The 57671-nt window shown below is 51.7% G+C and carries 55 protein-coding genes, 1 pseudogene and 1 other annotated feature (2 of these 57 cut by a window edge); of the genes and pseudogenes, 46 read left to right on the plus strand and 10 right to left on the minus strand.

Annotation, left to right across the window (positions count from 1 at the left end; translation table 11 throughout):
- Positions 1-830: the 3' portion of a YhgE/Pip domain-containing protein gene (locus WFJ73_RS03055; protein ID WP_336771654.1), read on the plus strand. It extends 1171 nt beyond the left edge of the window; only the last 830 of its 2001 coding nucleotides appear in the window; its start codon lies off the left edge, out of view; the stop codon is at positions 828-830.
- 78 nt (positions 831-908) lie between these two features.
- On the plus strand, positions 909-1484 hold the full coding sequence (locus WFJ73_RS03060; RefSeq protein ID WP_336771655.1) for a xanthine phosphoribosyltransferase: 576 nt from the start codon (positions 909-911) through the stop codon (positions 1482-1484).
- A 48-nt stretch (positions 1485-1532) separates the two neighbouring features.
- Here WFJ73_RS03060 and WFJ73_RS03065 read toward each other — a convergent pair whose 3' ends face one another.
- On the minus strand, positions 1533-2861 hold the full coding sequence (locus WFJ73_RS03065; protein WP_336771656.1) for an FAD-dependent oxidoreductase: 1329 nt from the start codon (positions 2859-2861) through the stop codon (positions 1533-1535).
- Positions 2862-3233: 372 nt separating this feature from the next.
- Between WFJ73_RS03065 and WFJ73_RS03070 the strand changes: the two genes are divergently transcribed.
- From WFJ73_RS03070 to WFJ73_RS03080, 3 genes are read left to right on the plus strand one after another with little or no spacing between them, the layout of a single operon-like run.
- On the plus strand, positions 3234-4826 hold the full coding sequence (locus WFJ73_RS03070; protein WP_336771657.1) for an RsmB/NOP family class I SAM-dependent RNA methyltransferase: 1593 nt from the start codon (positions 3234-3236) through the stop codon (positions 4824-4826).
- Between the two features lies 1 nt (position 4827).
- Positions 4828-5577, plus strand: a complete 750-nt coding sequence (locus WFJ73_RS03075; RefSeq protein WP_336771658.1) for a pseudouridine synthase — start codon at positions 4828-4830, stop codon at positions 5575-5577.
- A 28-nt stretch (positions 5578-5605) separates the two neighbouring features.
- The gene (locus tag WFJ73_RS03080) at positions 5606-6403 is read left to right on the plus strand and encodes a Cof-type HAD-IIB family hydrolase (protein WP_336771659.1); all 798 of its coding nucleotides are present in this window, start codon (positions 5606-5608) and stop codon (positions 6401-6403) included.
- A 94-nt stretch (positions 6404-6497) separates the two neighbouring features.
- On the opposite strand, the gene WFJ73_RS03085 is transcribed toward WFJ73_RS03080, so the two are convergent.
- The 3 genes from WFJ73_RS03085 to WFJ73_RS03095 all read right to left on the minus strand — a co-directional run bounded on the left by WFJ73_RS03085 (position 6498) and on the right by WFJ73_RS03095 (position 9962).
- Positions 6498-6593: a dihydroorotate dehydrogenase gene (locus tag WFJ73_RS03085; protein WP_127496536.1), complete on the minus strand. Its 96-nt coding sequence runs from the start codon at positions 6591-6593 to the stop codon at positions 6498-6500.
- A gap of 207 nt (positions 6594-6800) precedes the next feature.
- Positions 6801-8186, minus strand: a complete 1386-nt coding sequence (locus tag WFJ73_RS03090) for an RsmB/NOP family class I SAM-dependent RNA methyltransferase (RefSeq protein ID WP_336771660.1) — start codon at positions 8184-8186, stop codon at positions 6801-6803.
- A gap of 21 nt (positions 8187-8207) precedes the next feature.
- Positions 8208-9962, minus strand: a complete 1755-nt coding sequence (locus WFJ73_RS03095) for a DEAD/DEAH box helicase (RefSeq protein ID WP_336771661.1) — start codon at positions 9960-9962, stop codon at positions 8208-8210.
- Between the two features lie 141 nt (positions 9963-10103).
- Here WFJ73_RS03095 and WFJ73_RS03100 point away from each other — a divergent pair, with 141 nt between their 5' ends.
- The 5 genes from WFJ73_RS03100 to WFJ73_RS03120 are packed head-to-tail and all read left to right on the plus strand — an operon-like array spanning position 10104 to position 12728.
- On the plus strand, positions 10104-10301 hold the full coding sequence (locus tag WFJ73_RS03100) for a YwbE family protein (RefSeq protein ID WP_317980276.1): 198 nt from the start codon (positions 10104-10106) through the stop codon (positions 10299-10301).
- Between the two features lie 20 nt (positions 10302-10321).
- Positions 10322-10624 (plus strand): hypothetical protein, encoded by a 303-nt coding sequence (locus WFJ73_RS03105; RefSeq protein WP_336771662.1) that lies wholly within the window; start codon positions 10322-10324, stop codon positions 10622-10624.
- A 16-nt stretch (positions 10625-10640) separates the two neighbouring features.
- Entirely contained in the window at positions 10641-11405 is a 765-nt protein-coding gene (locus WFJ73_RS03110) for a GNAT family N-acetyltransferase (RefSeq protein WP_336771663.1), read from the plus strand.
- Between the two features lie 8 nt (positions 11406-11413).
- Positions 11414-12073 carry a LysE family translocator gene (locus tag WFJ73_RS03115; protein ID WP_336771664.1) on the plus strand — a complete coding sequence of 220 codons (660 nt, stop codon included), beginning with the start codon at positions 11414-11416 and terminating at the stop codon, positions 12071-12073.
- A 28-nt stretch (positions 12074-12101) separates the two neighbouring features.
- Complete coding sequence (locus tag WFJ73_RS03120; RefSeq protein WP_336771665.1) at positions 12102-12728, plus strand: hypothetical protein; 627 nt, start codon at positions 12102-12104, stop codon at positions 12726-12728.
- Between the two features lie 65 nt (positions 12729-12793).
- Here the strand turns inward: WFJ73_RS03120 and WFJ73_RS03125 are convergent, their stop codons facing one another.
- Together WFJ73_RS03125 and WFJ73_RS03130 are read right to left on the minus strand one after the other, a co-directional pair.
- On the minus strand, positions 12794-13783 hold the full coding sequence (locus tag WFJ73_RS03125) for a lipoate--protein ligase (RefSeq protein ID WP_336771666.1): 990 nt from the start codon (positions 13781-13783) through the stop codon (positions 12794-12796).
- A gap of 97 nt (positions 13784-13880) precedes the next feature.
- Positions 13881-15095, minus strand: coding sequence for a nitrate/nitrite transporter (locus tag WFJ73_RS03130; protein WP_336771667.1), 1215 nt, complete (start codon positions 15093-15095; stop codon positions 13881-13883).
- Positions 15096-15545: 450 nt separating this feature from the next.
- Here WFJ73_RS03130 and WFJ73_RS03135 point away from each other — a divergent pair, with 450 nt between their 5' ends.
- The 8 genes and pseudogenes from WFJ73_RS03135 (at position 15546) to WFJ73_RS03170 (ending at position 23410) form a co-directional block, all read left to right on the plus strand.
- Positions 15546-16850, plus strand: coding sequence for a molybdopterin molybdotransferase MoeA (locus WFJ73_RS03135; RefSeq protein WP_336771668.1), 1305 nt, complete (start codon positions 15546-15548; stop codon positions 16848-16850).
- Positions 16847-18883, plus strand: a complete 2037-nt coding sequence (gene nirB, locus WFJ73_RS03140; RefSeq protein WP_336771669.1) for a nitrite reductase large subunit NirB — start codon at positions 16847-16849, stop codon at positions 18881-18883. Before WFJ73_RS03135 ends, nirB begins: the two co-directional genes overlap by 4 nt.
- Positions 18868-21030: an assimilatory nitrate reductase catalytic subunit NasC gene (gene nasC, locus WFJ73_RS03145; protein WP_336771670.1), complete on the plus strand. Its 2163-nt coding sequence runs from the start codon at positions 18868-18870 to the stop codon at positions 21028-21030. The genes nirB and nasC overlap by 16 nt, the downstream gene beginning before the upstream one ends.
- On the plus strand, positions 21027-21629 hold the full coding sequence (gene mobA / locus WFJ73_RS03150; RefSeq protein ID WP_336771671.1) for a molybdenum cofactor guanylyltransferase: 603 nt from the start codon (positions 21027-21029) through the stop codon (positions 21627-21629). Before nasC ends, mobA begins: the two co-directional genes overlap by 4 nt.
- A gap of 2 nt (positions 21630-21631) precedes the next feature.
- Positions 21632-22144 (plus strand): molybdopterin-guanine dinucleotide biosynthesis protein B, encoded by a 513-nt coding sequence (gene mobB / locus WFJ73_RS03155; protein ID WP_336771672.1) that lies wholly within the window; start codon positions 21632-21634, stop codon positions 22142-22144.
- 114 nt (positions 22145-22258) lie between these two features.
- A pseudogene (locus WFJ73_RS03160) lies at positions 22259-22543 on the plus strand (IS1595 family transposase); the annotation flags it as partial.
- A gap of 66 nt (positions 22544-22609) precedes the next feature.
- Positions 22610-23029, plus strand: coding sequence for a hypothetical protein (locus WFJ73_RS03165; RefSeq protein ID WP_336771673.1), 420 nt, complete (start codon positions 22610-22612; stop codon positions 23027-23029).
- Positions 23030-23200: 171 nt separating this feature from the next.
- Positions 23201-23410 carry a DUF5316 family protein gene (locus WFJ73_RS03170; protein WP_336771674.1) on the plus strand — a complete coding sequence of 70 codons (210 nt, stop codon included), beginning with the start codon at positions 23201-23203 and terminating at the stop codon, positions 23408-23410.
- A 43-nt stretch (positions 23411-23453) separates the two neighbouring features.
- On the opposite strand, the gene WFJ73_RS03175 is transcribed toward WFJ73_RS03170, so the two are convergent.
- The gene (locus WFJ73_RS03175; RefSeq protein ID WP_336771675.1) at positions 23454-25388 is read right to left on the minus strand and encodes a HAMP domain-containing sensor histidine kinase; all 1935 of its coding nucleotides are present in this window, start codon (positions 25386-25388) and stop codon (positions 23454-23456) included.
- A 148-nt stretch (positions 25389-25536) separates the two neighbouring features.
- Between WFJ73_RS03175 and WFJ73_RS03180 the strand changes: the two genes are divergently transcribed.
- The 4 genes from WFJ73_RS03180 to arsC all read left to right on the plus strand — a co-directional run bounded on the left by WFJ73_RS03180 (position 25537) and on the right by arsC (position 28725).
- Entirely contained in the window at positions 25537-26268 is a 732-nt protein-coding gene (locus WFJ73_RS03180) for an alpha/beta fold hydrolase (protein WP_336771676.1), read from the plus strand.
- Between the two features lie 60 nt (positions 26269-26328).
- Positions 26329-26787, plus strand: a complete 459-nt coding sequence (locus tag WFJ73_RS03185; RefSeq protein WP_336771677.1) for a MarR family winged helix-turn-helix transcriptional regulator — start codon at positions 26329-26331, stop codon at positions 26785-26787.
- A 77-nt stretch (positions 26788-26864) separates the two neighbouring features.
- Positions 26865-28277: an arsenic transporter gene (locus tag WFJ73_RS03190; protein ID WP_336771678.1), complete on the plus strand. Its 1413-nt coding sequence runs from the start codon at positions 26865-26867 to the stop codon at positions 28275-28277.
- A 19-nt stretch (positions 28278-28296) separates the two neighbouring features.
- Positions 28297-28725 (plus strand): arsenate reductase (thioredoxin), encoded by a 429-nt coding sequence (gene arsC / locus WFJ73_RS03195; protein WP_336771679.1) that lies wholly within the window; start codon positions 28297-28299, stop codon positions 28723-28725.
- 21 nt (positions 28726-28746) lie between these two features.
- Here the strand turns inward: arsC and WFJ73_RS03200 are convergent, their stop codons facing one another.
- Complete coding sequence (locus WFJ73_RS03200) at positions 28747-29202, minus strand: RNA helicase (protein ID WP_336771680.1); 456 nt, start codon at positions 29200-29202, stop codon at positions 28747-28749.
- Positions 29203-29335: 133 nt separating this feature from the next.
- Between WFJ73_RS03200 and WFJ73_RS03205 the strand changes: the two genes are divergently transcribed.
- The 4 genes from WFJ73_RS03205 (at position 29336) to leuS (ending at position 34168) form a co-directional block, all read left to right on the plus strand.
- Positions 29336-29662, plus strand: coding sequence for an aminotransferase yhxA (locus WFJ73_RS03205; protein ID WP_336771681.1), 327 nt, complete (start codon positions 29336-29338; stop codon positions 29660-29662).
- Between the two features lie 2 nt (positions 29663-29664).
- A complete protein-coding gene (locus WFJ73_RS03210) occupies positions 29665-30909 on the plus strand; it encodes a glutathionylspermidine synthase family protein (RefSeq protein ID WP_336771682.1) in 1245 nt (414 codons plus the stop codon).
- Between the two features lie 15 nt (positions 30910-30924).
- Entirely contained in the window at positions 30925-31368 is a 444-nt protein-coding gene (locus WFJ73_RS03215; protein ID WP_336771683.1) for a DUF350 domain-containing protein, read from the plus strand.
- 75 nt (positions 31369-31443) lie between these two features.
- Positions 31444-31659 (plus strand) — a binding site (T-box leader).
- 73 nt (positions 31660-31732) lie between these two features.
- Positions 31733-34168 (plus strand): leucine--tRNA ligase, encoded by a 2436-nt coding sequence (gene leuS / locus WFJ73_RS03220; RefSeq protein ID WP_336772121.1) that lies wholly within the window; start codon positions 31733-31735, stop codon positions 34166-34168.
- A 48-nt stretch (positions 34169-34216) separates the two neighbouring features.
- On the opposite strand, the gene comER is transcribed toward leuS, so the two are convergent.
- The gene (gene comER / locus WFJ73_RS03225; protein WP_336771684.1) at positions 34217-35056 is read right to left on the minus strand and encodes a late competence protein ComER; all 840 of its coding nucleotides are present in this window, start codon (positions 35054-35056) and stop codon (positions 34217-34219) included.
- 109 nt (positions 35057-35165) lie between these two features.
- Between comER and WFJ73_RS03230 the strand changes: the two genes are divergently transcribed.
- The 7 genes from WFJ73_RS03230 to holA all read left to right on the plus strand — a co-directional run bounded on the left by WFJ73_RS03230 (position 35166) and on the right by holA (position 43579).
- Positions 35166-35687 carry a ComEA family DNA-binding protein gene (locus tag WFJ73_RS03230; protein ID WP_336771685.1) on the plus strand — a complete coding sequence of 174 codons (522 nt, stop codon included), beginning with the start codon at positions 35166-35168 and terminating at the stop codon, positions 35685-35687.
- Positions 35688-35839: 152 nt separating this feature from the next.
- Positions 35840-37141, plus strand: coding sequence for a homocysteine synthase (locus WFJ73_RS03235; protein ID WP_336771686.1), 1302 nt, complete (start codon positions 35840-35842; stop codon positions 37139-37141).
- A gap of 107 nt (positions 37142-37248) precedes the next feature.
- Positions 37249-37779: a deoxycytidylate deaminase gene (locus WFJ73_RS03240; RefSeq protein WP_336771687.1), complete on the plus strand. Its 531-nt coding sequence runs from the start codon at positions 37249-37251 to the stop codon at positions 37777-37779.
- An 86-nt stretch (positions 37780-37865) separates the two neighbouring features.
- Positions 37866-40460 carry a ComEC/Rec2 family competence protein gene (locus WFJ73_RS03245; RefSeq protein WP_336771688.1) on the plus strand — a complete coding sequence of 865 codons (2595 nt, stop codon included), beginning with the start codon at positions 37866-37868 and terminating at the stop codon, positions 40458-40460.
- 228 nt (positions 40461-40688) lie between these two features.
- A complete protein-coding gene (locus WFJ73_RS03250; RefSeq protein ID WP_015843796.1) occupies positions 40689-41237 on the plus strand; it encodes an RNA polymerase sigma factor in 549 nt (182 codons plus the stop codon).
- A complete protein-coding gene (locus WFJ73_RS03255) occupies positions 41234-42307 on the plus strand; it encodes an anti-sigma factor family protein (protein ID WP_336771689.1) in 1074 nt (357 codons plus the stop codon). Before WFJ73_RS03250 ends, WFJ73_RS03255 begins: the two co-directional genes overlap by 4 nt.
- Before the next feature lie 246 nt (positions 42308-42553).
- Complete coding sequence (gene holA / locus WFJ73_RS03260) at positions 42554-43579, plus strand: DNA polymerase III subunit delta (protein ID WP_336771690.1); 1026 nt, start codon at positions 42554-42556, stop codon at positions 43577-43579.
- A gap of 81 nt (positions 43580-43660) precedes the next feature.
- On the opposite strand, the gene rpsT is transcribed toward holA, so the two are convergent.
- On the minus strand, positions 43661-43933 hold the full coding sequence (gene rpsT / locus WFJ73_RS03265; protein ID WP_127496425.1) for a 30S ribosomal protein S20: 273 nt from the start codon (positions 43931-43933) through the stop codon (positions 43661-43663).
- 215 nt (positions 43934-44148) lie between these two features.
- On the opposite strand from rpsT, the gene gpr reads away from it, so the two are divergent.
- The 13 genes from gpr to prmA all read left to right on the plus strand — a co-directional run.
- A complete protein-coding gene (gene gpr, locus WFJ73_RS03270) occupies positions 44149-45156 on the plus strand; it encodes a GPR endopeptidase (protein WP_336771691.1) in 1008 nt (335 codons plus the stop codon).
- Between the two features lie 183 nt (positions 45157-45339).
- Positions 45340-46596 (plus strand): stage II sporulation protein P, encoded by a 1257-nt coding sequence (locus tag WFJ73_RS03275; RefSeq protein ID WP_336771692.1) that lies wholly within the window; start codon positions 45340-45342, stop codon positions 46594-46596.
- Between the two features lie 61 nt (positions 46597-46657).
- Positions 46658-47086, plus strand: coding sequence for a hypothetical protein (locus WFJ73_RS03280; protein WP_336771693.1), 429 nt, complete (start codon positions 46658-46660; stop codon positions 47084-47086).
- A gap of 98 nt (positions 47087-47184) precedes the next feature.
- Complete coding sequence (gene lepA, locus WFJ73_RS03285) at positions 47185-49002, plus strand: translation elongation factor 4 (RefSeq protein ID WP_015843803.1); 1818 nt, start codon at positions 47185-47187, stop codon at positions 49000-49002.
- Between the two features lie 307 nt (positions 49003-49309).
- Complete coding sequence (gene hemW / locus WFJ73_RS03290; RefSeq protein WP_336771694.1) at positions 49310-50488, plus strand: radical SAM family heme chaperone HemW; 1179 nt, start codon at positions 49310-49312, stop codon at positions 50486-50488.
- Between the two features lie 89 nt (positions 50489-50577).
- The gene (locus tag WFJ73_RS03295; protein ID WP_336771695.1) at positions 50578-51057 is read left to right on the plus strand and encodes an N-acetyltransferase; all 480 of its coding nucleotides are present in this window, start codon (positions 50578-50580) and stop codon (positions 51055-51057) included.
- 180 nt (positions 51058-51237) lie between these two features.
- Entirely contained in the window at positions 51238-52263 is a 1026-nt protein-coding gene (gene hrcA, locus WFJ73_RS03300) for a heat-inducible transcriptional repressor HrcA (protein ID WP_336771696.1), read from the plus strand.
- A gap of 336 nt (positions 52264-52599) precedes the next feature.
- The gene (gene grpE, locus WFJ73_RS03305; protein WP_336771697.1) at positions 52600-53139 is read left to right on the plus strand and encodes a nucleotide exchange factor GrpE; all 540 of its coding nucleotides are present in this window, start codon (positions 52600-52602) and stop codon (positions 53137-53139) included.
- A 62-nt stretch (positions 53140-53201) separates the two neighbouring features.
- Entirely contained in the window at positions 53202-55046 is a 1845-nt protein-coding gene (gene dnaK, locus WFJ73_RS03310) for a molecular chaperone DnaK (protein ID WP_336771698.1), read from the plus strand.
- 104 nt (positions 55047-55150) lie between these two features.
- Positions 55151-56290, plus strand: coding sequence for a molecular chaperone DnaJ (dnaJ, locus tag WFJ73_RS03315; protein ID WP_336771699.1), 1140 nt, complete (start codon positions 55151-55153; stop codon positions 56288-56290).
- A 101-nt stretch (positions 56291-56391) separates the two neighbouring features.
- On the plus strand, positions 56392-56562 hold the full coding sequence (locus WFJ73_RS03320) for a YfhD family protein (RefSeq protein ID WP_336771700.1): 171 nt from the start codon (positions 56392-56394) through the stop codon (positions 56560-56562).
- Complete coding sequence (locus tag WFJ73_RS03325; RefSeq protein ID WP_336771701.1) at positions 56562-56774, plus strand: hypothetical protein; 213 nt, start codon at positions 56562-56564, stop codon at positions 56772-56774. The genes WFJ73_RS03320 and WFJ73_RS03325 overlap by 1 nt, the downstream gene beginning before the upstream one ends.
- A gap of 100 nt (positions 56775-56874) precedes the next feature.
- On the plus strand, positions 56875-57671 hold the 5' portion of the coding sequence (prmA, locus tag WFJ73_RS03330) for a 50S ribosomal protein L11 methyltransferase (protein ID WP_336771702.1). 205 nt of this gene lie beyond the right edge of the window; 797 of the gene's 1002 nt are visible here — the first part of the coding sequence; its start codon is at positions 56875-56877; its stop codon lies off the right edge, out of view.

Genomic DNA, 57671 nt, shown 5'->3' on the forward strand with positions numbered 1-57671 from the left:
ATGGCATCGGCAAATTGCAGAGCGGGATTAATCAGCTTGCCGGAGGCGCACAGCAGCTGAACAACGGTTCGCAGGAGCTGCTTGGCGGGGTTATCCGCCTCGTGGATGGCTCGCAGCAGCTGACGGACAAGCTGTCGGATGCCGCACATTCAACAGCGGGTATTAAAGCGAGCGATGCGGAGCTAAATATGTACGCCCAGCCGGTACAGCTCGAACAAAAAGAGCTGAATACGGTTAAGACGTACGCAACGGGCTCTGCCCCTTATTTTCTGGCGTTAGGGCTGCTGGTTGGTTCTTTGATGGCTTCTAACATCATTCATTTCCAGGAGGGGCAGGTCCGTTCCGCATGGCAAAAGTTCTGGGGCAGAATCGGCGTCTTTTATCTGGTAGCCCTGCTGCAGACCGTCGTGCTTGACCTTATCGTGCTGTATGCGATTGGATTGGACGTGCAAAGCGTGCCGAAGTTCTTCTTGTTTACTCTCGTCACGGCTTGCATGTTCACGACCTTGATTCTGATGCTTGTCTCGATCTTCGGAACGCTGGGCAAGCTGGTTGGCATTGCGCTTGTCGTTACCCAGCTGGCGAGCAGCGGCGGCACGTTCCCGATGGAGCTTGCGCCGCAATGGATTCAATCCGTTGGGCAATGCCTGCCGATGACGTATGTGCTTCGCGGCATGAAGAGCGTGATCTCAACAAGCAACTGGGATATGTATTGGAGCAATACGGGCATTCTGTTAGCCTATCTGATAGGGTTTGCGGTTATTATGCTTGCGGCATATCTGCTTCGTTCTGCCAAAGATGCACCTGTTGCGCCGGCAGCTGCGCACTAGAAAAACTTGCGCGCTTGCCCGTTTCCGGGTAGTCTCAATATAAAAGAGAAGAAATCGGGCAGGAGGATTACAAGAGAAATGAAAGCATTGCAGGATAAGATTCGCAACGAAGGCATTGTTCTAAGCGAGACCGTACTAAAGGTGGATTCCTTTCTTAATCATCAGGTAGATCCGCAATTGATGTTTGATATCGGGCAGTTTTTTGCCGCAGCGTATGAGGGAGAAGGCATTACCAAGGTGTTGACGCTGGAGTCCTCGGGGATTGCGCCTGCGGTTATGACGGCACTTGCGCTCAAGGTGCCCCTTATATTCGCGCGCAAGCAAAAGTCGCTTACGCTTCGCGACGATCTCTACGTCGAGGAGGTATATTCCTTCACGAAGCAGGTGAAGAGCGAGGTAGCGATTTCCCGCAAATTTTTGTCGCAAGGGGAGCGGGTGCTTATCATTGACGATTTCCTTGCTTACGGAGAAGCGGCATTTGGTATGGCGAGGATTGTAGAAGCGGCCGGTGCAAGCGTAGCGGGTATCGGCATAGTGATCGAGAAGTCTTTCCAAAGCGGAGCGGACAAGCTGAAGGAAGCGGGCTACCGGGTAGATTCGCTGGCGCGTGTGGCCGTATTGTCGCCTGACGGCATCCAATTCGTAGAGGAATAAAGGGAAAAGCGGAAGCTCTGTTTCGGAGAGCTACCGCTTTTTTTATAATCAAATCGCTTGCAAGCCTGCCTGATTGAGCAGATTCCAAGGCTTGTTGTAATGAGGCTGGAAGAAAAAGTCGACGAAGGTGAGTTCATTCATCGTCATGCCGTTCTGGATGCAGACCGACATGGTATTGATCGCTTGCGTTAGATCATCCTTCGACATGACTTGGGCACCTACAATCCGGCCGGTATCTGCTTCGTAAACAACCTTGAGCAGAACTTTCTCGTAGGTCGGCATAAATTCAGGACGGTCATTGTCTTCCAAGGTGACGGTTTTTACATCCATCCCCGCATCGAGGGCCGCCAGCTCGGTTAAGCCGGTCGAAGCGATATTTTGCTCGTAGATCTTAATGCCCGATGTGCCTTGCGTACCCATATAACGGACCGTTGGAGCGACAAGGTTGCGGGCGACCAGCGTTCCCATCCGGACGGCGTTGGTTGCGAGAGGGATGTACGCATGCTTGTGGGTCGGGTTATAAAAGACGGCACAGCTGTCGCCCGCGGCCATGACATCCGGGTTGCTGGTGCGCATATACTCATCCACGATAATGGCTCCGTTAGGCAGCATGTCGATCTGGCCTTTCAGCAGATCCGTATTCGGGCGGAAGCCGATGCAGAGGACAACGAGGTCCGTGTCATATTCGCCGGCAGTTGTTACGACGGTGTCCACCTTGCCATCTTCGCCGCGGAAGCCGGTTACGGTCTGAGCGAGCTTAAGTTCGATACCGCGGTTGCCAAGCTCTTGCTCGATAGCGTCCGTAAATTCGCGTTCCAAATATTTGTACAGGATTCGGTCCATATTATCGATAAGCGTGACTTGCTTGCCAAGCTGCTCGAAAGCTTCAACAAGCTCGATTCCGATGTAGCCCGCGCCAATAACGGTAATCCGGTTGGCATGCTTCGCTTTCTCGATGATCGCTTGAGCGTGATTGTAGTTTTTGCATAAGACGATGTTCTCAAGCTCCATCCCTTTCAGTTTAGGAATAATCGGCCACGAACCGGTTGTTACGACCAGCTTGTCGTAGCTTTCGAGCTTCTCTTCATTCGTCTCAAGGTTGCGTGCCAGGATCGTCTTGGCTTCCGTGTGGACTTCCAGCACATCATGGCGCAGCTTCATCTGAACACCCATGTCCGTCAGCTGCTGCGGCGATGCGTAGAACAGCTTCTTCACATCCTGCACAACTCCGCCGACATGAAGGGCAATGCCGCACGAGAGGAACGATACGTTGTCATTGCGCTCGTAAACCGTAATTTGCGCCTCGGGATAAAGCTTAGCCATCTGAGTAACAGCGGCGGTACCTGCATGCGTGCATCCAATAACAGCGATCTTCATATAAAATTCCTCCTTAAATTTTCCTGTGAAAATATTCACATACTTCTGTGCAAAAAAAGGAAGCGGATCTTGATGGGGGAGCATGTTACTTATTCATGCATACAATACATGCTGCCGGCTTCCGTCTGGGCTCAGAGAAGATGGCGATGTAGGCTTGCGGTTTGATATAGGCGAAGCCGCCTCATCTTGTGTGAATTAATTCACAATCTCTTGTTGCTCTTATCATATGCCACTTTTATCAAATTGACAATAGGTTGTGATTAATTTCACATATTGATCACAAATGCTCAGCCCTTCTAATTATAAGTTCATTAGAGTATACTCGATGTTATATTTCTAACGTATTTTAGCTGCTTGCAAGGGGATGACCAGATGTCCGGCTATTTGCCGATTGCTTTTACGACAAAGATGAAATCACTGCTTGGAGAAGAGTATGACCGGTTTATGTCCTCCTACGAGGATCCGCGTGTATACGGTATTCGGATTAACCGTTTGAAGCTAGGCGCGGGGGAGTGGAAAGCCATTTCGCCGATGGGGGAAGCCGTTCGTCCGATCCCGTGGGCGCCGGACGGCTTCTATTATGAAGAAGGAGCAAGACCGGGCAAGCATCCGCATTATCATGCCGGTCTTTACTATATTCAGGAGCCAAGCGCGATGGCTCCGGTTGAGCTGCTTGATGTCCATCCCGGTCATCGCGTGCTAGATCTATGCGCGGCGCCGGGCGGCAAGTCCACTCAGATTGCGGCCAAGCTGCAAGGCAGCGGCGTGCTGGTAAGCAATGATAATGCCAGGGAACGAACGAAGGCGCTTGCCAAAAACATCGAGCTGGCCGGCGTCCGCAACGCCGTTGTACTGAACGAGGAGCCGTCGGTTCTTGCGCCGGTCTTCCGGGGATGGTTCGACCGAATTCTGGTCGACGCGCCATGCTCGGGAGAAGGCATGTTCCGCAAGGATGAGTCGATGATCGCGGAATGGGAGAAGCATTCCATTGAACGCTGCTCGGCGATGCAGAGGCATATTTTGCGCGATGCGGCAGCCATGCTCGCTCCGGGAGGGGTTCTGGTCTATTCGACCTGTACGTTCTCTCCGGAAGAAAACGAAGCTCAAATCGCGGAGCTGCTAGCCGAATATCCGGATTTCGAGGTTAGGCCGGTCCAGCATCAATACGGCTGGAAGCCGGGGCATCCGGAATGGGCGGGAGAAGCAGGCGAAGGGCTTGCGGCCGAGCAAATTGCGTCGCTGGCGGGTACGGTCCGGCTGTGGCCTCACCATATCGAAGGCGAAGGTCATTACGCGGCAGTGCTGACCCGTAAAGGCACTGCTCCCGCGGAGGAACGTCCTACGGTTCAGGTAGAAGAAGACAACGGAAAAAGAAAGAAAGTGAAGGGCAATGCCGGCGCCGCATTGCGGGCAGCGGAGAAGAAGGGCGGCCGCGGAGCAAAAGACGGCGGCAAGCTTCAGCGGGCAGGCGGTTCGGCGCGGCATTCCGGCAAGGGTCAGCCGGAGGTTGTTGATGCAGCAGCGTCATGGCTTTCTTTTGCGAAGCAGGAGCTGTCGGCCGGATTTGCCGGTACGAGGTCCGTCCTTAGCTTTGGCTCGCGTGTCTATCTTCAGCCGGAAGGAGTGCCCTCATTGGACGGTTTGCATGTCGTGCGCGCCGGCTGGTATGTCGGCGAAGCGGGACGTAATCGATTCGAGCCTTCGCAAGCGCTTGCTATGGGGCTCCGGCAATCGGAAGCCGTACGATCACTCGATTTTGCGTCGGATAGTCCCGAGATTATCCGTTATTTAAAAGGCGAGACGTTGTTTGTTGAGGCCAACAACATAAAGATAGAAGGGGCTCCTGCCCAGCCGCTGAAGGGATACGTGCTTGTATGTACGGACGGATATCCTGTCGGGTGGGGAAAATACACGGGAGACGGCATGCTCAAGAACGAGCTGCCGGCTGGCTGGAGGTGGATGTAAGATGGGAAAAAAGATGCGGTTAGACAAGCTTCTGTCCCATACCGGGTATGGAACCCGCAGCGAGATCAAGAAGCTTGTGAAGCAGGGAAAAGTTACGGTTGCGGGGAAGGTCGTTAAAGACAGCGGGCAGCTCGTTGATCCGGAGCTCGATGAGGTTGCGTTCGACGGGGAAAGGGTGATGTACCGGGAAGTTATTTATTTGATGATGAACAAGCCTCCCGGCGTTATCTCCGCTACCGAAGACCGCCGCGAACGGACGGTTATAGATTTGCTTGAGCCGGAGGATCAATTAATGGATCCGTTCCCGGTCGGAAGATTGGACAAGGATACGGTTGGTCTCCTGCTGCTCACGAATGACGGACAGCTGGCGCATGAGCTGCTATCGCCTCGCAAGCATGTTCCCAAAACCTATGAAGCGGTTGTGCAGGGTGATGTCGGCGAAGAGGACCAGACGCAATTCAAGGACGGCGTTACGCTGGACGACGGATACGTCACGATGCCTTCGGATTTAAAGATATTGAAAAAGGACAGCGGCGAGGGTGGCGTAATTTCGGTCATATCGCTTACGATAATGGAAGGGAAGTTCCATCAGGTAAAGCGGATGTTCGAAGCGGTAGGCAAAAAAGTCGTATACCTGAAGAGGGTATCGATGGGACCGCTTGAGCTGGATGCCGATCTGGAGGAAGGGACTTACCGCGAATTAACCGATGAGGAAATCGCGCTTCTGCGCGCTCACCGGGCTGCGGATTAAAAATAGAGACCAGGATGGGGAGAATCGTATGGCATTACAGTATGATTTGATTGCGCTTGATGTAGATGGCACCTTATTGACGGATGATCATCAACTGACAAGCAAGACTCGTGAAGCCGTGCGGGAAGCGGCAGACCGGGGAGCGAGCATTGTATTATGCACGGGCCGAGCGCCTTTCAGCGTCTTTCCGGTACTGGAGGAGTTAGAGCTAACCGGTACGATTATTACGCATAACGGCGGAGCGACGATTGACTCGGATACGAGGAAAATCATCCACCAATACGAGATCGCGCCGCAGCAGCTGGAGCCATTCGTAGACTATTGCCGGAAGAATCAGGTCCATTACGACGTAAATACGGCTTTTGAAATGATGGTCGAATCGTTAACGCCAGAGGTATCCGATATGTACAGCAAGTTCCATGCGTCGCCTTCCGTTCTGGGACAAGGAGCCAGCTTGCCGCAGGGGCTTGTCAAGTTTACGGTATTCGGCAGCAAAGAGGTGATGGACCGGGTGCAGGAGGAGTGGGAGAAATGGCCGCCGTCCCTGCACACGATCCGCAGCGGCGATTTCTTTATCGACGTGCATCATCCGGAAGCAAGCAAAGGCAGAGCATTGCGGCAATTTGCTCTCAGCCATGGCATTGACCGGAGCCGGATTCTTGCGATCGGCAATTATTATAATGACATTTCCATGCTGGAGTTTGCCGGCTGCGGAATTGCGATGGGCAACTCTCCGGACGGGGTAAAAGAAGCGGCGGATGTCGTAGGACGTTCCAACGCCGAAGATGGCGTTGCGCACGCCTTGCGGGAATTCGCCTGGAGCTGAAGAGGATAGGGATTGAACAATAAGAAGGGGCAGCCCCCTTGGTCATGCCGACCTCGGGTGCTGCCCCTTCTTTGTTGGGTTTAGTACCAAGTCCTTAGTGCCAAACTCCTCTTATGATGATTACCAGAAGAATGAAAAGGACAAGGATGAAACCTACCGTATTGACGCCGCCTCCATATACGCCAGACATGCTAATTCCTCCTTGTGATTGTATTCCGCTGGAAGGCTGCTGTCACTCGAGTACATTTGCCCTCTATTCGGTATACAGTATTGTATTGCAGGAGGCCTTGTATGGAATGGACTCCTGTCACGATACAACCCCATTTAGGTAGTCACCCAGAAGGAAATAGCTTGCTGGCAGCGGGTTCCGGAATCATCCCCGACATTCGCCGCGGCATTAATTGAAACGCCGAAGCCCTTTTGGCAGATGGTTCTTAAGCTGGCCGCCGCTTGCTTTAGCCCAGCCAAGCGGAAGTCCGTCAACGGCAACAAGGCCCCAGCCGCTCTCTTCGCCCGCAGCGGGCAGCGTCTCTCCGCGAAGGTAAGCGGCAATCTCTGGCGCGTCCGGCGGATAGCTCCGTACCCACGATGCATCATTCGCTTGAATCGCGAGAGCAAGCGCATGCGCCGGCTCCAGCCGGTTCTTGCGGATATCGCCGAGATGCAGACCGGGCCGCGCAACCTTGAGGGCGTCAAGATCGGCGGCGCCAAAGCTGCCGTTTGTTTGATGGGGCAGCCAGTAGAGAGCGTCGCCGAAACGGAGCGGCTCTCCCGGGCCAAGCTCGAAACCGGGCAAGGCCTGTTCGGCAAAGCTGTGAAACAAGGCCATCTCGGCTGTCAGCGGTTTGGACCGTCCCGCCGCACGTTTATCGCGCCGCTTGTCTTTTCTCTTCGGCGGTTCATCTGTCGCCTGCAGTTGCTCGCCTTCGAAGGCTTTCCGCAGCCGGGCGACAAAATGTCCTTCGCCGCGCACCTGATGCGGCCATAAGCGCTCGATTTGTTCAACGTGGAAGGCAGGATGCTTGGCAACAAACCGCTCGATCGTATCCTCGTTCTCTGCGCGGTTAAACGTACACGTCGAATAGACGAGTACGCCGCCGGGCTTAAGCATGATTGCGGCATGCTCCAGAATCTCGGACGAACGTTCGCCGCAATAGGCCACATGGGCTTCCGACCATTCGGCTACCGCGACTTCATCCTTGCGGAACATGCCTTCTCCCGAGCAGGGAGAATCCAGCATAATGCGGTCGAAAAAGACCGGAAAGCGTCTCGACAGCTCATGCGGCGCGGCATTCGTAACAACCGCGTTGCGGATGCCGAGACGTTCAACGTTCTCGCTTAAAATTTTCGCTCGGGCAGGATGAATCTCATTGGCGATCAGCAGGCCTTCGCCATTCATGCTGCCGGCGATTTGCGTGGTTTTGCCGCCCGGAGCGGCTGCGAAATCAAGAACCGTCTCACCGGGCTGGGCGTCCAGCAGCTCCGCCGCGGACATCGCGGACGGCTCCTGGATATAATAAAGACCCGCTGTATGATAAGGATGCTTGCCGGGTCTTGCCGCTTCGTCATAATAGTAGCCGGTCTTGCACCAAGGTACGGGTTCCAAACAAAACGGCTGCTTGAGAGCAGCCGTTTTGTTTGGTTGTCGACATTTCAAAGGATTAAACCGAAGCCCGTAAACACGGGCATCATTGTAGCTGTCAAGAAACCGCTCGGCTTCTTCCCTTCCGAGAAGAGCCTGCATTTGCCGGATATAAGCCTCCGGCAGCTGCACGTTCTTCAATGTACTGCAACTCCTTTATGCTTATCTGTTGCGTCCGCGGCGTCCGCCGGGAGCAGGTCCGCGGGAAGCGCCGCCGTTATTGCCGCCGCGTGAATCTCTGCCGCCGCGCGGAGCGCTGCCGCCCGAGCTGCGTGAATCTTTACCGCTGCTTGGACGGCCTTCCCATCTGCCGCCGCCGGTTGAAGCACCGCGCGTATTGCCGCGTGCTGCGCCGTCTTGGTTGCGTTCGCCTCTGCCTCCGCCAGTTGCTGCGCCCCGCGTATTGCCGCGAGCAGAACCGCCTTGAGTCCGTTCGCCTCTGCCGCCACGGTTAGCGCCGCGAGCGTCTCTGCCTCCGCGTCCGGCTTCGCGTTCGCCGTCTCTGCCTCCGCGTCCGGCTTCGCGTTCGCCGCCTCTGCCTCCGCGTTCAGGAGCAGCAGCTTCCCATGGATTGCCCTCGGTGCCGCTGACGGCAGCACGTTCCGGCTTACCGCGTCCGCCTGCTTGCGAACGGCCTGCACCACCTGCGCCGCGTTCATTGCGCTCGCCTCTGCCTCCGCGTCCGCCTTGCGCCGGTTTGAAGTCGCGATTGCCGCGACCGCGGCCTTCGCGATCCGGTTTTTTGTCATAGCTCTTGCCTTCGCTGCCGGAACGGGGAGCGCTAGTCTTCACGATTGTGCCGTCCGGTTCAACCGTACGGCGCTCAAGTATAGCATTAATGCTGCGTTCGATATGGGCAACCGCTCCGCGGTCGTAAGGCGATGCAATGGTAATCGCAACGCCTCGTTGTCCGGCACGGCCTGTCCGGCCGATCCGGTGGATATAAATCTCGGAGTCGGTTGGCACATCGTAGTTAAAGACATGGGTAACGCCTTCAACGTCAAGGCCGCGTGCCGCAACGTCCGTTGCGACCAGAATTTGAAGCTTAGCATCGCGGAAGCGTTTCATGACCTGCTCGCGTTTGGCTTGCGTAAGATCGCCATGCAGCTCGTCCGATTCGAAGCCGTGGTCTTGAAGATCCTTGTTTAGTTTTTTTGCGCGAACCTTCGTCCGGCAGAAAATGACGGCCAGGTAAGGGCGCTGTGTTTCGATCATGGAAATTAACGCTTTCTGGCGTCCGCGGTCAGTTGTCTCTACAACTAGCTGCTTGATATTGTCCAACGTAACATTCGCGCTTTGAATTTTAATGTCGACCGGAGTCTTCATATAATTCTCCGCGAGACGTTTGATCTGATCCGGCATGGTAGCCGAGAAGAGCATCGTTTGACGGGCGCGAGGCGTCTGTTCAACGATATTTTGCACTTCGGGCAGGAAGCCCATGTGAAGCATTTGATCCGCTTCGTCGAGTACAAGCATCTTCAGCTTGCCGAGGTTGATCGTCTCGCGTCTCATATGGTCGATCAAGCGGCCGGGCGTAGCTACAACGATATGAGGCGAATTGTTAAGCTTGCGGATTTGCGCGTCTACGTCTTGTCCGCCGTATGCGGCAAGAACTTTGGCGCCAACCGCCGCGGCAAGCTTTTTCAGCTCGCTTGTAATCTGGATCGCCAGCTCGCGCGTCGGAGTCAGAATCAACGCTTGAACCTGCTCTTTCTCGACATCGATGCGCTGCAGAATCGGCAGGGTGAAGGCGATCGTTTTACCCGTACCCGTTTGGGCCTGAGCAATGACGTCTTGTCCGGACAGCAGGACGGGGATTGCTTTCTTTTGTACGGGAGTTGGACTCGTAATCCCATTGGATTGCAGGACTTCGGTCAGCTCCGGGATAATACCCATGGAAATAAATTCAGTTGACATTTTGTATATGTTCCTCATTTCATCGACTCGTTTATCGTTTAGTATACCAGTTGTGCCTTAGAAGTGCATCTTTCATCTACATATGCTATGCTGGGCGTCATAAGCTATTAAGCATACATGCAAACAAAGGAATGATCAACAATGAATAGCGGTACAGAGCGTGCTTCGGTTAAGCCGGGGCTTGAGGTGGATATTGTTCTGAAGCAGGATCAGCGTACAGGGAAGCTGACGCGCGGCGTGGTGAAGGATCTGCTTACGAATTCGCCGACTCATCCGCATGGCATCAAGGTGCGTCTGACAGATGGCCAAGTCGGAAGAGTAAAACGCATTTATTCGTGAATAAAGGAGCTTAGAGCGCGATGGCATTCGGAATTTCCAGGTCTGAAGTGACGGCATGGAAGGAAGCGGTCGCCCGCGGGGAGATTGCCTACCTGACGCATTATTGGGTGGATCCGCGTTTTCCGGGCATGAAGACCGTAACCAAGGTAGGCTGCTCCGATCTGGACAAGCTTGCGTTGTGGTGCAGGAATAACGGTCTGAATCCGAGATATATTCATAGACGGGACAAATACCCGCATTTTGACCTGCTGGGGCCAAAGCAAAGAGAGATTCTATTACGGGAAAATCTACATGCGCAGCTGGAACGGTTTCATCTTCTATGAAAAGGGGATGCGGGACATGCAGACAAACTCGCTGCATCAGACGTTAGAGGAATTAAGTCTTAACGCATGGCCGTCTCTTCAGACGGTCGTTTACGACGGCTGGCTGCTCCGGTTCGCGGACGGCTATACGAAGCGTTCGAATTGCGTGATGCCGCTGTATGAGAGTCATGGCCATGTGAGGGATAAAATCGTTCACTGCGAGAAGCTGTATGCGGAGCGCGGTTTGGACACGATTTTTAAAATCACGCCTTTTGCAAGGCCAAGACAGCTGGATTCTATACTGGAAGGGCGGGGCTATCGGATGGTGGATCCCGTCTATGTGAAGACGGCGGCACTGAAGGATCTTCCGCTGCCGGCAGACTACGAATGCCGAATTGACGAACAGCTTAGTGAACGTTGGTTGGATGAATTTACGCAGATGATGCCGCTCTCGGACAAGCAGCGGGAAACGGCGGTTAAAATGCTGACCAGCATGAGACTCCGCCAATGCTTTGTAACGCTGTATGCGGATGGTGTTCCGGCGGCATGCGGAATTGGCGTAATCGAGCATGGCTATATCGGCTTGTACGATATTGTCACATCCGAGAGGTTCCGTAATCGAGGGCTGGGCTATCAGCTGCTGCTGCGCATTTTCAGTTGGGGGAAGCAGAACGGGGTGGATAAAGCCTATTTATTGGTTGTTCAGGCAAACCAACCGGCAAACCGGCTGTATGACAAATTTGGTTTTGAGACGCAATACGAATATTGGTACAGGGTTAAATCTTTGAAGCAGGATGAGTGAACGTTTAAATGGTCTTATGGTTAGCGTTTATACAGGGCTTTTTATTTTCTTTATCTCTATGTTTGGATTTGGGCATGGTTAACGTTGCGATTATTAAAACCGGGGTCGAACGCGGCTTTAAACCGTCCTTTATGATAGGTTTTGGCTCATGCTTTGGAGACTTGACCTATCTTGCGCTCGCGCTGATTGGGTTTAGCTTTATATTGGAGATAACCGCCGTCCGTTGGATACTATGGATTGCGGGAACAGCGGTGCTGCTTCTGCTCGCTTATAAAATGGCGAAAGAATCGTTCCATCCGAGGATGATTGATTGGAAGGCGAGGGAAGGGGACGACGGTCGACAGCCCAAGCGGAGGCTCGCGGATTTTCTGTTTGGACTCGGAGCGGCCTTGTCGTCGCCTACGGTTATGCTGTGGTTTGTCGCTTCGGCGGGGCCGATTGTGGCCGAGGTTCATGGCGACAGCCGTTATGCGATTGTCGTATTTATCGCGGGCTTTTTCACCGCCGGCTTATTATGGTCGCTTGGCATGGCTTTCCTCAGCGGGCGGGCAGGCAAAGCGCTAGGCGCGAAATTCGTGAGGGTCATTTCGTTTTTCTCGGCTCTTCTCTTTGTTTATTTTGCGATCCGCGTATTCTGGTCAGGGCTGCAGTTTGTGCTAGGCGAGTAGGTTATCTATATAACAAAAGAGGGATATCATGTCCGTTGTGAATTTGTTGGCTTCCCGGCTAGACCGTGATGATGAGGAGCCTAATATTGAACTTGCGCAAAGGCTGGCAAGCGAAGAAAATCTTGCAGGCATACAAGAAATCATCGAGAATCTGTCCAGTAAGGATAAAAGGGTACGGCATGATTGCATCAAGGTTGCCTATGAGATTGGCGAGCTTAGGCCGGAGCTGATAAGCCAATACGCTTTACGGTTCATCGAGCTGCTGACTAGCCGGGATAATCGGCTGGTGTGGGGCGCTATGACGGCATTGTCCGCCATTGCAGATACTGCATCAGAACCGATTATGGAGCATGTTGAGCAAATCGTAAGCGCGATGACAACCGGTTCGGTAATCACCGTGGATAAGGCCGTTCTAACGCTATCGATAATAGCGGCAGTCAGCGAAGCAAATAATAAGGCTATCTTTCCTTTCCTGCTCCGCCATCTCGAGAGCTGCAGGTCCAAAGAAGTTCCCCAGCATTCGGAAAGCGCTCTTCTTGCCGTTACGGCTCTTAATAAAGAGGATTATCTGAAGGTACTGCGGGAAAGGGAGCGGCATCTCACGGACGCTCAATTAAAGAGAGTCAAAAAAATCTATAGAACATTAGATAAATAGACCAATAAAAAACACGGTTACGCTTATCCTGGATAAGCGTAACCGTGTTTTTGGTTTGATGCCGATTACAGCATGAGCGACAGCAGCTGCTCCTTCGTAATGGGACCGAAGTAAAAGTTTACGTCGATCTTATCCAGCAGCTTGCCGAGCGATTCCGCGTCGTAACGCGTGCCGATCAGCTTCGAAGTCACTTCGCTTGTCTCGCCTCTGCCGAAGAAGTCGCCGAATACGGCGGCATCCACGATTTTGCCTTCTTCCACCTGCAGGCGTATATCATAGGTGCCCGCGCCTTCGATACGCTTCGTCTGACGGACGTTAAAGGCAGGGGAGCGGCCGTAATTCCAGTCCCAGCTGCGGTAACGTTCGTCAGCCAGCTTCCGGACATTCGCCCAATCCTCTTCGGTCAGCTCGTAGATCGGAATCTCCGGCTCGCCCTCGAAAATAGACTCCAGCAAATATTGTCTCAATTCCTGAACGGTCATTGGTTCCTTCAGAAATTCCGAGATGTTGGCAACGCGGCTCCGAATGGATTTGGTTGCTTTCGAGACGTATTTCTCCGCATTGACCTTAAGCGCGGAAACGACGTTCTCAATCTCCGAATCAAATAAAAGCGTGCCGTGGCTGAACATTTTCCCTTTGGTAGCAAACTGGGCGTTGCCGGAAATTTTGCGTTCGCCGACCTGAAGGTCGTTGCGTCCCGACAGCTCCGCGTCTACGCCAAGCTTGCGCAATGCGCGCACAACCGGCTCCGTGAACTTCTTGAAGTTGTGGAACGACTTGCCGTCATCCTTCATGATGAAGCTGAAGCTGAGGTTTCCGAGATCATGATAGACCGCGCCGCCTCCCGACAGCCTGCGCACTACATGGATGCCGTTTTCCTTGACGTAATCGGCGTTAATTTCTTCTACCGTATTCTGATTCTTGCCGATAATGATAGATGGTTCGTTAATGTAGAACAGCAAATATTCGTCTTCCGGCAGCGAACGTAAAATATATTCCTCGAGCGCCAGATTCAGCGTCGGGTCCGTGATGTTGTGGTTGTCGATAAAACGCATGCGTGATTCTCCTCTTCCTATTCCGTCCTGCTCCCATTATAACCCTCACGGATAGATTTTTCATGCGGGATCGGACAAAATATTCGGTATCCGCTTCTCACACGCTGCGTGCTTTGCCGCCTTCCCCAATCCAGGTTTTCTTCCAGTCCAGCTGGGCAATCGCCAGCATAATAACGCTTAGCAGGGCAATGCCGCACAAAATGAGAAAGCCTGGCGTATAGGAGCCCGTGGATTGATATAGATTACCCAGAATGAGCGGGAGTGCGTAACCGCCAAGGCCGCCGGCCGCGCCTACGATTCCGGTCACAAGTCCAATCTCGTCGCCAAACCGCTGCGGTACAAGCTGGAACACGGAGCCGTTGCCGGCGCCAAGGCACATCATGCCTACGAATAACAGACCAATCACGAGATAGAGCGGCGGAAGACTCGAGATTGAAGCGAGCATGACAGCAGCACCCGTATACAAAATCATCAGAACCTTAATGCCGCCAAGCTTATCGGACAAATACCCGCCAATCGGACGGAAGAAGCTGCCCGCGATGACGCATAATGTAGTGAAATCGGCTGCTTTGACGGCGGACAAGCCGTATTGGGTGTTGAAGAAGATTGTCAGGTAGTTGGAGAGTCCAACAAAGCCGCCAAACGTAACGCTGTACATAATGCAGAAGAGCCAGGTATCGCGCTGCTTTAATATTTTTGCGTATTGGGACAGCTTTTTTGGAGCGGGCTGGTTCGGGCTGTCTTTCGCGAAGATCGTAAAGACGATAAAGGCGATTGCGATTGGAATAAGCGCGAGGCCAAAAACGACTTCCCAGCTGCCGAAATGCTGGGCGATCCGGTTGGCGAACAAGGTGGAGAAGACCGTTCCGCTGTTGCCCGCGCCGGCGATTCCCATGGCGAGACCTTGATATTGCGGCGGATACCAGCGGCTTGCAAGCGGAAGCGCTGCGGCAAAGGATGCACCTGCGACACCAAGCATGAGAGCAACGATATGCAGATCCGTTAGGGAGCTAACAAATTTCCAGCCCCATATAAGAGGGATCATCGTAAGCAGCATACCGAGCTGCCCGGTTCTCTTTGGTCCGATATAGTCGGTAAGGAAGCCGAACACCAGGCGGAGAATAGAACCGCCAAGCACCGGCAGGGCAACAAGGTTAGCTTTTTGAACCGGTGTCATATCATAATCTCCAATAATAACGACGCTAAGCGGTCCAATCAGTACCCAAATCATAAAGCTGATATCGAAATACATAAATGCGCTGAATAATGAAGGCTTATGACCGCTTTTCCAGAACGACGTAGGGTTGCTCATAACCAATTCCCTCCAATGGATATATTTCTGTGTTTTCTGTTTGCAGACGCGCGTTCCCGGGACGAGAGTCTGATTTTCGTTTCATTTCAACATTAAAAAAAGGCCGCGAACTGCCCTTGCGGACAGAAGCGGCCTCTTTGCCGAAGGCGGTACAGCATTGTACCCACCGGATCGTACGGTCACATCATTGTGAACCCAATTCGAATTATAGGTGAACTGTCAAATGCATGTCAATAAACTTAACACAAAAATTTAAAATATCCATAAAATAAAGCGGAATCCGATATTTCTGCGTCACTTATATTGACATGCAGCTAAACTTACATTATGCTCAAAACAAATGATCAGCACAACGATGTGCTGTCGACTTTGGCAACGGAGCCCGCTTCCTTATTTATATAGGAAACGGGCTTTTTATGTTCATTTTGTGCGGTGGGGAGGAATGCTTGAATGACTACCTTGCAGAAGCAGCAGCTTGTTGTATCCGTAGAAGAAGCGATTCGTCATTTGTGTGAGGGAGTGTCTCCCGTTCGAACGGAAAAGCTGTCCTTGGAGGATTGCGTGGGCAGAGTGCTGGCGGAAGATTTCTTTACACCGTTTCCGATGCCTCCGTTTCGTCGGGCGGCTATGGACGGATATGCCGTACGCTCGCAAACCTTGCTTGGCGCCGGTCAGGGCAGTGAAGTCATGCTTAGAGTGATCGCGGAGGTTAAGGCTGGCACATCAAAGGAATGGGCTCAGGAGTGTACCGCAGACCGGCAGGTTAATGATAGGGATGCCGTACGGATTTTTACCGGTGCGCCTGTGCCGCATCGTTACGATACCGTTGTTATGCAGGAAGTGGTTACCCCCATTTACGGAGAAGACGGTATGCCCTTGTGGATTGGAATTGACCGTCCGCATCCGGTTGGCCGACATATCGCGGAAGCCGGAGAGGATCTTGCGCCGGGCAAGCTGATTCTTGTAAGAGGAACCGTGATCGGGGCAAAAGAAATGGCGGTGCTGGCCTCCTACGGGCAGGCTGAAGCGGTTGTGCACTCGAAGCCTCGGATCGTTGTTCTGCCGGTTGGCGATGAGCTTCAGGAACCGGGTACGGCGCTTTCCGCAAATCGGATTTATGACGCTAACGGACTTGTTGTTTACGCCTTTTTGAAGCAGCTTGGCGCTCATGTCACTCGCCGGAAGCCGGTTCCGGATCATCCCGCCGTTCTGGCTAATGAAATCAGGCTTGCCGCGGAGCAGGCGGATGTAGTGATAACGACAGGCGGGATATCGGTCGGTGACCATGATTACGTTGAGCGGTCCGCTGTCAGCGCCGGTTTTGAGCCGATATTTACGAAGGTGCTGATGAGACCGGGTACGCCAACCTCTGCTTTTAAGAAAGAGGACTGTCTGCTGTTTGGGCTGTCGGGAAATCCGTCCGCGTGTTATTCCGGTCTCGAGCTGCTGGTGAAGCCGGCTGTTCAATGGTTAAAGGGAATGAAAAATTACCGCAATCAATGGCTCAAGGGGAAGCTGGAGGATTCGGTGGGCAAGCCTTGTCCCTATCCAAGATATATTCGCTCCATAGCTACAATGGAGCTTGGGATGTGGCGGATTGCACCATTGCCCAACGATAAATCGGGAAATATTGCGGCATTCGCGGAAGCAAACGCCATTGCCGTAATCCCGGCGGGCGGAAGAGGCGCGGCGAAAGGGGAGATCGTTTCTTTTCTATTACTAACGCATATGGCAAACGGGGGATTAACGTTGTGACGACAAGGAAACTAGCGGTAATCGGCAATGGAATGGCAGGCGTAAGATGCGTAGAGGAGATAGACCGGTTATCGCCCGGAGCCTTCGAAATCACGATTATCGGAGATGAGCCGCATCCGAACTACAATCGGATTATGCTCTCGAAAGTGCTTCAGGGAGATACCTCCATCTCGGACATTACAATCAATGGCTTTGCCTGGTACAAGGAACGGGGAATCCGGCTGCTGCTGGGCGAGAAGGCTGTGCGAGTTGACGTGGCCGGAAAAAGCATTCATCTAGAGTCCGGCAAGACGGTGCCTTACGATGAACTTATATTGGCAACGGGATCTTCCGCGTTTGTCCCGTCGATCTCGGGTATTCATAAATCTGGCGTAACAGCCTTTCGCAACATAAAAGATTGCGAGACGATGATCGAAGCATCGGAATCCTACCGGAGAGCGGCGGTTATCGGTGGAGGTCTGCTGGGGCTGGAAGCAGCGCGCGGTCTGCTTAACCTGGGCATGGAGGTGCATGTCGTTCATAACGCCCCCTATTTGATGAACAGGCAGCTGGACACGATGTCGGCCGATATGCTGAAGCGGGAGCTTATGCAGCAGGGCATGCGGTTCTGGATGGAGAAACGGACGGAGAAAATTATCGGCCGCAAACGGGCAGAAGGGCTGTTGTTCAGCGACGGCACCAAGCTCGTCGCGGATCTCATTGTCCTGGCCGTCGGGATCAGTCCCAACATCGCGATAGCCGTTAACAGCGGAATTGCCACGAACCGGGCTATTCTTGTTGACGATTACATGCGGACCAACGTGCCTCATATCTATGCGGTTGGGGAATGCGCGGAGCATAACGGGACGGTCTACGGATTGGTTGCGCCGCTATACGAGCAAGGAAAAGTGCTGGCCAAGGTACTGACGGATGCGGATGCCGTCCCTTACAAAGGCTCCATTCCTTATTCCATGCTGAAGGTGTCCGGGGTGGACGTGTTCTCGGCAGGGGATATTCAAGGCGATGTTGAGGTGGCGTTGCAGCAATATAACGGCCTTCGGGGCACTTACAAGAAAGTAACCGTCAGAAACGGCAAGATAGCAGGCGCCGTATTGTACGGGGACAGCTCCGAGGGAATGAAGCTGCTTGATTATTTGAAAAAGAAAACGGATGCGGATGTGCTCCTCGAGAAGGCGGAGGGGGCGTCCGGCGGCAACGATGAGGCTGTTATTGCCATGGCCAATCACCAGACTGTCTGCTCGTGCAACGGCGTAAGCAAGGGAGCTATCGTATGCGCTATCCAGGAAGACAATTTGCAGACAGTCGAGCAGATCCGGGATAAGACAAAAGCATCCGGCTCCTGCGGCGGCTGCAAACAGCTCGTTGGTGCGGTTCTGGCAAGCGTGCTGGCGGGAGTGGGAGGCGGAACTAAAAAGGTAGTCCCAATCTGCAGCTGTACCGAGCTTGGTCATGAAGAAGTAAAGGCTGAAATTGCGAAACAGGAGTATGCAAACGCAGAGCAGGTAAGGGAAAAGCTTGGATGGAGCAAGGCTGACGGCTGCGTCGTTTGCCGCGGCGCCATTCCTTATTATATGGGATTGATCCAGGAATCCAAAAAGACGGTAAGCCCCTTGTTAGACAATGAGCTCAAGGAGATTTCATGGGAAACGCAGGAGCTTGAACTACCTCATCCGGTGCAGACCGAGCGGTCTGCTCATTATTTGAAGCCTAACGATGTTCTGGTCCGGGATTTTGGGCTTGCCGCCGTACCTGCCGGTTGGGAAGTCTATGTCGGAGGCCATTCGGCGCATCCGGTCAAGCAAGCGCAGCTGCTTGCGGTAGAGGCGGAGGAGGAGCAAGCCATGCAGCTGGCGGCAGCCTGCGTTCAGTGGTACCGGGAGTCCGCTTATTACGGGGAGCGTCCTTGGAAATGGCTTGAGCGAATCGGCCTCCAGCCGCTTAGGGAGAAGCTGCTGGATCGCGGAGAGCAGGAAGATTTACTCAGCCGGTGGCAGGCGGCGGAAAGGGCGGAGATGGTATGGAGCGGCACATAGAAACAATGACATTCTCGGTGGAGCAGGCCAAGAAAGTGATGGCCACGCAATGTCCCTTTTGCAGCGTGCAATGCAAGATGGAGGTTGTGGAGGACCGTTCGGGTCGGCGGCCAACCTACCAGGTAACGGCGATTCCGAACAAAGTTTCGGAAGGCCGGTTATGCGTGAAGGGGATGAACGCGTATCAGCATGCAGTCAGCAGAGAAAGACTGCTTCATCCGATGATGCGCAAAAACGGCAAGCTGACGCAGGTGACGTGGGAAGAAGCAAACGAGGCGGTCAGCAGCCGGCTGTCCGGGCTGCAAGCGGAGCATGGGGCCCATACCGTTGGTCTGTACGGCGGCGGATCGCTTACAAACGAAACTGCCTATTTGCTGGGCAAGTTCGCGCGGGTAGCCTTGCAGACCAAATATATCGATTATAACGGCAGGTTTTGCATGTCGGCTGCAGCGTCGGCAGGCGTAAAGACATTTGGCATTGACCGCGGCCTGACAAACAAGCTGTCGGACATTCCGCTAGCCGAATGTATCATTTTGGCGGGGACCAATATTGCGGAATGCCAGCCGACTCTGATGCCGTATTTTACGAGAGCAAAGGATAACGGGGCCATTATCATCGTTATTGATCCCAGAGTTTCGGCGACCGCTTCTATTGCCGATATCCATCTGCGGGTGAAGCCCGGTATGGATGCGGCGCTGGTGAATGGCATGCTGAAGGTTATTTTGGACGAGAAGCTGATTGACGAGAGCTTTATCAATAGCAGAACAAAAGGCTTTGCCGAGGTGAAAGAACATGCGGATTCGCTTGATCTCGAGGAAATAGCGGATATTACCGGCGTAAGCATAGATCTGATCCGCAAAGCGGCAAACAGCTTTGGCAAGGCGCGCACGGGGATGGTCTTTACAGCCCGCGGCGTCGAGCAGCATGCGGATGGGCATATGGCCGTAAGAAATTTTCTTAACATAATTCTGGCCACGGGCAAAATCGGCAAGGAAGGCTGCGGCTATGGCGCGGTCACCGGTCAAGGAAACGGACAAGGCGGACGCGAGCATGGGCAGAAGGCAGACCAACTGCCCGGTTACCGGCTCATTGAAAATCCGGAGGACCGTGCTTATATTGCGGGCGTATGGGGAATTGACCCGGAAGAGCTTCCCGGTAAAGGAGTATCCGCGTACGAGATGATGGAGCTGGTTCATAGCCGGGATATAAAAGGGCTGTTCGTGATGGGCTCCAATCCGATTGTATCGAACCCAAACGCCGTTCTGGTGGAAGAAGCGCTGGAACGGTTGGAATTCCTTGTTGTTGCGGATATGTTCCTCTCGGAGACCGCTAAGCTTGCCGATATCGTGCTGCCTGTTACCGCCTATCTCGAGAATGAGGGAACGATGACGAATCTGGAGGGCCGGGTTCTGCTGCGGCCGGCTGGCCGTCCGGCTCCGGGAGAAGCGCGTCATGACTGGCAGATCCTATGCGACCTGGCTTATTGGCTGGGCAAAGAAAAGTATTTCACCTTCCGCCAGTCGGAGGATATCTTTAATGAACTGCGTATTGCAAGCCGCGGCGGCATTGCGGATTATTACGGCATTACGTACGAGAGACTCCGCAAGGAGGAAGGGATCTATTGGCCATGCCCTTCCCTTGATCATCCGGGTACGCCGCGGTTGTTTGGCGAGCGCTTTGCCCATCAGGACGGGCTAGCCGTATTCCAGACCGTAGATAATCAATCTCCAGCTGAGCAACCATCTGAAGAATATCCGCTGTACATGACAAACGGCCGTATGCTGTCCCATTACCTGACAGGGGTACAGACGCGAAGAAGCCCCGTTCTGGCTGCCCGCGAGGTGGAAAATATACTGGAAATTCACCCTTCGACAGCGCGGAAATACCGGCTTGAGGATGGCGTGCTGGCCAGCGTTCAATCCAGCAGGGGAGCGGTTATCGTCCGCACGAAGATGACTTCGGACATTCGCGAGGATACGTTATTTATCCCGATGCATTGGGGAGATGCCCAGAACGTGAATCGGGCAACCAATCCCTTGCTGGATCCGAATTGCAAGATGCCGGATTTCAAGACAAGCGCGGTAAAAGTTCAGCCGCTTGCCGAGTATTTGCGGGAAGAGCAGGAGAAGGGGCTGTTGAAGGGATGATTGGCGGTATCATATTGGCCGGTGGCCAAGGCAGGCGGATGGGCGGATTAATGAAGGCGCTCCTGCCGATAGGCGGGCAATTTATGATTGAGCATGTCCGTGATAACATGCTGCCGCTATGCGGCAGCGTGACGGCCGTGGTCGCGTCGGAGGATCAGGCCAAGCTCCTCACCGGCTTGAGGCTGCCGTGCCTGATCGATACGGCGCCCGGTCAAGGTCCGCTGGCGGCCCTTCATACCGCTTTTGAATACAATTGTTATTCCACGCTGTGGGTATCCGCTTGCGATATGCCTTTTGTATCGAATAAGGCTGCCGTTTTACTGCAACATCAGATGGAGAAAAGCGGAAGTCTGGCTGCCGTGCCTGAAGTTAACGGTCAGCTTCATCCTCTGCATGCCGTCTATCGCGCCGAGTGCTTGGAACAGGTTGAGCGCTGTCTGCAGGAAGGCGACTACAGCATGAAGGGGTTTCTGAAGCGGATCAATTATACCCGGGTTCCGAAGGAGAAGTTTGAGGCGGCCGGGATTTCCCGTAGCTTCGTTGACAATATCAATACGCCGGAGCAATACGAAGAAGCGAGAAGACGAAAGGAGGTGTAGCCTTGGCAGCAGCCGTGTATCAGATTGCGGGTTATAAAAATACGGGCAAAACAACGCTCGTGTGCCGGCTGATCGATTATTTGGCATCCCGTGGGATCATGGTCGCTACGGTCAAGCATGACGGCCACCAATTCGAGGCAGAGCCGGCGCATACGGATACCGCCCGGCACCGTACCTCCGGAGCGGTCTGGTCGGCGATTACTTCGGCTGACCGGACGGCTATTGTGAAGGAAAAGCCTTCCGCATTGCTTGAGCTGATCGGAGAAGCGCCGGCGGAGGCCTTTATCCTTGTTGAAGGATTTAAGGCGGAGCGGTTTCCGAAGCTTGTGATCGTGAGGCGGGCGGAAGACGAACGGCTGCTGGGCGAACTGAAAGGCATTACGGCAGTAGCGGTCTGGCCGGGGTATAATCTGCAGAAAGAAGTTATTCCGGCAGGTGCCGAGTTATTCGAGATAGACGATGTGCAGGGGATAGGAGATCATATACAGATAGAAGGTTCGAGAAGACGGTCCTGAACGGGACTGTCTTTTTTAAATATAGGCTATGTTAAACAGTGTTGTTGATATTTGATGATTTCGAATAAATGTTCTATTGTTAGGGTGACATCATGGTTTGGAGATGATTTGCCCATGGAATTAAAGGAATTGAAGAAACTTGCTGAAGCATTGGATGATAGCGGAAAGCGATTACTTTTTGCAATCTAGAACCAATGGAATAGGAGGTACACCCATACGAGCAATAGATGATATTCAAGAGCAAAAGCGTAAAAATTGGCTCGTTTGTCCTCATTTCAAAACCATTCAGCCGTGCGATTTGGGAAGTATGTTGTAAAAACACGTACTGAAGAAGTCAAACGTCAACGTTACCGCTGTAAATCCTGTCGTCAAACGTTCAACGATCTCGCAAATACCCCTTAATGTCATTGTACAATTATTCATGGTAAAATATGGATTATAGTTTCAATAAACAGGAGGTTAAGTATGCGATGGATGAATTTTTGGAAGAAACAAGTTCCTGTTAGAGTTCCAGACCTTAGACCATCGTTTTTGTTACCTCATAATGGAGCTGAAATATGGATCGCAACTTTGGATAATTTTGGTGACCAGTTTAAACTTCTTCAAGAAAAGATATTTGCTACAGAACAATTGATTGGGAAACCCTCCAGGTCAGGTTACATCTTATATCATTTAGAGGATACAGTGGTTACCGAGGAAGTGGCTACTCTCATTATTGAGAGTCTTATAAGATCAAGTGATTATAATAGAAAAATAGCTTTTGTGGGGGTTTCGAAAAGAGCGAGTAAAACACTACGCTCTTTCAGCAAAGAATTAAATTTAAGTAGTAAATCTGACTACTTTTCGAGTATGGACGAAGCGAAAAATTGGTTAACAAGGGAATGAACTATTCGATAGATTATTTTCGCCAACGGTACGTAGTTAGATCTACCGCCTTTTCATCAGGGCGGTTATCTTTAGGTCAAATATCAACATTATGATTTAACATAGTTTAAAATAATTATAATTTATTCTATATAATATTAATGAAGGCAACAACAAGTTGGAGGTGCGCATATGTTTCAGTTATTCATTTATATCGGCTGCGCATTTATTCTGATATCCGGGGTGGCTTTGGGAGCCTGGACAACGCCTGAGCAGCAAAGGCGCAATTTTAATTCGGAGCAGCCATCGGATAGAAGAACGAGAAACAAAGTTGCTACCTGGTCCTTTGTGCTGGCCTTGATCTGCTTAGCTATTGCAGGTATGATCAACTGGTTGGAGTAAATCAGAATTGCCCTGTTTCTCGTAAACGAGGCAATGTTTGCTTCTAACTATCTGGAACGGAATTTTCCGTTGAATTCTTCGAAACGGCGGGTAGACGGATGACCGCTTCTGTACCAACGTCTTTGGTGCTGCTGAAGTTGATCGTGCCCTCCATCGCCTCGATAATCCGGAAGGTGACCATGAGACCTAGGCCTGTTCCCTTGGATTTGTTGGAGAAATAGGGCTCGCCAAGCTTGTCCAGCTTCTCGGGATCAATCCCTTCGCCATTATCGATTACCCGGATGAGAATCTCATTTTCTTCCCTGTTCGCCAGAATGCATACGGCTCCGTCAAAGCTGGATATGGCCTCAAGGCTGTTCTTGATCATATTTATGATAGCCTGTTTGAATTTCTCGGCGCTGCCGAGTACGTAAAGGTCCGGTTCAGCGGTAAATTCAAGTTTCGTGCTTTGCATGGCGGCCAGAGGAGAGATGATGTCCTGGATATGATTCAGCTCTTCCGAAATATTCAACGGTTTGATATCTTCCAAATGAGGTTTGGCGAAAGTCAGGAATTCGGTAATGATGCTGGACGCGCGATCCAGCTCCTGCACGGCCAGCTGCAGGAACTGCTTCTCCTTGTCTACGGCCTTTTCCCCCACCAATTGAATGAATCCTCGCGTCACCTGCAGCGGATTGCGTACCTCATGCGCGATAGAAGCGGCCAGATGGCTGATCAGCTCCATTTTCTCCGCGCGCTGAATTTCCCGGTTGAACATTTCGAGCTCCTTGGAATATTTAAGAAGCTGGTCGTGGTTGCGGGAGAATTGCCTGCCCATCACGGCAATGAGCGACAGCAGGAAGGCGAGCAACCCCCACTTCCAATAGATCAGATGATAGGTCTCATCCCTGAAATAGATAATAATCTCCGAGATAAACACGCTGCAGAAGACGGAGTATCCGACGGAAATGATAATCGCGTCCCGGTTCCCCTTCCAAGCGTAACCAATCGCGTGAACCGTCAGAATGAGAAATTGTATAGCGGCGATAAAGGTAAGCGGCACAACTTGCAGCAAGCTAAGGCTTATGCCCGGAACAATGGTTTTGCCAAGCGCCCATAACACAATAACCAAGACCGTAACCGGAATAAGAACGATTCTGAATTTTTTTATAATGCCGTGAATGCCGGGTCCAAGAGTCTGTTCGAAAAATATCGCGAGAGCTGGAGTAAACAGGAACAGGGCTAGATCAAACAAATCGAGAAACGGTTTTCCGTAAGCGTAATAATGATGGTACAGTGCGGGTGAGTAGGCTAGCGTAATCTCGCCCAGGCATAAGATGATCACGCATAAAGACATCCACAGCACAATCTGCTGGCGTTTAAGAAAGAACAGACAAGTCATCATGATTAAGGCGATAAACATAAACGAACCGCCATAGACTAATTCGATCAATCCATAACGCTCATATTCGGGCAGCATCTGATTGTAATCGCCGACGACCATTTCGGGTACCAGCGATTGTCTTTCATCGGATAAATGGAGCAGGATCAGCAAGTGATTGCCTTTTGTCGCATCGGTCAAAGGGAGGAGCGTATAGTTCACATCGTAAGGATACGATCTTTCCATGTTATAGAGCAGGCCGTCCCGATGCTCGAGGGCTACGCTGACGGCAGTCCCGTAAACTCGTTTCAGCCATATACCCGGGGTGTTCCAATCCAGGGACGGGAGCGTGATGCGCAGGAGCAGGGCATCGGCACCGGCTGCCCGCTTCTGCATAGGCTGGTCTGTGTCGGCATGCTGCCATTTTTCCGGGTCTCCCTCTGCGATCCATGCCGGGTGGTAGGACTCATTAGGCTTGTACAGCCATTGGTAGTCCCATTCCTTGATGACGGAATAGTTTGGCTGGGGTTTTTCTATAGAAGAGACATGTTGAATCTGATAGACCGAGCATATAACCAGCACAATTATGCCTGTAATCAAAAGAATGGTTGATCTCATTACCGTCACCTACAGTTGAAATTTCTGTCATCTTTTACCATACTTGCTAATTCGACAAAAATCAATATGATGCAACAAAGTATATATCTCCTTCATGCTTGAGTGCTATAATAAAGCCGTTTAAATTGGGGCAGGGGCGGTGTAGAGCATGGCGTTATGCGAATATTACGCGCGTAATGGAGAGGTCGGCATTCATTATTACGATTCAAGAGATGAAGCGGATGAAAGATTAGTGCCGATAGTCGTTTGCCCGGGATTATCGGAAACGGCTGAAGAATATGTGGATTTTATGGAAGCGGCGGCGCCAAGGCGATGCATTCTGTTATCGTTCCGCGGAAGAGGGAAAAGCGATACTCCCGAGGCTGGATACGGCTTGAAGGACCATCTGTCCGATCTGGAATCCGTCGTGAGAGATGCCGGAGTGAAGAACTTTCATCTGTTTGCTTATTCGAGAGGGGTATCCTATGCGCTGCAATACGCCCATGCCTACCCAAACGTTGTAAGTTCCTTTATCGTCGGCGATTATCCGCCCGAACACCGGGCGATGCCTGACGGCTGGGCAGAGGATTATATACATCATTATCTGATTCCCTATAACCGGACTTCCAATATACGGGCAGCCGCAGTATGGGGGATACAACGGGAGTCGGCTCAAGTCCCGCTGGACCAGCCATTGCGGCTGCCGCTTATGGTGGCAAGAGGGCAACGGGAAGGCTCTTTGATTACGGAAGAGGATCTCGCCAGGTACATACGGATGAGCGAAGCGGTCAGCGTGAAAGAGTACGCCCGGTCTGACCATGCGCTGAAGGGTGAAGACAAGGCATTGTTTTATGCGGATATTATCCAGTTCGTTAAGGAACAAGACGGAGGTACGGAGTGAAAAAAAAGTAATTGCTGATTGCAACTATTGTATGTTATAACTATTGCGGGTGATGTGGGAATGGAACAATTGCCGCAGTATGTGGATGTACGCGAAATACTGCAAAACGTCGTTAGAAAATTTGGCCTTCAGCAGAAGGATGGAGCGCAGGGATCCGGCATTTCCGTTATTCAAAGCCATGTTCTGTATGAACTGAATAAGCGTCCGAATCTATCGTTAAATGAGCTGGCTGATGTGCTGTGCGTGGAAGCCAGTACGTTAAGCAGGCAGGTCCAGCAATTGGTTGAGCTTGAGCTGCTCAGTCGCGAACCGGATCCGAAGGACCGTCGATACGTAACCTTGACCCTGACGGCAAAGGGACATGAGCAGCAGAAGGCCGTTGCGGAAGCAATGGAAGATTATATCTTAAGCATTTTTCAGTATGTGCCCGCAGATAAAAAAATTCAGGTGCTTGAAAGTCTTCAACTATTAAATGATGCGATGGGACAAAGTCCTCATTGCTGTTTACCTCCTCTATAGAGGAGTTTATTTTTGGATAATAGTTGCAAATTGCAATTATTATCCTTATCGATATGAACTAAAGCGGGGAACGACAAGTGGCATTTATAGCAATTATTCTTTTTTTGATTACGTTAACGTTTGTTATTTGGCAGCCGAAAGGGCTTGGTATTGGCTGGTCAGCCGCAGGTGGTGCTGTACTGGCGTTGCTTTTTGGCGTTGTCAGCTTTGCGGATGTAGGAACCGTAACCGGCATCGTATGGAATGCAACCATTGCTTTTATCGCCATTATCCTGAACTCGCTGATCCTTGACGCAATTGGTTTCTTTGAGTGGGCAGCCCTTCACATGGCCCGTCTAGCCAAAGGAAACGGCAGAAGAATGTTTGTTTACGTCATTTTGCTTGGCGCGGCGGTATCGGCCTTTTTCGCCAATGACGGAGCAGCGCTTATCCTTACGCCAATTGTGCTTGCCATGGTCAGGGCGCTTAAGTTCGACAGCAAAATGATCCTGCCGTTTATTATGGCCGGCGGTTTTATATCGGACACCACGTCATTGCCTCTCATTATAAGCAATCTGGTAAATATCGTTTCGGCCGATTATTTCGGAGCGGGTTTCGTGGAATATGCCAGCCGGATGATCATCCCGAACCTCTTCTCGCTTGGCGCAAGCCTTCTTGTGCTGTATCTTTTTTACCGGAGAAGCATTCCTGCGGATTATGATGTCCGCGAGGTGAAAGAACCAAGAGAAGCGATTAAAGACCATAAGCTGTTCCGCTTGTCCTGGATTCTGTTGGCGATTCTGCTTGTTGCCTACCTGGCAAGCGAATTTATTCATGTGCCGGTGTCTATTATTACGGGGGCAGTGTCCTTGATCTTCTTGCTATTCGCTCGCCGCAGTCCGGCGATTCAGACCAAGCAGGTGATGAAGGAAGCTCCATGGACCGTTGTAGTGTTTTCGATAGGAATGTATGTCGTGGTCTACGGGCTGCGAAACGCGGGACTTACGGATGCGCTTGGGAACGTCATTCAAGCCATTGCCGATCATGGGCTTTTTGCCGCAACGATGGGTATGGGCTTCTTGTCGGCGATCTTATCCTCCGTAATGAACAACATGCCAACGGTAATGATTGACGCCTTGGCGATTAAAGGGACAGCCACGGCAGGCGCGATCCGGGAAGCGCTGGTCTATGCGAATGTGATTGGATGCAATCTTGGTCCAAAGCTGACGCCAATCGGTTCGCTGGCCACCCTGTTATGGCTTCATGTTCTCGCGAAAAAGGACGTAAAGATTTCTTGGGGCTCTTATATGAAAGCAGGCTTCGTATTAACCGTGCCGACTTTGTTTATTACGCTGGCCGGGTTATATATCTGGCTTGAGTTTATTCATTCGTTTAGTGTGTATGTTGGTTTTGCGATTGCGGGTTTCCTATTGGCAGCTGGTGTTGCCTTCGCCTTTTTCTTCAGGTTGAAATCCGGCAAAAAACAAGAAGCGGAAAAACAAATGGCATAGTCATGACAGGAGGATATGGATGACAGCAAAACCTATCGTATATTTCCTATGTACGGGCAATTCGTGCAGAAGCCAGATGGCTGACGGGTTCATGAAAGGGCTGGGCAGTGACAAATTCGAGGTGTACAGCGCCGGTTTGGAAGCGCACGGACTAAATCCGAGAGCGGTGCAAGTGATGAAAGAGGCAGGTGTGGATATTTCGGCTAATACCTCCGATGTGATTGATCCCGAATTATTAAATCGGGCTAGTTACGTCATTACCTTATGCGGACATGCGGACGAGCATTGCCCGGTCGTTACGAATGAAAATGTCGTCAAGTGGCATTGGGGATTTGACGATCCGGCAAAAGCTACCGGCACCGAGGAGGAAATTATAGCCCAGTTCCGTACCGTGCGGGATGCTATTCATGACCGAATTAAACAGTTTGTAGATGAAAGCTGCCGTTAAGGCAGCTTTTTCTGTTTGGCCTTAATCCTCAGGCTCGTTCACGCCGCGGACGTAAACCACGTAACAGCCCCGGTCTTCGTCAACTTCCGTTGATGTCGTAAACATGGGACCGTAACCCGGAACGTCTACGATATCCTTTAGCAAGTAACGGATAACCTCATAATGGTTGGCGCTGCCAATCTCGGCCAGCTTGCGCCCACGTTCGTTAGGCTTCCTGAATTCGATATAAATACCGCGTCCCCGGTAGTTCGATTCGTCTCCGTAATTCTCGTTTGGCCCGATTCGCTTGACGATCAGCATTTCTTCGTTTTCCTGCATCTCGTTCGAGGTTAATTCGTATTGAACTCCGTTTGCAATCAAGTAGGTGCATAATTGACGGGCATACATCTCATCGATCCCAACGGAAGTGGCAGGATACTCCATTAAAGGCTCATATTCATTAAGACCTTTGTCTACAAAATAAGTTAATTTATTCATCTCTCTCACTCCGAATCAAAATGATTTCATTATCATACCATCATTTTATGGAAACTTTAACTTTTCTTGCTGCACCTCTATCAAAATATGATATAACTTTATAGGAACTATGAAGCTTGGAGGATACCAGTTTATGAATTTAACTCAAAAAGCAATGCTTGGCGTCTCTGCCGTTGCAATGGCTACCGCTCTGGCAGGCTGCGGTCAATCGACGACTTATCCGCGGACGGCTCCGCCAACGGACAGCCAATGCAGGGACTGGGAGTGGGACAGCAAAAACGGCGTATACCGCTGCGACGATTCGAGCTCCTCTTATTACCGGAATTATTACTATGGAAACAGTTATTATTCATCCCGATCCTCCCTGCAAAAAAGCAGCTCTTATTCTGCTTATAAATCAAGCATCACAAGCAAAACGAGCTCCGGCTTTGGTAAAGGCAGCTCCATTAGCGGGGGCTGAACATGGACCAATTCGCCAAGGCGAGAAACGCCTTTTATTCCGGAATTAAAGATTATTGGGCAGATTTGTATGGCGAAGAGTACTCCCTTTACGACCTATACGGCATGACGAAAGAAGAGGTTCATAAAATTCGCGAATCGACGAACCGCATTGGCCATATTTTCTATAAGACCGCGCAATTGCTTCGGACCGTGGATGACGAGACTTTGCTGATGCTTGGTTTCCCGCGCGAAACATTGGCGTACATACGAATCAGAAGCTTATCGGTCGAAAGCGTTATCGCAAGACTGGATCTGGTTGGGACGGGAGAGACGTACAAATGCATGGAAATCAATTCGGATACCCCGACCTTCATTAAGGAGCTTCATCAAGTAAATGGGCTGGTCTGCGAGGTCTTTGATCACCATAATCCGAATAAGGGCTTTGAGAAGCAGCTTGCGCTTGCGGTCGAGAAAGCGGTTATCGAGAGTCTGGAATACATCGGTGAGGTTCTGACAGCGCCTCATATCGTATTCACGGCTCATGGAGATAACGTAGAAGACGCCAACACGGCTGCTTACTTAAGGAGCTTCCTGCCTTTCCCGTCGAGCTTTGTTCCGCTTGAACAGCTTCAAATTATCCGGCATGTCGGGTTGTTTGACGGAGAGGGAAATCCCATTCATGTTCTGTACCGCCAAACCTTCCCGGTAGAGAATCTTATTGAGGATGAAGATGAGGAAGGGAATCCGATCGGATTATGGCTGCTGGAGCTCATCGAGCAAAAGAAGGTAACGGTCATTAATCCGCCGTTTGCCTTCCTTCTCCAATCTAAGGCCGTGCAGGCCATTATCTGGGGACTGCATGAAGAAGGGAGTCCATTCTTTACCGAAGAAGAGCACCAATGGATCGGAGAGCATTTTCTCCCCACTTATCTGGAGCCGGACCGCTTTCTTGAAGCCCGGACGAAATACGTGATGAAGCCTGCGTTTGGACGCGAAGGGGATACGGTGAAAATTTTCGAAGGCGACGGTACAGTAGCGGCGGAGGACAGTCATAATTCCTACGCTCACTACCTTCCGGTCTATCAGGAATACGTAGAGCTGCCAACCGCCAAATTCCGGACGGAAAAGGGAGAACGTGAAGGCTCGTACATGTACGGGAGCTTTCTAATCGGAGGAAATGCCGGCGCCATAGGCATTCGCATCGGCAGTCCGATTACGGATAATTTATCTTATTTCTTGCCGGTTGGCATTACTAAATCAGAATAAGGAGCAAATTTGGAAATGGACACTAATTTATACGTGGATTTTTTGCTTTATTCATTGACGGGTTTCGCAATCATGATAGCGGGGCTGCTCTTGTTTGAACTGACAACCAAGAACAAGGAGTTTGCTCTTATCTTTAAAGGGAATGCTTCTGCAGCTTTGTCGCTTGGCGGCAGGCTGGCTGGTCTTGCCATCGTAATCCGCGCGGCCGCGGAAAACTCGGTATCGCTCTCCGATATGCTGCTGTGGGGCGTGATCGGGATTGTTGCGCTCGTAATCCTCTACTACTTGACGGAGCTGATTACTTATCTGTTCGGCAAAGGACTTAAGGTGAATGTGACTATCTTTAAAGCTATTGAGCAAAATAACATCGCGGTGGGCATTCTTATTCTGCTTATTTCGTGCAGCGTAGGCATGATTATCGCCGGATGCCTGACTTATAATCCGGATTTGATCGGGTAGCTTGGCAAATACCCGCATATCTTGACATGTGGCGACGCTGGCGGTATAATCGGGTCTAACCATGTTTTTCTATACTTAATGGCGTTGAAGAGGAGCAGTAATGTCGCGGAGCAAGGCTAAGAGAGCCGGCGGTTGGTGTAAGCCGGACCTGCAGCGATATGAATCTCGCCTTGGAGCTTTGCGTTACCAACGCAACGATTAGCCTGCGTTAAAGGCAATGAGTGAACGGAAGGCAAAGCATGCCGGACGTTAACTAGGGTGGTACCACGGGAATAATCTCTCGTCCCTAGCGATAATACGCTAGGGACGGGAGTTTTTTTATGTTTGTGATGCGCTCGCGCACACTTTTTAGGAGGAAATAATGATGAGTCAGGAATTTCAAGGCTACAACCCGCTCACGGTAGAGCCGAAATGGCAGAAGTATTGGGATGAGAACAAGACATTCGCAACAACGGAAGATCCGGGCAAGAAAAAATTCTACGCCCTTGATATGTTTCCTTATCCGTCCGGCGCTGGCCTGCACGTAGGTCACCCGGAAGGCTACACGGCTACGGATATCGTATCCCGTTACAAACGGATGCGCGGCTACAACGTCCTTCATCCGATGGGCTGGGACGCGTTTGGTCTGCCGGCGGAGCAATACGCCCTGCAAACGGGACGCCATCCGCGCGAGATCACGGTGGAGAACATCAACAACTTCCGCCGCCAGATCAAATCGCTTGGCTTCTCGTATGACTGGGACCGCGAATTCAGCACGACGGATCCGGATTACTATAAATGGACGCAATGGATCTTTATCCAATTGTATAATAAAGGGCTCGCTTATGTAGCGGAAGTGCCGGTTAACTGGTGTCCTGCGCTGGGTACCGTACTGGCGAATGAAGAAGTGATCGACGGCCTGAGCGAACGCGGCGGCCACCCGGTTATCCGCAAGCCGATGCGCCAATGGATGCTGAAAATTACGGAATACGCCGAACGCTTGCTCGAGGACCTGGAAGAACTCGACTGGTCGGAAAGCATCAAAGACATGCAGCGCAACTGGATCGGCAAATCGACTGGCGCGGAGGTAACTTTCGCCATTGACGGTCATGATGCATCGCTTGTCGTATTTACAACGCGTCCGGATACGCTGTTTGGCGCAACTTACTGCGTGCTGGCTCCCGAGCATGAGCTGGTTGCGAAAATCACGACGGCTGACCAAGCCGAAGCGGTTGAAGCGTACAAAGAAGCAGCGGCTCGCAAGAGTGATCTGGAGCGTACCGACCTTGCGAAGGACAAAACAGGCGTATTTACAGGCGCTTACGCGATCAACCCGGTTAATGGCGCTAAGACGCCAATCTGGATTGCCGACTACGTGCTTGCAGGTTACGGAACGGGCGCAATTATGGCGGTACCGGGCCATGATACCCGCGACTGGGAGTTTGCGAAGCAGTTCGATCTGCCGATCCTTGAAGTTGTTCAAGGCGGCGACGTAACGAAAGAAGCTTATGCAGGCGACGGTCCTCACGTTAATTCCGATTTCCTGAACGGTCTGAATAACGAAGATGCGATCAAAACGATGATCGAGCATTTGGAAAGCTCGGGCAAAGGCCACGGCAAAGTTACTTACCGTCTGCGCGACTGGCTGTTCAGCCGCCAGCGCTACTGGGGTGAGCCGATTCCGATTCTGCACCTGGAAGACGGCACTATGAAGCCGGTTCCCGTAGATCAGCTGCCGCTTGTTTTGCCGGACGTGGATGCGATCAAGCCATCCGGCACCGGTGAATCCCCGCTTGCGAACGTTACGGAATGGGTAAACACGATTGATCCGGAAACAGGCATGAAGGCTCGCCGCGAGACTAACACGATGCCGCAATGGGCGGGAAGCTGCTGGTATTACCTGCGCTTTATCGATCCGAAGAACGAGAACGAAATTTGTTCGCCGGAGAAGCAACAGGAATGGCTGCCGGTTGACCTGTACATCGGTGGCGCGGAGCATGCGGTGCTTCACTTGCTTTACGCACGCTTCTGGCATAAAGTGCTGTACGACCTTGGCGTTGTGAATACGAAAGAGCCGTTCCACAAGCTGGTTAACCAAGGCATGATTCTCGGCACGAACAACGAGAAAATGTCCAAATCGCGCGGCAACGTCATTAACCCGGATGATATCGTGAACGAATTCGGCGCGGATACGCTCCGCATGTACGAAATGTTCATGGGACCTCTGGAAGCGACAAAGCCATGGAATACCAACGGCGTAGAAGGCACATACCGCTTCTTGAGCCGCGTATGGCGATTGTTCGTCAGCGAAGACGGCAGCGTAAACGCGAAAATCACAAACGACGGCGAAACAACAAAGGCATTCAAGCAAACATGGCACCGTTCCATCAAGAAGGTGACGGATGATTTCGAGAACCTGCGCTTTAACACAGCGATCAGCCAGTTGATGATTTTCGTTAACGAAGCCTACAAAACGGATGTTCTGCCGGTTGAAGCAATGAAGAACTTCCTGCAAATGCTGTCTCCGCTTGCTCCGCATATCACGGAAGAGCTGTGGGAGAAGCTGGGCGGAACGGGCTCCATCACATACGAGCAATGGCCTTCGTACGAAGAAGCATTGACAGTGGATGATGAAGTTGAAATCGTCGTGCAAGTGAACGGTAAAATTATCGAGCGCGTATCCATTGCCGCCGATACTGCGGAAGCAGAGATGGAAAGCCTCGCCAAAGACATGGATAAGGTGAAAGAACTGATAGAAGGCAAAACGATCCGCAAAGTGGTCGTTGTTAAGGGCAAGCTCGTTAACATCGTAGCGAACTAAATAGCAGGCAAAAAAGAAGAGGTGAGCGGCCCAGCAGCGCAAAATGTGCTACTGTCCGTTCACCTCTTCGCCGTAGAAAGCAGTATTTATTTTGGCGACGTCTTCGTCGAATTTTTTGTGCGTCGTCCGGATTAACCGGTTAAAGGTGCCGTCAAGCTCGCGGTTCAGCAGCTGCAAGGCCTGGGCCGTAATTCCTCCGGGAACGGCTACTCTCTTCTGGATATCTTCCGGAGATAGCCCGCCTTCCGTTAGCAGAAGTCCCGTGCCAAGCAGCATGTTGCTTGCAACGCTGACCGCGTCCTCGCGGCTGATTCCCGTTTCGCATACGGCCGCATCCACGAACTGCTCGACCAGATTAGCGAAAAAGGCAGGTCCACAGCTGGAGAGGTCGGATACGATCCGGGTGTAAGGTTCTTCGATTGGAAGGGGCTCGCTGATGAAAGCAAGCATATCTTCGATAAGGGTCTGGTCCTCTTCCGTAATGCGGGAGCCGTAGATGCATAAAGTAGCCCCGCTCCAGACGAGATTGGTGACGCTTGGAATAACCTTTGCGATTTTGCACGGCAAAAGCTCTTCCAGATGCCCAATCAGAACCGGGCTTGTTATGGATATAAGAAGCTGCTCCGGCCGCAGGACCGGCAGAAGATCATCAATCACTTTCTTATATTCAAGCGGTTTGACGCATAAAAACAAAATGTCGCTAACGCTTGCGGTGCTTGCATTCGAACGCTCGGCTCTCATTCCGGGATATCGTTCAGCAAGCGCCTGGGCTTTGGCGTAGGTGCGGTTGCTGATTACGATCTGACACGGGTCGAGTGCTCCAGATGCGACGAAGGCTTCGATAAGCAGGCTTCCCATCGCGCCCGTCCCAATGAATCCGACATTCATGCTCAGCCCTCCCAACAGATTTGCTCTTTTAACCTATTCCTTAAGACTTGCCTAATATGACATGAAAATGCTAAAAATCCCCTTTTTTTGGATGGAAGGAGTGTTGGCAGTGGCTCGTTTCCCGCAAGGACGTCAAACGAATTCGAATAAAAACGGATTTATAATCCCCTTATTTCTTATCGCGGCTGCGATTGTACTGTTAGCTGCAGCCTTTGCGCAGCCAAAGGAGAAAGCGCCTGATGAATGGGTTAAGTTGAACCGGGAGGTCGGTGATGCTCTGCAAATGAATGAAGAACCGGAAGCGGCAATGGAAAAGGCGGATCTGCCAGAACAAACGAGGGACAGCGGAGCGCAGCTGCCAAATACCCAGACCGGGAGCATTGATGCGGAGGCTAACGCCGGAGAGGCTGCAGGGAAGGAAGAAATCCCGTCAGGGAAGCTTGATATTAACCGGGCAACTGCTAAGCAGCTGGATACGCTGAAAGGAATCGGTCCGGCTAAAGCGCAGGCCATTATCGCCGATCGGGAACAGAATGGTCCATTTTCATCCACCGATGATCTTCTTAGAGTGAAAGGAATAGGCAGCAAGCTGCTTGCCGGAATAAAAGATAGCATTGTCGCATCGCCTTGATTGTGAGAAAATGGGACAAGGCAGGGAGGTTTTCCCAGGCCTATATGACCATATTCGGGCAGTAAGTTCGATTCCATTGGACAACCAAACCGAGCTGTTTGCTTTGAAATGGTTGAAGCATGTCCATCCCATATACCAAGGAGTTGTTGCACATGACGAATCAAGAACAAAACAAACGTTCGCTTGACACATTGGCTGTCCATGGCGGACAGGAGATTGACCCGACTACTTTTGCCCGCGCGGTTCCGATTTACCAGACGACCTCTTACGGCTTCCGTGACACGGAGCATGCGGCGAACCTGTTCTCGCTTCAGGAATTCGGCAATATTTATACCCGCTTGATGAACCCGACAACGGATGTATTCGAGAAGCGTATCGCCGAGCTGGAAGGAGCGCCTGCCGCACTCGCCGTAGCGTCCGGACAAGCTGCGATTACGTATTCGATTTTGAATATCGCGGGAGCGGGAGACGAGATTGTATCCGCAACCAGCCTTTACGGCGGTACATACAATCTGTTCTCGACAACACTGCCGAAGCTTGGCATTCAAGTCAAGTTCGTAGATCCGTCGAATCCCGAGAATTTCCGCGCAGCCATTACGGAACGCACAAAAGCTTTGTATGCGGAAACGGTAGGCAATCCGAAGGGTGATATCCTTGATATCGAGGCCGTAGCGGCTATTGCTCACGAGAATGGCATTCCGCTTATCGTGGACAATACGTTCCCAAGCCCTTACTTGCTCCGTCCGATTGAACACGGCGCGGATATCGTGGTTCATTCCGCAACCAAATTCATTGGCGGTCACGGAACATCGATCGGCGGCGTTATCGTGGACGGCGGCTGTTTTGACTGGAAAGCAAGCGGCAAATTCCCGGGTCTGACCACTCCGGATCCTAGCTATCACGGCGTTGTGTACACGGATGCGGTTGATCCGATTGCTTATATCATTAAAGCTAGAGTACAATTATTGCGTGACATGGGCGCGGCGTTGTCTCCGTTTAACTCGTTCCTGCTGCTGCAAGGTCTCGAAACCCTGCATCTGCGCATGGAGCGCCATAGCACAAACGCTTTGAAGGTTGCGGAGTTCTTGGAGTCGCATGAATCGGTGGAATGGGTAAGCTATCCGGGTCTCGAGAGCCATCCATCTTATGAATTGGCTAAGAAATATTTGCCGGACGGCCAAGGCGCCATTTTGACCTTTGGCATTAAAGGCGGCGTGGATGCCGGCAAGAAGGTGATCAATTCCGTAAAGCTGTTCTCGCATTTGGCAAACGTCGGCGATTCGAAGTCGCTTATCATTCATCCCGCAAGCACAACCCACCAGCAGCTGTCGGCTGCGGAACAGGAAGCGGCAGGCGTAACGGCCGGGCTGATCCGTCTGTCGATCGGCACGGAAGGCATTAAGGATATTTTGGCTGATCTTGATCAAGCCTTGCGCGCAAGTCAATCGAACTAATTCATCTCTATCATCTATATACATCTAGATAGAGGCAGATCCGTCGGATTCCCTCCTTGAGGAGTCTGACGGAAGCTGTCCGGGCAAAAGAAAAAGGAGTGGAAGACATGTCAGAAGCACAGGATGCTTCACGCAAAGACTGGGATACGTATTTTATGGATATCGCCTATATGGTGTCGACACGCTCGCGTTGTTCCCGCCGTCATGTCGGATCGGTGCTCGTGCAGGGCAAGAAGCTGCTGGGAACCGCCTATAATGGCGCTCCAATGGGCGTGCAGGACTGCTCGGAAGCAGGCTGCATGATTACGGAAGAATGGGAGACGCGAATCGGCGACGACGGTCAGGAGCAAATGGTCAAAAAACAGCGCTGCATCCGCACGATTCACGCGGAGCAAAACTTGCTTCTCTTTACGGACCGCGCCGACCGTGAAGGATCAACGGTATACGTAACGGATCAGCCTTGCTGGACTTGCGCCAACATGCTGGCGAACAGCGGCGTGAAGGAAATTGTGTTCCATCGCGGTTATCCGAAGGATAGCGACAAGGTAAGCCTGCTCATGAGCCAGAAAGGGATTGTATTCCGTTCACTGTCGGATTACGAGCCGCCGCCGCAGGCGAGCATGAAGGTTACATCCTAACTAAATAAGCGAATGGGGAAGAACCTCCGTATGCATCTGCTTTGATGCGTCCGGAGGTTCTTTTTTTGCATGAAGGAGGGACAGCCGTGAATAGACGGCCTTTAGTATGGTTTGCCGTGTTCTGGATAGCGGGAAGCAGCATGGCCGCTCATCTGAGCATAGGGGGTATGGCTCTGGCCATAAGCTCAGCTGCGGCTTTGTTGCTTGCGCTTGTGCTAGTTGGACAATCGACAAGGCGGCTTGCCGTTGTCTGCTTAATCGGCTGCATGCTTGCAGCCGGCGAGCGGATGTGGGCCGATGGCCGTAACGCGAGCGCGCTGGATCTGCCTGGCGATTCGTATGAAGCCGAAGTGACCGGCACGATTGTGTCCGCGGTAGAGGTCGACGGAGACCGCGCGATGTTCCGCGTGACGGCCGATGCCGTCCGCGCGGGTGGCGAAGCGGCGCCGCGCAAGATCCGCGAGCGCCTGCTTGTTCAGGTGCGGCTCGCCGAGCAGCCGCACCAGCAGGTCGCCGCCGCGTGGCACCGCGGCGACAACGTGCGCCTCGCCGGCGAGCTTGCGCGGCCGGCTGGCGCATCCAATAGCGGCGGCTTCAATTACCGCCGCTATCTGGAGAGCAGCCAGCATGTCCACTGGCTGCTCAAGGTCACGGGCATCGGCGCCGTCCAGGCGGCGCCGGGCCCGGGCTGGACCGCGGCCGCCGTGCTCGGCCGCGTGGATGCCGCGCGCGACTGGCTTGGCGCGCGGATGGATCAATTGTACCCGGCTGATCAGTCCGGGTACATGAAGGGGCTGGTCCTCGGCATACGCGAGGACCTGGACCCTGATCAGTTCCAGCAGTTTTCCCGGCTGGGACTGACTCATATTTTGGCCATATCGGGTCTTCACGTGGCCGTATTTGTATACGCGCTTGGGGCTGTTTTGCGGCTGCTGCGTTTGACTCGGGAGCGGCTGCTGCTGACCTTGATTGCGGCCGTCCCGTTTTATGTGCTTCTTTCCGGCTCCTCTCCTTCCGTCGTAAGGGCAGGGCTCATGACAATGCTGGCGCTGCTAGCCGCCAGAATGGACAAGCTGAAGGATGGCCTGCATTTGCTGGCCGCCGCGGCGGTAGCGATGCTGATCTGGAATCCTTCCTTTATTCAGGATGTAGGCTTTCAATTGTCCTTTGCCGTTACGGCGGGGCTTATTCTGTTTGTGCCGCCGGTTAGGCGGGCGATGCCGAATTGGCGCAAAGGGAAATCGCTGCTTGATCTGCTGGTCGTGACGGTTGTGGCGCAAGCGGTATCTTTCCCGCTGACGATCTATTATTTTAATCAATTTCACTTGCTGTCGATTCCGGCCAATCTGATCCTGGTGCCGTTTATTAGTTTTATTGTGATGCCGATAGGGGCGGTTGCGCTGATCTTTGGCCTGCTGTGGCCGCTTGGCGGTCAAATGCTGGCAGCCGTCAGCGTATACGCGAATGAGTGGACGTTTTTCCTGGTCAGCTGGCTTGGGGAAATGGACGCCGTCCGTACCATCTGGGCTACACCGCCGTTATGGTGGATTGCCGCCTGGTATTTGGCTCTTGCTGTTCTATGCAGACGGCTGCCGGCTGCCCCGGCTGCTGTTCCGAAGGAGAATGACGAGACTTTGCCCCTGCAAGAAACGGCAGCTGGCATGGAACGGGATGCTGCTCCAATTTGGGAGCTGCTGGAGGAACGGAAGCTGCCGGTCTGGAGGAGGCGGTCAACCGGATTAAGTCTCGCCCTTGTAGTTGGTGCGGCATTATTGTTCTACGCCTATTTTCCGGACTTGTTGAAGCGCACGGCCGATATTGATGTCCTTGATGTTGGACAAGGGGATTCCATCTTTATCCGTACGCCGCAGGGGAAGAGGATTCTAATTGATGGCGGGGGAACGTTAAGTTTCCGCAAAGCCGGTGAGGAATGGAAGCAGCGCAGCGATCCGTTTGAGGTGGGCAGCAAGGTCATTGTTCCTTTATTAATGAAACGGGGCGTTCATTCTCTTGATCTTCTTGTCATCTCTCATCTGGACAGCGACCACATCCGGGGGCTGCAGGCGGTGGTGGATTCAATCCCAGTGCGGGCAATTATATGGAATGGAAGTTTAAAACCTGCCGAGGATGCAGAGACGCTGCTGCGAACAGCCGTGCAAAAGGGCATCCCGCTGTACCGGGCGGAGTTCGGAAAGCAGTGGAAGGTAGACAACCATACGGAGTTCACCGTCCTATGGCCGCCGGCTGCGGGGGAAGGGATTCCCGTCATTGAGGATCAGAACGACGACAGCGTTGTGTTATGGATGAGAGTTTATCAATCTACCTTTTTGTTGTCGGGGGATATTAGCAGTAAGGCCGAATCTGCTATACTATCGCGTATCCGGGAGCAAAATGCTATCTTCTCATCAACCGCTTCCTCCAAGCTAAGCCGGATCGATGTCCTGAAAATTGCGCATCACGGCAGCAAGTATTCAACCTCGGAGGAATGGCTGCGCTATTGGAAGCCGCTTCAGGCTGCTATATCCATCGGGGCAACCAACACGTACGGTCATCCGCATCCGGATGTGCTGAAGCGCCTGCAGGAGCAAGACGTCACGGCATTACGGACAGATGAGAATGGCGAAATCCGCTATAAAGTGGGTTTATCTGGAATATATGAACAAACGATCAGGAAGAATTAGGAAGGCGCAAGCGAAAGTGCCTATAATCCTAATCTGGTATCCTGCTAAAATGCTTCTTTCAACCTAACTCACTAGGAACTACCTATATACGGGGTTCCATTTTTTTGTTATCCTTTAGGTTGGAGTTTTCTACTTTTTCAATTAAAAAATTAAAGGTTTTTCATTTTAGATGTGCAACAATTTATGCAACCCACTCGTCAGAGAGGTTGCAAGAGAGGGGGATCCTTCGTGGTAGAGCCTGGCCTTATTAGAGCCGCTCAGTCAGGAGATCGGGATGCTTTAATAACTCTGTTGCGAGAGATTGAAACCCATGTTTACCGGACAGCCTATTATATATTGAATAATGAACAGGATGCGATGGATGCGGCGCAGGAAGCGTTAATCCGCATATATACGAAAATCGGCTCCTACGAAGAGAAGGCCCAGTTCAAAACGTGGATTCAACGTATTGTAACGAATATTTGTATAGATAAGTTTAGAAGAAGCAAGCCAACCGTATCAATAGACGAGCATGAGATGGTATTCCGGGAGAAACAAAATGTCGAGGACGAGGTTATGTCGGCTTACGCCGTTCAAGACATCCGCAAGGCAATCGATAAATTGCCGGAGCATCACCGGGCAGTAGTTGTACTGCGGTATTTGCAGGATTTCTCTTATAACGAAATCGCTGACTCGCTTGATCTGCCATTAAATACGGTCAAATCCTACTTATTCCGAGCTAGGCAGCAGCTTCAAACTTTACTACATGATTATCAGAAAGGTGGTGTCCGGGGATGACTTGTCAAGAGGTGATCGAATACATGAACCGTCAGCTAGACGGCGATTTGGATGAACATGAATATGAGATCTTGATGAATCATACGAGACATTGTCCGGACTGTGCAGCAATGTTTGAGCGGCTGAAGAAACTGTCCGATGAGCTTGGGAATTTACCTCACGTCATGCCAAAGTACAGTCTAGTAGACGCTATTTTGCCTCAGCTCGAAGAAATTGTTCCATTCCGGCAGCCGGAGGCGGCTGCGGTAGAGATTGCTCCGGTGGCCGTTCCTGCGCCAACGCAGCAAACAACGCGCCGTGTCAAAGAGCGGCATCAGCTGCGCTTCCGGGCGATAACGGGAATTATTGCGGCGAGCGTAGCAGCCGGATTATTCCTAGTATCTTATAATGCAGGTTTATTCCCGTCGTCTTCGCATAGCTTTGATGCCGATAAGGTGCAAACGGCTGCGGCGGATACTTCCGCCAATTCAGCTGAAGTGCAAAGACAGTTTAAAGAGGTTCAGCCTTATGCCAACGATACCGGGAAAGCGCACGTAAACACGGAATCGATTGATCCGGATCAATCTGCATCCGCGGCTGACTCAGCGGGCAACGATGATTACCATGTGACGACGGAGGAAGACCTGGGGATAGCCGCATCCGAACCGGAAGCAGGCGGAACCACGGATAATCAAGGGAACAGCTCCGGCGGCAGCAACGAGCCCGCATCGGGCAACAAAGGGTCCTCGACTACCGAAGTTCCTTCCGTCAGCGCTCCTGGCCAAGGAAGCGGGGATGGCAGCGAGCCGAATCAGGGGATAGCCGGGTTTGCGCCTGCTCCACTCGAGGCCGCTTCTCCGAACGGCAGCTACATTGCCAAGGCAGTTGGTTACCAGATCCATGTTTACAAGAACGGTGACGATGCAGGGAATGCCGTTTATGATTCCGAACGCAGAAATGGCAAGGTTGCCACGCTCGTATGGTCGGAGGACAGCAAGCAGATTACCTATGAGGTGCAGCTGGAATCCGGCGGCATGGAGCGTTACACGATTGACTTGGCAACGAAAACCGAATCGAAGGCGGCTCATTAATTCTAGACATTTTTACGGCTGATATTCGCACACTTTATCGTTCATTTGCGTATGATATACAAATGAAAAGTCAACGTGAGCCTTGACCAAAAGTATGACCATCTACAGGGCGGTACCATGGACCTGCCTGCAGATGTTTATATAGATGTTCAGGGACAAAGGGATGAGGCCTAAGAAGCCCATCCCTTTGTTGCTGTTCAGCGAATGCCGTACGAGGCATGCAGGAGAGACGGGGAGAGATGAAGCATGGAAGCGAAAGAGGCGTTAAAGGAAATTAAAGCGGGGAAGTTCCGTCCCGCTTATGTGATATACGGCAAAGACCGCTACCGGATCGGCCAATTTACGGAGACGTTAACGGAAGCAATGTTTACGCCGGACGAGCGTGAGCTCGGCGTAGTCAAGTTCGATACGTCGGAGACGCTGATTGAAGAAGCGGCGCTTGAAGCGGAGACGCTGCCTTTCTTTGTGGAGCGCAAGCTGGTTATTGTGCGTGATTCGGTTGTGTTTGCTGCCGGAGGCAAAGAAGGCGGCAAGCTGGATCATAAGACGGATCGGCTGCAGCATTATTTGGACATCCCGTCGGAGACAACGGTTATGTTGTTCATTATTAATGCCGAAAAGCTGGACGAGCGGCGCAAGCTGGTGAAGATGCTGAAGGACCGCGATGCGCTAATCGCTTTTCAGGAGCTTGACGCGGCGGAGCTGAGACGTTGGGTTGTCAAACGCGCGGAGGAACAGAAACGGACGATGACGGCAGATGCGGCTGATCTTCTGCTAGTGCGAACCGGGGCTAATATGCAGCAGCTGGCGATTGAAGTGGACAAGCTATGCCTGCATGCCGGTGAAGGCGGGGTCATTGGCGTTGAAGAGACGGAGCTGCTGACAGCCTCTACCGTTGAAGAGGATGTATTTGCGCTGGTGGATGCCATCGCAAGTCTGCAGGTTGACCGTTCGCTGAAGCTTTACCGGGCCTTGCTCGTCAGAAGGGAAGAGCCAATCAAGATTGCCGCGTTAATCGCAAGACAGCTTCGAATCATGCTTCAGATCAAGGAGCTGGAGCAGAACCGGTATTCTCCGCAGCAAATGGCGGGGCAGATCGGACTTCATCCATATGCGGTCAAGCTTGCCGCCGAGAAAAGCCAGAAATTTAAAGTGGCACGGCTTGGCGCGCTGCTTAGCGATATAGCGGATCTGGATTATAAAATGAAAACAGGCGCTATCGATAAGACGCTGGGATTGGAATTATTTCTCCTGTCGCTTGGCGTTCAGTAAGGCCAAGGCGCCAGATAAACGAATTATGACAAATCAAAAACGGCTTCGCATAAGCGAAGCCGTTCATTTGTTTGCGGTTTATTAAGCTTGAGCCGACAGAGCGTTCAGCTTTTTAGCAAGACGAGATTTTTTGCGGGAAGCCGCATTTTTATGAATCAGGCCTTTAGTAACCGCTTTGTCCAATTTTTTCGTTGCAGCGACCAGAGCAGCTTTAGCTGCTTCTACATCAGTGCCAGCGATAGCTTGGTCAGCAGATTTAACAGCCGTACGAAGCGCGGATTTTTGGGAAGCGTTCAAAGCGCGGCGTTTTTCGCTCGTTTTAACGCGTTTAATTGCGGATTTAATGTTTGGCATCGAGTTTCACCTCCTACAAAGTTTGCGTAAGCAAACAAAAAGCGTACGCGGTAAGTCTAGGTAACACAACTTAAAATATATTACCATGCACTCTCATGAAAAGCAATAGCGAGCCTGTCCTGCCATTTTTGCTCATTGGGGCAAAAGTATGAAATTGTCTCCCTTGCGAACAATAAGCTGGAGAGAATGGTATGGCTTGAAGGGAGAATGGTTAGATGACCGAACTTGATTTGCAGCAATATAACATTCGCACCGACCTGGCGCTTGAGGCTAAAGAAATCGCGGAGCAGCTTGGCGGGGGAGGCCCGATCCCGGGCATACATTCGGAAACAACCGAAGATGATGGCATTACGATTACCCATCTGCACGTGCAGAACGAGCAAGGCTCCCGTGCGATCGGCAAAGTTTTGGGCCGTTATGTCACGATTGAGGTTCCCGGCCTCCGCAAGCAGGATACGGAGCTGCAGGATCGTGTCGCTACGCATTTCGCCAAGCATTTCGAGACGTTCCTGGAACGGATTGGCATAGGCAAGACGGCAAAGGTGCTTATTGTCGGGCTGGGCAACTGGAATGTAACGCCCGATGCGCTGGGACCGCTCGTCGTAGAGAATGTGATGGTTACGCGGCACTTCTTCGAGCTGATGCCGGATCAGGTTGCGCCGGGTTACCGTGCGGTTAGCGCAGTAGCTCCCGGCGTACTCGGGATAACCGGTATCGAATCCAGCGAGATTGTGCAGGGCATCGCGGAAAAAACGCATCCCGACGTTATTATTGCGATTGATGCGTTGGCTTCCAAATCACTGGACCGCGTAAATACAACGATTCAGATTGCGGATATCGGCATTCATCCGGGTTCGGGTATCGGCAATAAACGCAAAGGTCTTACGCAGGAAATTCTGGGTATACCGGTTATTGCGATTGGCGTTCCGACGGTAGTGTACGCCTCCACGATCGTAAACCATACGATTGAGCTGATGAGAGACCATATGGCCGCAAACAACGCCAATAACGATCAAATATTCGGTCTGATGAACCAAATGGGCGAAGCCGAGCGTCTGCAGCTTGTCAAAGAGGTGCTTAATCCGGTGGGCCATGATCTGCTTGTGACGCCAAAAGAAATTGACGAGTTTATCGAAGATATCGCCAACATTATCGCAAGCGGCTTAAATGCTTCCCTCCATGAGGCCGTTGATACCGATAACGTTGCCGCCTATACGCATTGAATTTTTCCCAAAGTCCTTGAGGCGCGCCAAAGCCTCAGGGGCTTTTTTAAACATAAGAAATCTATCAAATCTCTTAATCTATCAAATCTCTTCCATCTATTATTTCATTTGGTTCTATCAAACCTTCTTGTCTCATAGATTAGTAACAGTTGAGCAACGAAGAAGCGGGAGGTAGAGCTCGAAATGAAAAAAACCATCATGTTGTTTGATCTGACACGCGGGAGCAAACGCATTCGCCGGCTGCTTGTAACGGGAAGAACCTTTGCGGTGTTATCGATAAGCTCCATGCTGTTTTTTGTAGCGATAGGTATTGCGGGAATGGCTCAGCAGCATTCGCTCGCTGCACCGGTGTCTTCCATGTCCGGTTTCGCGGCTTCTGTTTCAAGCGGTTTTTTTGGGGATATGCTAGAGATGGAGATGCCTCAATTTAAGAGCACGAAATCGGGCGAGGAGTTGTCTGGTACGCAGATCAGCAGCTTTATCCTCCGGTTGATGACAAACGTGAATCCGGGAGATCCAAGAAGCCTGATTGCCGGAGAGATTCCGGGCATGGGGGCGGATTCTTCTTTTCTGATACGCGGAGGGGTAGGAACGCAGCCGAATGTGTGGCCGGAAGACAACATTCCGATACCTGGCGATGATACGGACGCAACAAATGGCGATGACCATGGTCCGGACAATACAGGCGGAGGCAACGAGCCTGCAGATACTCCGGAGCCGCCAACATCGACACCAACTCCTACGGAGAAACCAACATCGACGCCAACTCCGGATGATGCCGGGACGCATACAACGGGTAAAGACAAAGTGGTATTTATCTATCATTCGCATAGCCGGGAATCCTGGTATCCGGAGATTGCGGACAAGAACGGAGATGCCAACTCGGCTTCCAAAAATATTACGCTGGTAGGCGAGCGGCTCGCCGAGAAGCTTGAGGATCTGGGCGTAGGCACCACGCATTCGGATGAGGATTACCCAACAACGGTGCCGGGTTACGATTGGAACTACTCATACAAATACTCGAAAAAAACCGTGCAGGAAGCTATCGCAAGCAACAAAAAGCTGAAATTCTTCTTCGACATCCACCGGGATTCGGGCAGACGCAAAACCACTACCGTGGATATTAACGGTAAAAGCTACGCACAGGTCTATTTTATTATCGGACACAAGAATCCGAACTGGAAAAAGAACGCGGAATTCGCAACCCAGATCCATGACGTTCTGGAGAAGCAATATCCCGGTCTTTCCAGAGGCATCTTGGGCAAAACTACAGCGACAGGCAACGGCGAGTACAACCAATCGCTTGCGGAAGACAGCGTATTGATCGAAATTGGCGGCGTGGACAACACGTTGGCCGAGAGCTACCGGACAGCGGATGTATTGGCAAAAGTCATTGCGGATATTTACTGGGACGCTGAGAAAGTGTCCGCTTCAAAATAATCAAGCTTCGGGCGAAGGCTGCTGCGGCAGCCTCGCCTGACTAAAAAGGGGCTGGAGAGAGATGAAAGGCGCATTTAAATGGATCTTGCTTGGAGGCGTGCTTGTATTTATCGTGTTGTACGGCATCGAAATGTCTTCGACAGGCATTGAGCGTATATACGGGCCGATCGAGAAAAACAATTCTTCGTCGGTTATTTCGGAGGACGACCGATATAATCTGGCTGCCTCCGATGAAGAAACAACAACCGTGAAGAGCAGCGGATTATCCACGGAAGCAGACCGGAAAATCGCCGAGCTCCAGAAGGAATTGAAGGAAGTGCGGAAAATCGCGGAGCAAAACGCGCGTCATGAACGGCTTCCCGGTATATCTTCGGACTCCGGAGAACCAACGGTGAATAAGGTAGCGGACGGAACAGCCGGCCTTTTGCAGTCCGTCTCCAATAGCGGAATTCGCTTTATTGCTTCATTATTCGGTTCGGTTACCGGATAGGCGGCCGTGCATCTTGCCGTTACTGCATTGCTGGTATACCATATAGCTGATATAATGGAAAGAATGATTAGCTATATTGGATTGTGTGGGGGTTAGGCATGACAGACGTTCGTGACCGGCAAAAGAAAATTAGGAATTTCTCGATTATTGCACATATTGACCACGGGAAGTCGACGCTCGCTGACCGTATTCTTGAGTTTACCGGAGCGTTATCTTCGCGTGAAATGCAGGAGCAGGTTCTTGACCAGATGGATTTGGAGCGGGAACGCGGCATTACCATTAAGCTGCAGGCTGTTCGCCTCACTTATAAGGCTGACGACGGCGAAGAATATTTACTTAACCTGATCGATACGCCTGGGCATGTCGATTTCACGTATGAAGTATCCCGCAGTATGGCGGCATGCGAAGGAGCTTTGCTGGTTGTCGATGCGGCACAAGGCATTGAAGCGCAGACGCTGGCCAACGTATATCTGGCACTCGACAACAACCTGGAGATTCTCCCGGTTATTAATAAAATCGACCTGCCAAGCGCAGAGCCTGAGCGCGTAAAGCAAGAGATCGAGGATGTTATCGGTCTGGATGCAAGCGACGCGGTTCTGGCTTCGGCAAAAGCAGGGATCGGCATTAAAGAAATTTTGGAGCAAGTGGTACAGAAGGTGCCGGCTCCAACCGGTAATCCGGATGAACCGCTTAAAGCGCTTATTTTCGACTCGCACTACGACCCGTACAAAGGCGTTATCGTGTATGTGCGCGTTATCGACGGCAGCATTCAGGCCGGCAAGAAGATTCGCTTTATGGCGACCGGCGCCGAGTTTGAAGTTATCGAGGTTGGCGCATTTAAGCCCCGGATGGGTATTGTGGACGAGCTTGCCGTTGGTGACGTAGGTTTTGTTGTTGCCGGCATCAAGAACGTAAAAGATACGCGTGTCGGCGATACGGTAACGGAAGCGAAGCGTCCGGCTCCGGAGGCTTTGCCTGGTTACCGCAAAATCAACCCGATGGTTTATTGCGGCCTGTATCCAATCGAGACGCAGGACTATAACGATCTGCGCGAAGCACTCGAGAAGCTTGAGCTTAACGATGCGTCGCTTCGTTACGAGCCGGAAACCTCGACGGCGTTGGGCTTTGGCTTCCGATGCGGCTTCCTTGGCCTCCTGCACATGGAGATTATCCAGGAGCGTATTGAACGCGAGTTCAATATTCCGCTTATTACAACAGCGCCAAGCGTTATCTACCGCGTTACGCTGACGAACGGAACGGTCATGGAGATTGATAATCCGTCCAACTATCCGGAAGCGGGCAAGCTGGAATTTGTAGAGGAGCCTTACGTAAAGGCTTCGGTCATCGTGCCTAACGACTATGTAGGCGCCATCATGGAGCTGTGCCAAGGCAAACGCGGCGAGTTCGTGAACATGGAGTACCTGGATACGAACCGTGTTACTCTTACGTACGAAATTCCGCTCTCGGAGATTGTATACGACTTCTTCGACCAGCTGAAATCGAGCACCAAAGGCTACGCTTCGTTTGATTACGAGCTGTCGGGCTACCGCAGATCCAATCTGGTGAAGATGGATATTATGCTGAACAACGAGCAGGTCGACGCTTTGTCCGTTATCGTTCACCGCGATCGTGCTTACCAGCGCGGACGCGTAATCTGCCAGAAGATGAAAGAGCTGATCCCGCGCCAAATGTTCGAGGTGCCGGTACAGGCTTCGATCGGGACGAAGGTTATTGCGCGCGAGACCGTTAAAGCAATGCGCAAAAACGTTCTTGCCAAATGTTACGGCGGCGACATCAGCCGTAAACGGAAGCTTCTCGACAAGCAGAAGGAAGGCAAGAAGCGGATGAAGCAGGTCGGCAGCGTAGAGGTGCCTCAAGAGGCCTTCATGGCGGTGCTGAAAATCGACGAGGACTAAGAGCGGGCTGCTTCTTAGCCTGTCGTAGAAATATTGCACAAAGTGAGCGGACGGCATAGGGGACAGGGTATCTCGTTACAGCCGCTGTTGCTGATTTTTTTCCTGAATTATGTTTAATCGGAAGAAAAAAATGCAGCAAAGGCGGGCGCTTCGCTCCTCCACGAGATACCCTTTACCCCATGCAGCACACTTGACAATAATCTAGACAGGACTAAGGAGCTTGCCTCCTTGGTCCTGTCGATTTTTTATTAGGGGAAATAGTGATCGCTTACGAATTGCTAAGCGATTCTTTTAGGAGGAAATTACAATGATTAATTACGCGCCAAAGGCGCTTTACATTCATATCCCGTTCTGCACGAACAAGTGTCATTATTGCGATTTTACTTCGTATGTATTAAAGGGACAGCCTGTCGACGAATATCTCGACGCTTTGGAGAGGGAGATGGCGCTCACGGTTGCTCAAATACCGCCGGAGAGAATCGATACGGTATTTGTAGGAGGAGGTACTCCTACGGTATTGACGCCGCCTCAGATGGAACGTTTTCTCGATTCGGTGAAAAAGTATTTTCCGCTTGCTGACGATGTGGAATTTACGATGGAAGCAAACCCGGGCACGACCGACCCCGAAAAGCTTGCTGCTATGTTTGCCGGCGGAGTGAATCGGATCAGCTTTGGCGTACAATCGTTTGATAACGGGCTGCTGGAGCGTATTGGGCGCATTCATAATGTAGACGATGTATACCGCAGTCTGGAAAATGCCCGTGCCGCAGGCTTTACGAATCTGTCGATTGACTTGATGTTCGGACTGCCGAAGCAGACGGTTGAGATGCTGGAGGACAGCGTTAATAAGGCATTGGCGCTTGATCTGCCGCATTATTCGCTTTACAGCCTGAAGGTGGAGGAAAATACGCTGTTCCACAAGCTGTATCAACGCGATGAGCTGCCTCTTCCTCCGGAAGACGAAGAGTTTAATATGTATACCTTGCTTATGGACCGGCTGAAGCATGCGGGTTATGTTCATTACGAGATCAGCAACTTTGCCAAGCCGGGGCATGAAAGCAGACATAATTCGACTTATTGGCGCAACGAGCCTTATTACGGGCTTGGAGCCGGAGCTCATGGTTATGCCCGCGGCCTCCGCCATGTGAATGTGAAAGGCGTACAGCCTTTTATCGACTATACAAAAACAAAGCTTCCGCGTCTTGAAGAAAACGTTGTTCCGGAGTACGAAGCAATGGAGGACTTCATGATGGTAGGACTGCGACTGCTCAAGGGCGTGCGAGTATCCGATTATGCCGCTCAATTCGAGGGGCAGAAGCTGGAGGATAAGTTTGGCCCAATCATTGAGAAGCTTCTTAAAGACGGACTGCTCGAGAAGGTCCTTGAGGAAGGCGATACCGTATACAAATTGACCGATAAAGGCGTTCTTTTCGGCAACGATGTATTCGGTTCGTTTATCGGTTTAGAGGAAGAAGCCGCTGGCTAAAATTCGGAAAAATAGTTCTTGAGAAAACATGCGACATGCTGTATATTTATTCAATAGAATTTATATGCACCGGGTGGAGGCGAAGCAGCATGGAGGCAACGGAACAGGTAACGGTAGTTTGCAGAAAAGCAGCACCGGAAGATGTGGAAACTTTGTACGAACTCATTAAAGGCTATGCGGAACAGGGAATCATGCTGCCCCGCACCCGGGAAACGTTATTGCGTCAGATTGATACGTTTGTCGTTGCGGAGATCGGGGATAAGGTTGTCGGCTGCGGCTCCTTGCTGCGGCTTGGGCAGGATCTTGTAGAGATTCGCTCCCTCGGCATGTCTCAGGAATACAGAGGTCTTAAAATCGGCAACAAGCTGGTCGATTTTCTGGTCCAGCAAGCCAGAGAGCAACAGATTCCCAAAATCATGGCGCTTACGTACGCCGTAAATTTCTTTTTGCGTAACGGATTTACCGTTGTGGAGAAAGAGATTTTTCCGGAAAAGGTTTGGAAAGACTGCGTGAACTGTCCGAAGCAGCATGCGTGCGACGAGATCGCCGTACTCAAAACGTTAAATTAAAATGTGTAGGGTCAGGCTTAATGCCTGGCCTTTTTATTTTTTATCGAAGGACATAGGCCTGAAAAAAGGCAACCGACTTGACAATGCTTAAGGTGGTTTGGTATTTTTGTATTAATGATTAGCACTCGGGTCTAATGAGTGCTAACGAGAAGATCCGATAAACGTTTTGGAGGGATGCGAATGTTGACTGAACGGCAACGAATGATACTGAATGCAATTGTAGACGACTATATCCGTTCGGCTGAGCCTGTTGGTTCCAGGAGCATATCGAAGCGCGGCGATGTCGCCTTTAGTCCTGCAACGATCCGTAACGAAATGGCCGACCTGGAGGAGCTTGGTTTCCTCGAGCAGCCGCATACATCGGCGGGACGTATTCCATCAACCAAAGGTTATCGTTATTACGTTGATCATCTCGTGAAGCTGAATGAAATAAATGAAACCGATTTGAAGCAGGCTCATTCCTTTTTCTCCGAGAAAATGATTCAGATGGAGCAGGTTATCCAGCATGCCGCGATGATTTTGTCCAACCTAACGAATTACACCTCGATTTTGCTTGGGCCAGAGATGTTCAGCAACTCGCTGAAGCATTTCAACCTGGTGCCCCTGGACGAGTCGACGGCGGTTGCGATTATCGTAACCAATACCGGCCATGTGGAAAACCGGACCATTACGGTTCCCCCGGGCATCCGCATGGATGAGATGGAGAAGATCGTCAACATCCTGAACGCCAAGCTGGTTGGCATTCCGCTCGTGCGGCTGAAGTCGAAGCTGTACGCCGAGGTAGGGCAGGAGCTTGAGCGTTACGTTGACCATTGCGAGGAAGTGCTGGGCATCCTGGACAGCGCGCTCTCTAACGATACGGAGCAGCGTGTGTTCCTCAGCGGAACCACGAATATGCTTACGCAGCCGGAATTCAAAGACGTCGACAAGGTGAAAACGATTCTGGATTTGCTGGACGAAACGCCTACCGTGATGAAAATGATTTCCGCCGCTCCGTCGGGTATACAAGTTCGGATTGGAACAGAAAATGACCATGAGGCAATCGCGAATTGCAGCTTGATTACGGCTACGTATCAGATAGACGGCCAGTCGCTTGGCACCATTGGCATTCTTGGACCGACACGCATGGAATACGGGAAAGTCATTACGCTTCTTGACGTGATTTCGAAGGATATGGCCCATATATTGGGCCGCTTCTATAAATAGGCTGCTGATGCTATTTGGGCGGGTGCTGTGGGCTTGTGCGCGTACGAGCGGGGTATTGCCTTCCGTCGCTGTTGAAAACGGGAATGTGGATTAGATTCCTGCGGAATATTCCCGTTTTCAAAGGCGAGCGCTCACGCTCTTCAGGCAATACCCCGCTCTCCCGCGCCCGGCGCGCAGCACCGCAGCGAAAGAGCAAAGGCAACATATTTTACGCGCTTGTGGCGCGTACTCAACTGGCACTGAAACCGCCAGTTGAATTGCTTCGCAATTCTTTAAGCTTATGCTTACGAAGCAAGAATTGCCCAAAAGCATGGCAATTCTTTTAAGGAGGTGAATATGGTGAGTAACGACCAACATAACGAAACAATTGACGAAGTTATAGAAGAACAACAAACAGAGCAGCAGGAAGAGAGCGGAGCGCAAGAAGATCCGCGCATCGAAGAACTGACAAAGCTGGCTGAAGAGAATCAACAACGATACTTACGCGCACAAGCGGATTTCGATAACTTCCGCCGTCGTACGCAAAAGGAAAAGGAAGATCTTGCGCAATACGCTTCGATGAAGCTGATCGGGCAGCTGCTTCCGGTTGTCGATAACTTCGAGCGCGCTGTTGCTGCGGCTTCCTCGAATCAGGATTTTGAAGCTCTTGCCAAAGGCGTCGACATGATCTTCCGTCAGCTGGAACAAACGTTGCAGCAAGAAGGCTTGAAAGCAATGGATGCTGTTGGCGAGCCGTTTAATCCCGAATTCCACCAAGCGATTATGACAGTGGAGTCGGATGAGCATGAAGAAGGCATCATCGTAGAAGAAGTTCAGAAGGGCTATATCCTGAAGGAGCGCGTTCTGCGCCCCGCAATGGTTAAAGTTAGCGGCTAATCCCCTTTCCGGTAACCGGAATTTAAATAAGAAATAAAAATGATATTTAGGAGGAACTTGCGATGAGTAAAGTTATCGGTATTGACCTTGGTACTACAAACTCTTGTGTTGCTGTAATGGAAGGCGGCGAAGCTGTCGTTATCCCGAATCCGGAAGGCAACCGTACAACGCCATCCGTTGTAGGCTTCAAAAAGGACGGCGAGCGTATCGTCGGCGAGACTGCGAAACGCCAAGCCATCACGAATCCTGACCGTACGGTAATGTCGATCAAACGTCATATGGGTACAAACCATAAAGAAGTTATTGACGGCAAAGAATATACGGCTCAAGAAATCTCGGCTATTATTTTGCAAAAACTGAAATCCGATGCGGAAGCGTATCTGGGCCAATCCGTTACGCAAGCGGTTATTACCGTTCCGGCTTACTTCAACGACAGCCAGCGCCAAGCTACGAAAGACGCGGGCAAAATCGCAGGACTTGAAGTTCTTCGTATCGTAAATGAGCCAACAGCCGCAGCGCTGGCTTACGGTCTTGAGAAAACAGAAGACCAAACAATCCTCGTCTATGACCTTGGCGGCGGTACATTCGACGTCTCGATCCTTGAACTGGGCGACGGCTTCTTCGAAGTTAAAGCAACCAGCGGCGACAACAAGCTTGGCGGCGATGACTTTGACCAAGTTATCATCGACTACCTCGTAGCTGAATTCAAGAAAGAGCAAGGCGTTGACCTGTCCAAAGACAAAGCGGCTGTTCAACGTTTGAAAGACGCTGCCGAAAAAGCGAAAAAAGATCTGTCCGGCGTAATGTCGACGACGATCTCGCTTCCGTTTATCACAATGGCTGACGGCGTTCCACAGCACTTGGAGCTTAACCTGACTCGCGCGAAATTCGAAGAATTGTCCGCTCATTTGGTTGAACGTTCCCTCGCTCCTACGCGTCAAGCTCTGAGTGATTCCGGTCTCTCCGTGAATCAAATCGATAAAGTTGTTCTTGTCGGCGGTTCGACTCGTATCCCTGCCGTTCAAGAAGCCGTTAAGAAGCTGATCGGCAAAGAGCCGCACAAAGGCGTTAACCCGGATGAAGTCGTTGCCCTCGGCGCAGCGGTTCAAGCCGGCGTATTGACTGGAGACGTTAAAGACGTGGTATTGCTTGACGTAACTCCGCTGTCCCTTGGTATCGAGACTGCAGGCGGCGTCTTCACGAAGATGATTGACCGCAATACAACGATTCCTACAAGCAAATCCCAAGTGTTCTCCACTTACGCGGATAACCAACCGGGAGTTGAAATTCACGTTCTGCAAGGCGAGCGTCAAATGGCTGCCGGCAACAAAACGCTTGGCCGCTTCACGCTGAACGATATTCCTCTCGCACCGCGCGGCGTGCCGCAAATCGAAGTTACTTTCGACATCGATGCGAACGGTATCGTTAACGTATCCGCTCTTGATAAAGGCACAGGCAAAAGCCAAAAAATTACGATCACTTCCTCGGGCGGTCTAAGCGAGGCAGAAATCGAGCAAATGATGAAGGATGCCGAGCTGAACGCGGAAGAAGACCGCAAACGCCGCGAGCTTGTTGAAGCGAAAAACAGCGCAGACCAACTCGTTTACTCGGTTGACAAAACATTGAAGGATCTGGGCGATAAAGTAGATGCTTCCGAGATCGAGAAAGCTAACGCAGCGAAAGAGAAAGTAACAAGCGCGGTAGCAACGGACGATCTGGAGCAAATTACGAAAGCTACGGAAGAGCTGACTGAGATCGTGCAACAGCTGTCCGTGAAGCTGTATGAGCAAGCTCAAGCTGCTCAAGGCGGCCCGGAAGCAGGCGCTGAAGCAGCCGATGCAGGCGCTCGCGGCAAAGACAATGTTGTTGACGCTGACTATGAAGTAGTTGACGAAAACAAGAAATAAGACTTAACTTGTAATGGGAGAGGTCAAAGACAGGGTCTTCCTGTCTTTGGCCTCCTTGTGCGAATAGGCTGTATTGCAGCAAACATGGGTGGAGGTGAGATGAGTTGGCAGATAAACGCGATTATTACGAGGTGCTTGGCGTAGGCAAGAGCGCTTCCGGAGACGAGATCAAGAAGGCGTACCGGCAGCTGGCGCGCAAGTACCATCCTGACGTCAATAAAGAAGCAGACGCGGAAACGAAGTTCAAAGAAGTGAAGGAAGCTTACGATGTCCTGAGCGATGACGGACAACGCGCAAGATACGACCAATATGGTCACGTCGATCCGAATCAAGGCATGGGCGGAGCTGGCGGATTCTCCGGAAATGGTGATTTTGGCGGTTTTGGCGATATCTTTGACATGTTCTTTGGCGGTGGCGGCGGACGCCGCGACCCGAATGCGCCGCAGCGCGGCAACGACCTTCAATATTCGATGACCATCGAATTCAAGGAAGCTGTATTTGGCAAAGAGACGGAAATTACGATTCCTCGCACGGAATCTTGCGATACTTGCGCCGGCTCCGGCGCGAAGCCGGGAACCAAACCGGAAACCTGTACGGTGTGTCATGGCTCCGGTCAGCAGGAGGTTGTCCAGAATACGCCGTTTGGCCGTATGGTCAATCGCCGGGCATGTTCGAATTGCGGCGGCTCGGGCAAAGTAATCAAAGAGAAATGCGGAACTTGCCACGGCGCAGGCAGAGTGAAAAAACAGCGTAAAATTAATGTACGAATTCCTGCGGGCGTGGATGACGGCGCTCAAATTCGTCTCTCCGGCGAAGGGGAGGGCGGACTCCGCGGAGGCCCGGCAGGCGATCTGTATATCGTGATCCGCGTGAAGGCGCATGAATTCTTCGAGCGCGAGAATGACGATATCTACTGCGAAGTGCCATTGACCTTCGTTCAGGCGGCGCTAGGCGATGAGATCGAGATCCCTACGCTTACCGAGAAGGTGAAGCTGAAAATTCCTGCGGGCACGCAGACGGGTACCTATTTCCGGCTTAAAGGCAAAGGGGTTCCAAAGCTTCGCGGCTACGGCCAAGGCGACCAGCACGTCAAAGTGACGATTGTCACCCCGACGAAATTGTCGGATGAGCAGAAGGACCTGCTCCGCCAGTTTGGCGGAATCGGCGGCGAGTCCCCGGCAGAGACCCAAGAGCATCACGAATCGATTTTCGAAAAAATGAAGAAAGCGTTCCGCGGCGAGTAGCCCGGAACGTCTTTTTTTGCGGTTACGAATAGTTCGGCTTTCCTTGCAACAAGCTATTTAAGTAATGGACCTACCTACTTACTTGAAGGAGCTGGATAACAATGACGAGCGGGAACAAAGACTATATGGAGAAAGTGAACTTCGGGGATTTGCCGGTTGGCAAAAACGAGGATGTCGAGTTCTCCCAAGAGCTTGCCGACGAAGCGGACAAACAAGCGGCACAACGCGCAGCTGCAGCGGATGCGCGGGCCCAGAACGAGCAGGGCGAGTAATGTCCCAGCAAGTTGAGATCCGGGCAAACTTCGGCGAGCCGTCCGCAGCCCAGGAGGCGCTCCGCAAGCTGCAGGCACTCAGAGCCTTTGAAGTGAACGGTTTGTTAGAGAACGGTCTGCTTACCGCTACGGTGGATGAAGAGATTGTCGAACGGGCCATTCATATGATTGAACAGATCGGCGGCAGTCCGGAGACCGGAACGATCGGCTGATTCTTAAGAGCGGCAAACTTGTGTTTGCCGCTTTTTTGTGCATCAATGATGAATAGTGTACAATAGATGGTAGTTTTCTCAATGGAGGGTTATAGTACATATGAAATGGCATGAAATTACGATCTCGACAACGGAACAGGCAATCGAGATGATCTCTAACTTTTTGCATGAAATGGACGCAGGCGGCGTATCCATTGAAGAATCGGGTACTTTGAACAAGGAGCGGGACACTTCTCTTGGACAATGGTACGAGAAGCCGCTGAACGATATTCCGGAAGGTCAAGCGGTTATCAAAGGCTACTTTACGGAAAGCGTGGACATGAACGAGCTCAAGCTGCAGATTGTGCCGCGGATTGAGCAGTTGAAGGAATTCGGCATTGACCCGGGTACCTACGAAATCTCGTTTAAGCTTGTTGACGAAGAAGACTGGGCTACAGCCTGGAAGCAGTACTTCAAGCCTATAAAAGTGTCGGAAAGGCTGACGATCAAGCCGACATGGGAAGAATACGAGCAGGCTGCCGGCGAGAGCATCATTGAACTCGATCCCGGCATGGCTTTTGGCACGGGTACGCATCCAACCACCGCGCTATGCCTTCAAACGTTGGAATCGGTAATTAAAGGCGACGAAGAAGTAATCGACGTGGGTACGGGCTCCGGTATTCTGGCTATCGGCGCGATGAAGCTTGGCGCACGCCGCGTGTTGGCGCTGGATCTTGATCCGGTAGCCGTATCAAGCGCGACGGAGAACGTAAGGCTTAACGGACTGCAGAACGATGTCGAAGTGCTGGAAAGCGATTTGCTGGGCGTGCTTGGCGGCAAGGTTGTTCATGCGGTCAATGAGCGGGATGCGCTGGCAACATCGGTATCGCTTCCGGTAGATCTGGTCGTAGCGAACAT

Source organism: Paenibacillus sp. MMO-58, assembly GCF_037146255.1.
Lineage (GTDB): Bacteria > Bacillota > Bacilli > Paenibacillales > Paenibacillaceae > Pristimantibacillus.

Bases quoted from the DNA above. Each gene is read 5' to 3' on its own strand.
- WFJ73_RS03130 (WP_336771667.1), bottom strand. From the start codon at position 15,095: ATGAGCAACCCTACGTCGTTCTGGAAAAGCGGTCATAAGCCTTCATTA.
- WFJ73_RS03105 (WP_336771662.1), top strand. From the start codon at position 10,322: ATGGCATTCGGAATTTCCAGGTCTGAAGTGACGGCATGGAAGGAAGCG.
- WFJ73_RS03210 (WP_336771682.1), top strand. From the start codon at position 29,665: ATGGACCAATTCGCCAAGGCGAGAAACGCCTTTTATTCCGGAATTAAA.
- WFJ73_RS03200 (WP_336771680.1), bottom strand. From the start codon at position 29,202: ATGAATAAATTAACTTATTTTGTAGACAAAGGTCTTAATGAATATGAG.
- WFJ73_RS03185 (WP_336771677.1), top strand. From the start codon at position 26,329: ATGGAACAATTGCCGCAGTATGTGGATGTACGCGAAATACTGCAAAAC.
- WFJ73_RS03255 (WP_336771689.1), top strand. From the start codon at position 41,234: ATGACTTGTCAAGAGGTGATCGAATACATGAACCGTCAGCTAGACGGC.
- nasC (WP_336771670.1), top strand. From the start codon at position 18,868: ATGGAGCGGCACATAGAAACAATGACATTCTCGGTGGAGCAGGCCAAG.
- WFJ73_RS03180 (WP_336771676.1), top strand. From the start codon at position 25,537: ATGGCGTTATGCGAATATTACGCGCGTAATGGAGAGGTCGGCATTCAT.
- WFJ73_RS03110 (WP_336771663.1), top strand. From the start codon at position 10,641: ATGCAGACAAACTCGCTGCATCAGACGTTAGAGGAATTAAGTCTTAAC.
- gpr (WP_336771691.1), top strand. From the start codon at position 44,149: ATGACCGAACTTGATTTGCAGCAATATAACATTCGCACCGACCTGGCG.
- WFJ73_RS03205 (WP_336771681.1), top strand. From the start codon at position 29,336: ATGAATTTAACTCAAAAAGCAATGCTTGGCGTCTCTGCCGTTGCAATG.
- WFJ73_RS03095 (WP_336771661.1), bottom strand. From the start codon at position 9,962: ATGTCAACTGAATTTATTTCCATGGGTATTATCCCGGAGCTGACCGAA.
- WFJ73_RS03165 (WP_336771673.1), top strand. From the start codon at position 22,610: ATGCGATGGATGAATTTTTGGAAGAAACAAGTTCCTGTTAGAGTTCCA.
- WFJ73_RS03120 (WP_336771665.1), top strand. From the start codon at position 12,102: ATGTCCGTTGTGAATTTGTTGGCTTCCCGGCTAGACCGTGATGATGAG.
- WFJ73_RS03325 (WP_336771701.1), top strand. From the start codon at position 56,562: ATGTCCCAGCAAGTTGAGATCCGGGCAAACTTCGGCGAGCCGTCCGCA.
- WFJ73_RS03240 (WP_336771687.1), top strand. From the start codon at position 37,249: ATGTCAGAAGCACAGGATGCTTCACGCAAAGACTGGGATACGTATTTT.
- WFJ73_RS03060 (WP_336771655.1), top strand. From the start codon at position 909: ATGAAAGCATTGCAGGATAAGATTCGCAACGAAGGCATTGTTCTAAGC.
- dnaK (WP_336771698.1), top strand. From the start codon at position 53,202: ATGAGTAAAGTTATCGGTATTGACCTTGGTACTACAAACTCTTGTGTT.
- hemW (WP_336771694.1), top strand. From the start codon at position 49,310: ATGATTAATTACGCGCCAAAGGCGCTTTACATTCATATCCCGTTCTGC.
- lepA (WP_015843803.1), top strand. From the start codon at position 47,185: ATGACAGACGTTCGTGACCGGCAAAAGAAAATTAGGAATTTCTCGATT.
- WFJ73_RS03235 (WP_336771686.1), top strand. From the start codon at position 35,840: ATGACGAATCAAGAACAAAACAAACGTTCGCTTGACACATTGGCTGTC.
- mobA (WP_336771671.1), top strand. From the start codon at position 21,027: ATGATTGGCGGTATCATATTGGCCGGTGGCCAAGGCAGGCGGATGGGC.
- WFJ73_RS03085 (WP_127496536.1), bottom strand. From the start codon at position 6,593: ATGTCTGGCGTATATGGAGGCGGCGTCAATACGGTAGGTTTCATCCTT.
- rpsT (WP_127496425.1), bottom strand. From the start codon at position 43,933: ATGCCAAACATTAAATCCGCAATTAAACGCGTTAAAACGAGCGAAAAA.
- WFJ73_RS03170 (WP_336771674.1), top strand. From the start codon at position 23,201: ATGTTTCAGTTATTCATTTATATCGGCTGCGCATTTATTCTGATATCC.
- WFJ73_RS03275 (WP_336771692.1), top strand. From the start codon at position 45,340: ATGAAAAAAACCATCATGTTGTTTGATCTGACACGCGGGAGCAAACGC.
- WFJ73_RS03100 (WP_317980276.1), top strand. From the start codon at position 10,104: ATGAATAGCGGTACAGAGCGTGCTTCGGTTAAGCCGGGGCTTGAGGTG.
- arsC (WP_336771679.1), top strand. From the start codon at position 28,297: ATGACAGCAAAACCTATCGTATATTTCCTATGTACGGGCAATTCGTGC.
- WFJ73_RS03135 (WP_336771668.1), top strand. From the start codon at position 15,546: ATGACTACCTTGCAGAAGCAGCAGCTTGTTGTATCCGTAGAAGAAGCG.
- holA (WP_336771690.1), top strand. From the start codon at position 42,554: ATGGAAGCGAAAGAGGCGTTAAAGGAAATTAAAGCGGGGAAGTTCCGT.
- WFJ73_RS03125 (WP_336771666.1), bottom strand. From the start codon at position 13,783: ATGCGTTTTATCGACAACCACAACATCACGGACCCGACGCTGAATCTG.
- leuS (WP_336772121.1), top strand. From the start codon at position 31,733: ATGAGTCAGGAATTTCAAGGCTACAACCCGCTCACGGTAGAGCCGAAA.
- WFJ73_RS03175 (WP_336771675.1), bottom strand. From the start codon at position 25,388: ATGAGATCAACCATTCTTTTGATTACAGGCATAATTGTGCTGGTTATA.
- WFJ73_RS03280 (WP_336771693.1), top strand. From the start codon at position 46,658: ATGAAAGGCGCATTTAAATGGATCTTGCTTGGAGGCGTGCTTGTATTT.
- WFJ73_RS03065 (WP_336771656.1), bottom strand. From the start codon at position 2,861: ATGAAGATCGCTGTTATTGGATGCACGCATGCAGGTACCGCCGCTGTT.
- WFJ73_RS03115 (WP_336771664.1), top strand. From the start codon at position 11,414: ATGGTCTTATGGTTAGCGTTTATACAGGGCTTTTTATTTTCTTTATCT.
- WFJ73_RS03075 (WP_336771658.1), top strand. From the start codon at position 4,828: ATGGGAAAAAAGATGCGGTTAGACAAGCTTCTGTCCCATACCGGGTAT.
- hrcA (WP_336771696.1), top strand. From the start codon at position 51,238: ATGTTGACTGAACGGCAACGAATGATACTGAATGCAATTGTAGACGAC.
- grpE (WP_336771697.1), top strand. From the start codon at position 52,600: ATGGTGAGTAACGACCAACATAACGAAACAATTGACGAAGTTATAGAA.
- WFJ73_RS03080 (WP_336771659.1), top strand. From the start codon at position 5,606: ATGGCATTACAGTATGATTTGATTGCGCTTGATGTAGATGGCACCTTA.
- WFJ73_RS03215 (WP_336771683.1), top strand. From the start codon at position 30,925: ATGGACACTAATTTATACGTGGATTTTTTGCTTTATTCATTGACGGGT.
- WFJ73_RS03320 (WP_336771700.1), top strand. From the start codon at position 56,392: ATGACGAGCGGGAACAAAGACTATATGGAGAAAGTGAACTTCGGGGAT.
- WFJ73_RS03070 (WP_336771657.1), top strand. From the start codon at position 3,234: ATGTCCGGCTATTTGCCGATTGCTTTTACGACAAAGATGAAATCACTG.
- WFJ73_RS03295 (WP_336771695.1), top strand. From the start codon at position 50,578: ATGGAGGCAACGGAACAGGTAACGGTAGTTTGCAGAAAAGCAGCACCG.
- comER (WP_336771684.1), bottom strand. From the start codon at position 35,056: ATGAATGTCGGATTCATTGGGACGGGCGCGATGGGAAGCCTGCTTATC.